At 61.7% G+C, this 54,559-nt stretch carries 57 protein-coding genes, 3 tRNA genes and 2 pseudogenes (2 of these 62 only partly in view); 19 read left to right on the top strand and 43 right to left on the bottom strand.

Translation table 11 applies throughout. From position 1 onward, the window contains the following. A pseudogene (locus AC0L18_RS01705) lies at positions 1–213 on the top strand (antibiotic biosynthesis monooxygenase family protein) (it extends 114 nt beyond the left edge of the window). A gap of 61 nt (positions 214–274) precedes the next feature. Here AC0L18_RS01705 and tig read toward each other — a convergent pair. Further along, the gene (tig, locus tag AC0L18_RS01710; protein ID WP_091597207.1) at positions 275–1,747 is read right to left on the bottom strand and encodes a trigger factor; all 1,473 of its coding nucleotides are present in this window, start codon (positions 1,745–1,747) and stop codon (positions 275–277) included. A 649-nt stretch (positions 1,748–2,396) separates the two neighbouring features. Further along, positions 2,397–2,528: a hypothetical protein gene (locus AC0L18_RS01715; protein ID WP_473490356.1), complete on the bottom strand. Its 132-nt coding sequence runs from the start codon at positions 2,526–2,528 to the stop codon at positions 2,397–2,399. Positions 2,529–2,741: 213 nt separating this feature from the next. Between AC0L18_RS01715 and AC0L18_RS01720 the strand changes: the two are divergent. Together AC0L18_RS01720 and AC0L18_RS01725 are read left to right on the top strand one after the other, a co-directional pair. Next, positions 2,742–3,029 (top strand): annotated as a pseudogene (locus AC0L18_RS01720) (hypothetical protein); the annotation flags it as partial. 119 nt (positions 3,030–3,148) lie between these two features. Then, positions 3,149–3,231 (top strand) — tRNA-Leu (locus tag AC0L18_RS01725). A gap of 89 nt (positions 3,232–3,320) precedes the next feature. Here the strand turns inward: AC0L18_RS01725 and AC0L18_RS01730 are convergent. Both AC0L18_RS01730 and AC0L18_RS01735 read right to left on the bottom strand, forming a co-directional pair. After that, positions 3,321–3,902 (bottom strand): GDYXXLXY domain-containing protein, encoded by a 582-nt coding sequence (locus AC0L18_RS01730; protein WP_473490357.1) that lies wholly within the window; start codon positions 3,900–3,902, stop codon positions 3,321–3,323. Further along, entirely contained in the window at positions 3,899–5,014 is a 1,116-nt protein-coding gene (locus AC0L18_RS01735) for a DUF2157 domain-containing protein (protein WP_473490358.1), read from the bottom strand. The genes AC0L18_RS01730 and AC0L18_RS01735 overlap by 4 nt, the downstream gene beginning before the upstream one ends. A 236-nt stretch (positions 5,015–5,250) precedes the next feature. Here AC0L18_RS01735 and AC0L18_RS01740 point away from each other — a divergent pair, with 236 nt between their 5' ends. Together AC0L18_RS01740 and AC0L18_RS01745 are read left to right on the top strand one after the other, a co-directional pair. Beyond that, positions 5,251–5,391, top strand: a complete 141-nt coding sequence (locus AC0L18_RS01740) for a DUF1127 domain-containing protein (RefSeq protein ID WP_006335194.1) — start codon at positions 5,251–5,253, stop codon at positions 5,389–5,391. Positions 5,392–5,445: 54 nt separating this feature from the next. Continuing rightward, entirely contained in the window at positions 5,446–5,586 is a 141-nt protein-coding gene (locus AC0L18_RS01745) for a DUF1127 domain-containing protein (protein WP_023802557.1), read from the top strand. A 348-nt stretch (positions 5,587–5,934) separates the two neighbouring features. On the opposite strand, the gene AC0L18_RS01750 is transcribed toward AC0L18_RS01745, so the two are convergent. After that, positions 5,935–6,534, bottom strand: coding sequence for a hypothetical protein (locus AC0L18_RS01750; RefSeq protein ID WP_473490359.1), 600 nt, complete (start codon positions 6,532–6,534; stop codon positions 5,935–5,937). Between the two features lie 102 nt (positions 6,535–6,636). Between AC0L18_RS01750 and trmFO the strand changes: the two genes are divergently transcribed. The 4 genes from trmFO to AC0L18_RS01770 all read left to right on the top strand — a co-directional run bounded on the left by trmFO (position 6,637) and on the right by AC0L18_RS01770 (position 8,725). Continuing rightward, positions 6,637–8,046, top strand: coding sequence for a methylenetetrahydrofolate--tRNA-(uracil(54)-C(5))-methyltransferase (FADH(2)-oxidizing) TrmFO (gene trmFO, locus AC0L18_RS01755; RefSeq protein ID WP_473490360.1), 1,410 nt, complete (start codon positions 6,637–6,639; stop codon positions 8,044–8,046). 72 nt (positions 8,047–8,118) lie between these two features. Then, entirely contained in the window at positions 8,119–8,421 is a 303-nt protein-coding gene (locus tag AC0L18_RS01760) for a type II toxin-antitoxin system ParD family antitoxin (RefSeq protein WP_091596942.1), read from the top strand. Then, the gene (locus AC0L18_RS01765; RefSeq protein ID WP_473490361.1) at positions 8,393–8,521 is read left to right on the top strand and encodes a hypothetical protein; all 129 of its coding nucleotides are present in this window, start codon (positions 8,393–8,395) and stop codon (positions 8,519–8,521) included. The genes AC0L18_RS01760 and AC0L18_RS01765 overlap by 29 nt, the downstream gene beginning before the upstream one ends. Positions 8,522–8,593: 72 nt before the next feature. Further along, complete coding sequence (locus AC0L18_RS01770) at positions 8,594–8,725, top strand: hypothetical protein (protein ID WP_473490362.1); 132 nt, start codon at positions 8,594–8,596, stop codon at positions 8,723–8,725. 61 nt (positions 8,726–8,786) lie between these two features. On the opposite strand, the gene AC0L18_RS01775 is transcribed toward AC0L18_RS01770, so the two are convergent. The 4 genes from AC0L18_RS01775 to yajC all read right to left on the bottom strand — a co-directional run bounded on the left by AC0L18_RS01775 (position 8,787) and on the right by yajC (position 13,262). Beyond that, entirely contained in the window at positions 8,787–9,638 is an 852-nt protein-coding gene (locus AC0L18_RS01775; protein ID WP_473490363.1) for a phytoene/squalene synthase family protein, read from the bottom strand. A 1-nt stretch (position 9,639) separates the two neighbouring features. Further along, positions 9,640–10,029, bottom strand: a complete 390-nt coding sequence (locus tag AC0L18_RS01780) for an Mth938-like domain-containing protein (RefSeq protein ID WP_023802563.1) — start codon at positions 10,027–10,029, stop codon at positions 9,640–9,642. Between the two features lie 15 nt (positions 10,030–10,044). Then, positions 10,045–12,597, bottom strand: coding sequence for a protein translocase subunit SecDF (gene secDF, locus AC0L18_RS01785; RefSeq protein WP_473490364.1), 2,553 nt, complete (start codon positions 12,595–12,597; stop codon positions 10,045–10,047). Between the two features lie 326 nt (positions 12,598–12,923). Further along, on the bottom strand, positions 12,924–13,262 hold the full coding sequence (yajC, locus tag AC0L18_RS01790; protein ID WP_023802565.1) for a preprotein translocase subunit YajC: 339 nt from the start codon (positions 13,260–13,262) through the stop codon (positions 12,924–12,926). Positions 13,263–13,539: 277 nt separating this feature from the next. On the opposite strand from yajC, the gene AC0L18_RS01795 reads away from it, so the two are divergent. Next, positions 13,540–14,415, top strand: a complete 876-nt coding sequence (locus AC0L18_RS01795; protein ID WP_287207575.1) for an ATP-binding protein — start codon at positions 13,540–13,542, stop codon at positions 14,413–14,415. A 194-nt stretch (positions 14,416–14,609) separates the two neighbouring features. Here the strand turns inward: AC0L18_RS01795 and AC0L18_RS01800 are convergent, their stop codons facing one another. The 13 genes from AC0L18_RS01800 to AC0L18_RS01860 all read right to left on the bottom strand — a co-directional run bounded on the left by AC0L18_RS01800 (position 14,610) and on the right by AC0L18_RS01860 (position 31,025). After that, entirely contained in the window at positions 14,610–16,115 is a 1,506-nt protein-coding gene (locus tag AC0L18_RS01800) for a peptidoglycan DD-metalloendopeptidase family protein (RefSeq protein WP_473490366.1), read from the bottom strand. 199 nt (positions 16,116–16,314) lie between these two features. Further along, positions 16,315–16,980 carry a protein-L-isoaspartate(D-aspartate) O-methyltransferase gene (locus tag AC0L18_RS01805; protein WP_027156219.1) on the bottom strand — a complete coding sequence of 222 codons (666 nt, stop codon included), beginning with the start codon at positions 16,978–16,980 and terminating at the stop codon, positions 16,315–16,317. Continuing rightward, positions 16,977–17,735, bottom strand: a complete 759-nt coding sequence (gene surE / locus AC0L18_RS01810) for a 5'/3'-nucleotidase SurE (protein WP_027156218.1) — start codon at positions 17,733–17,735, stop codon at positions 16,977–16,979. Before surE ends, AC0L18_RS01805 begins: the two co-directional genes overlap by 4 nt. Further along, on the bottom strand, positions 17,735–19,147 hold the full coding sequence (serS, locus tag AC0L18_RS01815; protein ID WP_473490367.1) for a serine--tRNA ligase: 1,413 nt from the start codon (positions 19,145–19,147) through the stop codon (positions 17,735–17,737). Before serS ends, surE begins: the two co-directional genes overlap by 1 nt. Before the next feature lie 125 nt (positions 19,148–19,272). Beyond that, positions 19,273–20,082, bottom strand: a complete 810-nt coding sequence (gene tatC / locus AC0L18_RS01820) for a twin-arginine translocase subunit TatC (protein WP_051407946.1) — start codon at positions 20,080–20,082, stop codon at positions 19,273–19,275. 44 nt (positions 20,083–20,126) lie between these two features. Continuing rightward, positions 20,127–20,807, bottom strand: a complete 681-nt coding sequence (tatB, locus tag AC0L18_RS01825) for a Sec-independent protein translocase protein TatB (protein ID WP_473490368.1) — start codon at positions 20,805–20,807, stop codon at positions 20,127–20,129. Between the two features lie 29 nt (positions 20,808–20,836). Next, positions 20,837–21,058, bottom strand: coding sequence for a twin-arginine translocase TatA/TatE family subunit (locus tag AC0L18_RS01830; protein WP_023802572.1), 222 nt, complete (start codon positions 21,056–21,058; stop codon positions 20,837–20,839). Between the two features lie 178 nt (positions 21,059–21,236). After that, positions 21,237–22,016 carry an SMC-Scp complex subunit ScpB gene (gene scpB / locus AC0L18_RS01835; RefSeq protein WP_287229315.1) on the bottom strand — a complete coding sequence of 260 codons (780 nt, stop codon included), beginning with the start codon at positions 22,014–22,016 and terminating at the stop codon, positions 21,237–21,239. Beyond that, positions 22,013–22,813, bottom strand: coding sequence for a segregation and condensation protein A (locus tag AC0L18_RS01840; RefSeq protein WP_023802574.1), 801 nt, complete (start codon positions 22,811–22,813; stop codon positions 22,013–22,015). Before AC0L18_RS01840 ends, scpB begins: the two co-directional genes overlap by 4 nt. 126 nt (positions 22,814–22,939) lie before the next feature. Beyond that, positions 22,940–23,959 (bottom strand): beta-N-acetylhexosaminidase, encoded by a 1,020-nt coding sequence (gene nagZ / locus AC0L18_RS01845; protein ID WP_023802575.1) that lies wholly within the window; start codon positions 23,957–23,959, stop codon positions 22,940–22,942. Positions 23,960–24,120: 161 nt separating this feature from the next. Then, positions 24,121–27,882, bottom strand: a complete 3,762-nt coding sequence (locus AC0L18_RS01850; protein WP_473490370.1) for an SPOR domain-containing protein — start codon at positions 27,880–27,882, stop codon at positions 24,121–24,123. 103 nt (positions 27,883–27,985) lie between these two features. Next, complete coding sequence (argS, locus tag AC0L18_RS01855; RefSeq protein WP_473490372.1) at positions 27,986–29,743, bottom strand: arginine--tRNA ligase; 1,758 nt, start codon at positions 29,741–29,743, stop codon at positions 27,986–27,988. A 67-nt stretch (positions 29,744–29,810) separates the two neighbouring features. Then, the gene (locus AC0L18_RS01860) at positions 29,811–31,025 is read right to left on the bottom strand and encodes a deoxyguanosinetriphosphate triphosphohydrolase (RefSeq protein ID WP_473490374.1); all 1,215 of its coding nucleotides are present in this window, start codon (positions 31,023–31,025) and stop codon (positions 29,811–29,813) included. Between the two features lie 120 nt (positions 31,026–31,145). Here AC0L18_RS01860 and erpA point away from each other — a divergent pair, with 120 nt between their 5' ends. The 4 genes from erpA to AC0L18_RS01880 all read left to right on the top strand — a co-directional run bounded on the left by erpA (position 31,146) and on the right by AC0L18_RS01880 (position 33,074). Next, complete coding sequence (erpA, locus tag AC0L18_RS01865) at positions 31,146–31,493, top strand: iron-sulfur cluster insertion protein ErpA (protein ID WP_006335221.1); 348 nt, start codon at positions 31,146–31,148, stop codon at positions 31,491–31,493. Positions 31,494–31,496: 3 nt separating this feature from the next. Continuing rightward, on the top strand, positions 31,497–31,883 hold the full coding sequence (locus tag AC0L18_RS01870) for a VOC family protein (RefSeq protein WP_473490375.1): 387 nt from the start codon (positions 31,497–31,499) through the stop codon (positions 31,881–31,883). A 7-nt stretch (positions 31,884–31,890) separates the two neighbouring features. Next, positions 31,891–32,685 (top strand): exodeoxyribonuclease III, encoded by a 795-nt coding sequence (gene xth / locus AC0L18_RS01875; protein ID WP_473490376.1) that lies wholly within the window; start codon positions 31,891–31,893, stop codon positions 32,683–32,685. Between the two features lie 98 nt (positions 32,686–32,783). Next, positions 32,784–33,074 carry a hypothetical protein gene (locus tag AC0L18_RS01880; protein WP_473490378.1) on the top strand — a complete coding sequence of 97 codons (291 nt, stop codon included), beginning with the start codon at positions 32,784–32,786 and terminating at the stop codon, positions 33,072–33,074. 66 nt (positions 33,075–33,140) lie between these two features. Here the strand turns inward: AC0L18_RS01880 and AC0L18_RS01885 are convergent, their stop codons facing one another. The 9 genes from AC0L18_RS01885 to AC0L18_RS01925 all read right to left on the bottom strand — a co-directional run bounded on the left by AC0L18_RS01885 (position 33,141) and on the right by AC0L18_RS01925 (position 44,980). Continuing rightward, entirely contained in the window at positions 33,141–33,977 is an 837-nt protein-coding gene (locus tag AC0L18_RS01885; RefSeq protein ID WP_473490380.1) for a tetratricopeptide repeat protein, read from the bottom strand. Further along, the gene (ilvD, locus tag AC0L18_RS01890) at positions 33,964–35,688 is read right to left on the bottom strand and encodes a dihydroxy-acid dehydratase (protein WP_473490382.1); all 1,725 of its coding nucleotides are present in this window, start codon (positions 35,686–35,688) and stop codon (positions 33,964–33,966) included. Before ilvD ends, AC0L18_RS01885 begins: the two co-directional genes overlap by 14 nt. A 287-nt stretch (positions 35,689–35,975) precedes the next feature. Next, complete coding sequence (locus tag AC0L18_RS01895) at positions 35,976–37,196, bottom strand: OmpP1/FadL family transporter (protein ID WP_473490384.1); 1,221 nt, start codon at positions 37,194–37,196, stop codon at positions 35,976–35,978. 436 nt (positions 37,197–37,632) lie between these two features. Beyond that, complete coding sequence (locus AC0L18_RS01900) at positions 37,633–40,416, bottom strand: valine--tRNA ligase (protein ID WP_473490386.1); 2,784 nt, start codon at positions 40,414–40,416, stop codon at positions 37,633–37,635. Positions 40,417–40,780: 364 nt separating this feature from the next. Next, positions 40,781–41,710 (bottom strand): PopZ family protein, encoded by a 930-nt coding sequence (locus tag AC0L18_RS01905; RefSeq protein ID WP_473490387.1) that lies wholly within the window; start codon positions 41,708–41,710, stop codon positions 40,781–40,783. A gap of 214 nt (positions 41,711–41,924) precedes the next feature. Beyond that, on the bottom strand, positions 41,925–43,325 hold the full coding sequence (locus tag AC0L18_RS01910; protein WP_473490388.1) for a TolC family outer membrane protein: 1,401 nt from the start codon (positions 43,323–43,325) through the stop codon (positions 41,925–41,927). Positions 43,326–43,511: 186 nt separating this feature from the next. Further along, positions 43,512–44,180, bottom strand: coding sequence for a protein-L-isoaspartate O-methyltransferase family protein (locus AC0L18_RS01915; RefSeq protein ID WP_473490389.1), 669 nt, complete (start codon positions 44,178–44,180; stop codon positions 43,512–43,514). A gap of 132 nt (positions 44,181–44,312) precedes the next feature. Next, positions 44,313–44,386, bottom strand: a tRNA-Cys gene (locus AC0L18_RS01920). Between the two features lie 333 nt (positions 44,387–44,719). Continuing rightward, positions 44,720–44,980 (bottom strand): hypothetical protein, encoded by a 261-nt coding sequence (locus AC0L18_RS01925; RefSeq protein ID WP_023802589.1) that lies wholly within the window; start codon positions 44,978–44,980, stop codon positions 44,720–44,722. A gap of 222 nt (positions 44,981–45,202) precedes the next feature. Between AC0L18_RS01925 and AC0L18_RS01930 the strand changes: the two genes are divergently transcribed. The 4 genes from AC0L18_RS01930 (at position 45,203) to AC0L18_RS01945 (ending at position 46,590) form a co-directional block, all read left to right on the top strand. Then, positions 45,203–45,277: transfer RNA gene (locus tag AC0L18_RS01930), tRNA-Asn, on the top strand. Between the two features lie 150 nt (positions 45,278–45,427). Continuing rightward, on the top strand, positions 45,428–45,808 hold the full coding sequence (locus AC0L18_RS01935) for a hypothetical protein (protein WP_473490390.1): 381 nt from the start codon (positions 45,428–45,430) through the stop codon (positions 45,806–45,808). Between the two features lie 79 nt (positions 45,809–45,887). After that, complete coding sequence (locus tag AC0L18_RS01940; protein WP_473490391.1) at positions 45,888–46,139, top strand: hypothetical protein; 252 nt, start codon at positions 45,888–45,890, stop codon at positions 46,137–46,139. 13 nt (positions 46,140–46,152) lie between these two features. Continuing rightward, complete coding sequence (locus AC0L18_RS01945; RefSeq protein WP_473490392.1) at positions 46,153–46,590, top strand: hypothetical protein; 438 nt, start codon at positions 46,153–46,155, stop codon at positions 46,588–46,590. 71 nt (positions 46,591–46,661) lie between these two features. On the opposite strand, the gene AC0L18_RS01950 is transcribed toward AC0L18_RS01945, so the two are convergent. Genes AC0L18_RS01950 through AC0L18_RS01960 form a run of 3 tightly spaced genes read right to left on the bottom strand, consistent with a single transcriptional unit; the run spans position 46,662 to position 47,662 of the window. Further along, positions 46,662–46,916, bottom strand: a complete 255-nt coding sequence (locus AC0L18_RS01950; RefSeq protein WP_473490393.1) for a hypothetical protein — start codon at positions 46,914–46,916, stop codon at positions 46,662–46,664. Positions 46,917–46,961: 45 nt separating this feature from the next. Further along, positions 46,962–47,252 (bottom strand): hypothetical protein, encoded by a 291-nt coding sequence (locus AC0L18_RS01955; protein WP_473490394.1) that lies wholly within the window; start codon positions 47,250–47,252, stop codon positions 46,962–46,964. Further along, positions 47,249–47,662, bottom strand: a complete 414-nt coding sequence (locus AC0L18_RS01960; RefSeq protein WP_473490395.1) for a hypothetical protein — start codon at positions 47,660–47,662, stop codon at positions 47,249–47,251. The genes AC0L18_RS01955 and AC0L18_RS01960 overlap by 4 nt, the downstream gene beginning before the upstream one ends. A 97-nt stretch (positions 47,663–47,759) precedes the next feature. Here AC0L18_RS01960 and AC0L18_RS01965 point away from each other — a divergent pair, with 97 nt between their 5' ends. Then, on the top strand, positions 47,760–47,996 hold the full coding sequence (locus tag AC0L18_RS01965; protein WP_473490396.1) for a helix-turn-helix domain-containing protein: 237 nt from the start codon (positions 47,760–47,762) through the stop codon (positions 47,994–47,996). Between the two features lie 292 nt (positions 47,997–48,288). On the opposite strand, the gene AC0L18_RS01970 is transcribed toward AC0L18_RS01965, so the two are convergent. The 9 genes from AC0L18_RS01970 to AC0L18_RS02010 all read right to left on the bottom strand — a co-directional run. After that, on the bottom strand, positions 48,289–48,759 hold the full coding sequence (locus AC0L18_RS01970; RefSeq protein WP_473490397.1) for a hypothetical protein: 471 nt from the start codon (positions 48,757–48,759) through the stop codon (positions 48,289–48,291). Next, a complete protein-coding gene (locus tag AC0L18_RS01975) occupies positions 48,756–49,298 on the bottom strand; it encodes a hypothetical protein (RefSeq protein ID WP_473490398.1) in 543 nt (180 codons plus the stop codon). The genes AC0L18_RS01970 and AC0L18_RS01975 overlap by 4 nt, the downstream gene beginning before the upstream one ends. Positions 49,299–49,304: 6 nt before the next feature. Next, entirely contained in the window at positions 49,305–50,096 is a 792-nt protein-coding gene (locus tag AC0L18_RS01980; protein WP_473490399.1) for a TIGR04255 family protein, read from the bottom strand. A 249-nt stretch (positions 50,097–50,345) separates the two neighbouring features. Continuing rightward, positions 50,346–50,720, bottom strand: coding sequence for a hypothetical protein (locus tag AC0L18_RS01985; RefSeq protein ID WP_473490400.1), 375 nt, complete (start codon positions 50,718–50,720; stop codon positions 50,346–50,348). Then, on the bottom strand, positions 50,717–51,859 hold the full coding sequence (locus AC0L18_RS01990; RefSeq protein ID WP_473490401.1) for a hypothetical protein: 1,143 nt from the start codon (positions 51,857–51,859) through the stop codon (positions 50,717–50,719). The genes AC0L18_RS01985 and AC0L18_RS01990 overlap by 4 nt, the downstream gene beginning before the upstream one ends. Positions 51,860–51,871: 12 nt before the next feature. Beyond that, the gene (locus AC0L18_RS01995) at positions 51,872–53,026 is read right to left on the bottom strand and encodes a hypothetical protein (RefSeq protein WP_473490402.1); all 1,155 of its coding nucleotides are present in this window, start codon (positions 53,024–53,026) and stop codon (positions 51,872–51,874) included. Between the two features lie 29 nt (positions 53,027–53,055). Continuing rightward, the gene (locus AC0L18_RS02000; RefSeq protein ID WP_473490403.1) at positions 53,056–53,538 is read right to left on the bottom strand and encodes a hypothetical protein; all 483 of its coding nucleotides are present in this window, start codon (positions 53,536–53,538) and stop codon (positions 53,056–53,058) included. An 11-nt stretch (positions 53,539–53,549) separates the two neighbouring features. Continuing rightward, the gene (locus AC0L18_RS02005) at positions 53,550–54,005 is read right to left on the bottom strand and encodes a hypothetical protein (protein ID WP_473490404.1); all 456 of its coding nucleotides are present in this window, start codon (positions 54,003–54,005) and stop codon (positions 53,550–53,552) included. A 2-nt stretch (positions 54,006–54,007) separates the two neighbouring features. Beyond that, on the bottom strand, positions 54,008–54,559 hold the 3' portion of the coding sequence (locus tag AC0L18_RS02010) for a hypothetical protein (protein ID WP_473490405.1). Its footprint extends 117 nt past the window's final position; only the last 552 of its 669 coding nucleotides appear in the window; the start codon falls outside the window, past its right edge — the gene reads right to left on this strand; its stop codon occupies positions 54,008–54,010.

The raw sequence follows: 54,559 nt of genomic DNA on the forward strand, positions 1-54,559 counted from the left end.
GCACTCGGCGTACAGTTATTTCGCGAAGATCGCGAATAAGAGACGGAGTTCGTGACGATCTCGTACTGGCCTGACGTCGATGCCATGGCGAGCTTCACCGGCGGCGACCCGCACAAGATCCACCACCTGCCGCGTGACGAAGAGTTTCTCGTTGAGCTGCCCAAGCGAGTAACGGTGATGCGTATCCTCGTCAGCCAATTGCCTCACGAGTAATGCGGCGCGGCGAAAAAAAGGCCGCCTCGAGGGCGGCCTTTCACATCCAGCAGATGTTGTGCTATTCGGCGTCCTTGGCAGCTTTCTTCTTCGGCGCGGCCTTCTTCTTGGGCTCTTCCGCATCGTCGGCCTTGTTGGCGTCGGCCTTCTTCGCTGCGGCTTTCTTGGCCGGCTTCGCCTTGGCCGTCTCGCTGTCCTCGTCGTCGGCCATCAGCTCTTCCTTGCTGACCTTGACGTCGGTGACCGAAATCTGGCTGAGCAGATGGTCGACCACCTTCTCCTCGAACAGCGGCGCGCGCAACGTGTTCAGCGCTTCGGGATTGCTGCGGTAGAATTCGAAGGCTTCCTGCTGCTGGTTGGCCGGATAGCGGCGCACCTGCTCGAGCAGGCCGCGCTGCAATTCCTCGTCCGACACGGTGACGCCGGCCTTCTCGCCGATTTCGGCGAGAACCAGGCCGAGACGCACACGGCGCTCGGCAAGCCGCATATATTCGGCGCGCGCCTCTTCTTCCGTCGTCTCCTCGTCAGCGAAGGTGCGGCCGGCGGCTTCCAGATCGCGGTTGACCTGGTTCCAGATGTTGTTGAACTCGGCCTCGACAAGCTTCGACGGCGCCTCGAACGAGTAGGCGGCATCGAGCTGGTCGAGCAGCTGGCGCTTGATCTTCTGGCGCGTCATCGAGCCGAACTGGTTCTCGATCTGGCCGCGCACCACCTCACGCAGGCGCTCCAGCGACTCCAGGCCGAGATTCTTGGCCATTTCGTCGTTGATCTCCAACGCACCGGGCTGGGACACTTCCTTGACGGTGACGTCGAAGGTGGCTTCCTTGCCGGCAAGATGCGCCGCCTGGTAGTTTTCCGGGAATGTGACCGTGACCTGCCTCTCGTCGCCGGCCTTGCTGCCGATGAGTTGATCCTCGAAGCCGGGAATGAATTCCTTGGAGCCGAGCACCAGCGGCTGGTCGGTGCCGGCGCCGCCGCTGAAGGCTTCGCCATCGATCTTGCCGACATAGTCGATCGTCACGCGGTCGCCCTCGGCGGCCTTGCCGGTCTTCGGTTCGTAGGTGCGCGCCGATTCGGCGACACGCTTGACCTGCTCGTCGATTTCCGAATCCGGCACGTCGAACACCTGGCGCGTCACCTTGATGTCGGAGAAATCCTTGATCTCGATCGGCGGAATGATCTCGTAGTTCAGGCGGAACTCGAAGTCGGCGCCGCCGGCCAGGATCTTCTCGGCCTCCTTCTCGTCCTCGGTCATGATCACTTCGGGCTGCATGGCAGCCTTTTCGCCACGGCCGGTAATGATCGAACGGGTCGAATCGTTGAGGATCTCGTTGACCACTTCGGCCATGAACGACTTGCCATAGACCTTGCGCAGGTGCTGCACCGGCACCTTGCCGGGGCGAAAGCCGTTGATGCGGACCTTGCTCCTGGCATCTGAAAGCCGCGCCATCAGCTTGGCTTCCATGTCACCGGCCGGCACGGTGATCTTGATCTCGCGCTTGAGACCGGAGTTGAGCGTTTCGGTGACCTGCATCGTAGAACCTTCGTTTCCGCAGCCAAACGGCTCTTGCCGTTTACAGCCTGCCGGTATGATCTTGCCGGGAATGGCTTTTTGGTGCGGGACTTGGCGATCTGTCCACTCAACGCGGCTCAAAATCGTCCAGAAACACGCTCCAAAATGTGAATAAGTCTTTGTTTTTCCGACTTCTTATCACATTCTGCAGAAGTGGATCGTCGCATCCCGTCACATTCGACACGCCTTTTGTCACAGGCGCGGCCGATTTTCAACCATCTTCGCGACTACAGCGCCGCGCGTCATCTTGGACGCGCACAGGAAGCTGGAGCACCTTGATTTTGGCGCATGATCCCCAAAAATACGATTTTTCGTTTTTCGGGATCATGCGCCGGCGAACGGCCGCTATTTTGACCGCGACATTGACAGAATGATGGCTGCCTGCGGGCAACGCGGATGCGGCGGAATTGCTGGACGCGCTGGATTTTAGGCTCCACTCCGACTTGGCTCCCGCTGGTGTAGCTACCCCGAAGTCGTCAGCCGCTTGGCGCAGCGGTCCTGACGCAGAGAAGCCCGCCACCTTGCGAGTGGCGGGCCGGCCGCGAGGCCAGGAGAGTGTTGTCAAAGCCTGTACGGCCGATGCGACACTCCCGTTTGCGCAACAGTCTTCTCAGCGTCGTGCGATCAGCAAGCAGAGCTCACGCACGTCGCGATCGTATGTCCCGCCGCTCCCGAGCACGTCGACGCAGCGCTTCTTCATCCGTATCAACTGGCTGCTGGACAACTGCGCGACCACGCTCACGCCAGGTGTTCCAGGAGTCCCGGGTGTTCCAGGAGTCCCGGGTGTGCCAGCAAGGGTCCCGCCGCCGACGCCTACACCGACGCCGACCCCGGTCGTCCCACCAACATTGGCACTCACACCCGCTGCAACGAGGCCGGTGCTCTCTGAGTTCGTTATTGCTAAAGTAGCAAATTTGAAACTGCTGCTGTGGGGTAATTACCAAAGGAGAGTGTCATGGCAAACGTCGTTAACAGTTTCGCCGCAGCTTTGGCCTGTGGTGCACTTGTTTTATCTCTTTCTTTTCCCTCCAGCGCAGGCGGCATTAGCGTCGGCGCCGGCGCATCGGTTGGCGGCCGAGGCGGCGTAAACGCCGGTCTCGGCGCATCGGTTGGCGGCCGAGGCGGTGTAAACGCCGGTCTCGGCGCCTCGATCGGCGGCAGTGGCGGCGTCAATGCGGGAGTCGGCGCTTCGATCGGCGGTAGCCGCGGGGTAATTACGGGAGCCGGCGCATCGATAGGCGGCAAGAAAAGTCCGCGCCGTGCCCCCCGGACACCAACGCGAGGCCCAAAAACCTCGAAAATCTAAGTGTTGAACTTGTGACATGGGTTGTGACATAGACAAGTCACGGTGACACGAAGCCAGCGGGTATGGCGGAATTGGTAGACGCACCAGATTTAGGTTCTGGCGTGAGAACGTGGGGGTTCGAGTCCCTCTACCCGCACCACTGCTCCCTCGAGCAGTGGACTAAGGTTCCAGTACCGGAAGGCGTTGGGGGCCGCGGTCGCGCTTTCCCAATTCTAATCCGGGCCAATTCTAATAGAGCGCTTCCTCGAACAGCGTCTTGTCGCCGTCCATCAGCGCCTTGATCTGCGCGGCGCCATCGGTTGCGATTGCGACGCGGACGCCGAACGGCCGCACCCGCATATCGTTCTGGATCGCCATCCCCTCGCCTTCCGGCAGATAGAAGCGCTCGATGCCGTAATTCGGCGCGATCGTCGTGGCTGCGCTGAGATCCCACCCTTCTGACACATGCCCGACGATATCGACTTCATCGGATGCTGCCGGTGCCGGCGCTTGCCCGAACCAGGCCGTGGTCGCGCCCCAATAGCCGTCGGAGCCCCGTCTCAGCCTGACCACGATCGGCGTATCGTCGCTCGTCAGCTTGCCGGTCGGAATGTTGGCGATCAGCTTCACCGGCAGGCGCGAAATATCATAGCTGAGTATAATGTAGTCGCCGCGCAGCAGATCGCGCGGGTCGATCGGTTCGACCCTCAGCAGCACCTGCTTGCCGTCGCGCAGGATCGCCGCCCGGCCGGCGATGATCCAGCTCAGGAAGCCGATCTGGACGAGTGTCAGCACCAGCGCTGAAATGATCAGTTTTTTTCCGGTCATCATGCCGCTGCTCCTTCTACGCTCGGGAGCCTCATGCGCTTCTCCACGCGGAGGATGACAAGGGCAAGCAGGCCAAGAAGCACAGCGGCTGCAAGGAAGAAGCCTGCCGTGTCGAGCATCGACTGCAGCATCACCACATAGATGATGGCGAGTTCGAAGGCGAAGCCGGCATAGGCAACCCAGCGCAAGCCCCTGCTCTCGCGGCCGCCCAGCACGATTGCCGCGACAATGCCGGCAAGCGCAATGGCCGAGGCAATGCCAAAGCCGCTGTTATTGCTTTCACTGGCCAGTTCGAACTGGATCATCGCCAGGCCGGTGAGAAACCCGATCAGCGCGTGCAAGGGCAGACGGCCGCCAAGCTGCAATATCCGGTCGACGGGCTCGGCAGCGAGGATCGCAGCCGCGAAAAGCAGCGCCGACACGACAATGAGCGGGACGGCGACCTGCAGCGTTTCGTATTCCGTAAACAACAGCACGAGATAGAAGATGACCGACAGGACGATCAGATGCCGCGCCGCCTGGCTGCGGGTCCAGAACGAAATGGCGAACAACACGATCGCCATGGCGACGAAGAGGTGCGGAAATTCCGTGCGCCTGAAATAATCGAACCCTCTCAGGAACAGCCACGCGTCGGCAATGCCGACAGAAGCGACGGTCAGCGGGTTCGAGCGCAGCGCAACTGCCGCCAGGGCGGTGCCCGCGCCCCAGGTGATCAAGGCCGACGCTTCGTCGCCTGACAAATGATACATCTGGCCGATCAGCGCGATCGATCCGCCAAATGCCGCCACGGCGACGATCCAGAGTGCCTCGCCGATTGCAGCATGGTCGCGTGTCTTCAGAACGGCGCCGCCGACATAGCCGGCGAAGATGATGGCGAAGAGGGCTGCCACGCGCGCCAGCCGCGGGATGGCTTCCCAGTTGGCGGCGACGAAGATCAGGACGGCCGCACCAAAAAGCAACGCCGCCATCATCGCCAGGATCGAGCCGAAGCTCAGCGATTTGCGCTCATTGGCCTCGACGTCGCGCGTCAGCGCGTAGGCCGTCGAGGCGTCGATCAGGCCAGCCTGCAGCCATCGTGCGATATCGGCCCTGACCCGCGACGAATAGCTCGCCATGCCTTTCTCCTCCAGCTTGGTCGTCTCTTCAACCGACCCGGACAAACCGTTGACGCTACGGCATTTTCCGATTCGGGCCTATCTATATCGAAGACGGGAACTGCCGGCGATTGTGCATTGCACAATTTGCATTGCTGCCATGCACCAATAGCGCTTTTAAATCGATATGACCCGACCTATCTTCAGGGCGTACACAAAGACGGAATGATCCGGAAGAAAGACGAAACGAGAATACCATGAACCTGATCCGCAACTACCGCAACTGGCGCCGCTACCGGGACACCGTTTCCGAGCTGAGCCGCCTGAGCAACCGCGAACTGACCGACCTCGGCATCAGCCGCAGCGACATCCACTACGTCGCCCGCAAGGCGGTCTAATCCTCTTCGGACCGCAAATGGTCCGAACCAGTTTGACTTGAAAAGAGAACGACAATGAACCTGATCCGCAACTATCGTAACTGGCGCGTTTATCGCTCGACCGTTACCGAGCTGGGTCGCCTTTCGAACCGCCAGCTGCATGATCTCGGCATCGTCCGCGAAGAGATCAAGAGCATCGCCCGCAAGGCGATCTAGTCAGAATTTCGCCAGGGTCGACCTCCTCCCCGACCCTGACGGATACGGTCAGCCTTCACCTCCTCCCGAGGGTTGACCACAAAAACGGCGCCCGCCGCACCTCCTCCCGCGGCGGGCGCTGTTTCCCCCAGGGCGAAGCAATTTCGTCCATCAGGCGAAAGGAATTTCGTCAAAGCCGACCTCCTCCCCGGCGATGGCGAATACGGTCGATCTTCACCTCCTCCCGAGGATCGACCAGCAAAACGACACCCGCCGGATCCTCCCCCGGCGGGTGTCGTTGTTTTTCAGGCTCGACGCACACTCTGAGAATCGTTCTGGGAATTCGTTCTGGCGGGGAAGTCCCTGTCGTCAGTCGAGCGCACCGCTTTCCAGCACGCCCCGCTTCTTCCACTGGCTCAGCGGAAAAATGTCCGGTGCGCCGCCCATCGGCGCATACCAGGAATCCACCACCCACTCGGTGCCCCTGCGGTCGCTGATCACCGCCGTCCAATGGGGATAGCGCCCGTCGACAAACAAGCCTCGCGAGGCCTTGTCCTCGACCTTGTGGAACCTGAGCAATTTTCGCTCGGCAAGATAGACCAGCAGCGCATGTGTATTGGTCGATTCGTCGACACAATCCATCTGGCCTCTGATGCGCGATGCGCCGAATTCCGACTGCGGCAGATCGCGAATGCCGGTGGCCCGGAAAATGCGCTGCTCGAAATAGCGAACAGCCTTCGAAATGGCGGCTCGCTCGGCTTGGGGCGAACCGGCGCCGGCACGCAGAATAGAGCGGAGACGCGCGCCGTCACCGGAGCCAAGCGCCAGCATCGTGCGATAGTTGCAACTGTAGCCGTGGCAGATGGGGATCCGCTTGGAAGCCGTCGCAGCCAGTTCGCCGGCGGCCGCTGCTCCGCCCACGCCGATCACGACTGTCAGAAATGTCGCTCTGGCAAAGATCCCAAGCATCCCGTCCATTCTCCGACAGTAGACGATTGCCGCGCTTGGCGGCAACAACGCCGCCGGCTCGCGTAATTGCAATCGCAGCTACAAAGGATTATTTCGGCGCTCATGAACAAGAAACCCATTCACGTCGTCGGCGGTGGCCTGGCCGGTTCTGAAGCCGCTTGGCAGGCGGCCGAAGCCGGCGTTCCCGTCGTGCTGCATGAAATGCGTCCCATCCGCGGCACCGATGCGCACAAGACGGATGGATTGGCCGAACTCGTCTGTTCCAATTCCTTCCGCTCCGACGATGCGCAGACCAACGCCGTCGGCCTGCTGCACGCCGAAATGCGGCTGGCCGGTTCGCTGATCATGAGCGCCGGCGACGCGCACCAGGTGCCGGCCGGCGGTGCGCTGGCTGTCGACCGCGACGGGTTTTCCGGAGCGGTGACAAAAAAGCTCGAAGCGCACCCGCTCATCACCATCCAGCGCGAGGAAGTGCCAGGCCTGCCGCCGGCGGATTGGGACCAGGCGATCATCGCCACCGGCCCGCTGACCGCACCTGGGCTCGCCCAATCGATCGCGGAAGTGACCGGGGCCGATGCGCTCGCCTTCTTCGACGCCATCGCGCCGATCGTCCATTTCGACACGATCGACATGGACATCTGCTGGTTCCAGTCGCGCTACGACAAGGTCGGACCTGGCGGCACCGGCAAGGATTACATCAACTGTCCGATGGACAAGGAGCAATATCTTGCCTTCGTGCAGGCGCTTGTCGACGGCCAAAAGACCGAATTCAAGCAATGGGAAGGCACGCCGTATTTCGACGGCTGCCTGCCGATCGAGATCATGGCCGAGCGCGGCGTCGAGACGCTGCGCCATGGGCCGATGAAGCCGATGGGGCTGACCAATGCGCACAATCCGTCGGTAAAGGCCTATGCCGTCGTGCAGCTTCGCCAGGACAATGCGCTGGGCACGCTCTACAACATGGTCGGTTTCCAGACCAAGCTGAAGCACGCCGAGCAGGTGCGCGTGATCCGCACCATCCCGGGCCTCGAAAACGCCGAGTTTGCCCGCCTCGGCGGCCTGCACCGCAACACCTATATCAATTCGCCGACGTTGCTTGACCAATCGCTGCAGTTGAAATCACGGCCCGGCCTGCGCTTCGCCGGCCAGATCACCGGCTGCGAGGGCTATGTCGAAAGTGCCGCCATCGGCCTGCTTGCCGGGCGCTTTGCCGCCGCCGAGCGGTTGGGCCACGCGCCGGCGCTGCCGCCGATGACCACAGCCTTTGGCGCGCTGCTCAACCATATTACCGGCGGTCACATCGTTTCCGACGACGAGCCGGGAAAGCGCTCATTCCAGCCGATGAACATCAATTTCGGCTTGTTCCCTCCGGTGGAAGCGCCGAAAGCCGAGGGAAAACGCCTGCGCGGCAAGGACAAGACCGTCGCCAGGAGGCGTGCTGTTACATCGCGTGCGTTGGATGATTGCCGGCAATGGCTGGGGCTGCCTTCGCGGGCGGAAGCAGCGGAATAGCCTTTTCCGGTCTTGTCGATCAGTTGATCGGAGAGTAGGATATTATCCTACCTCGCCACAGGGAGCAATTCCATGGAGCCCGCCGAGAAACTGTCCGTCACCGTCACGCCCGCCATGGCGCGCATGATCCGCGAAAAAGTCGAGGATGGTACCTTTGGTTCGGCGAGCGAGGTGATCCGCGCAGCACTTCGTGCCTTCCAGCGCGAGGAGGAAGAGCATGCCGAGCGGATGGCGTCGATCAGGGCGCGCGTGAAGGCATCGATCGAGGATACAAGGCCCGCTGTTTCGCTCGAAGAAGCAATCGACAGGGTAAAGAGCCGGATTTCACAACGCGAGCGAGACAATGATGATACAGCGTCTCGCCGTCGCTCTTAGCGAAGAAGCTATTGCCGATCTCGAAGCGATGGCTGCCTACATCCTTGAGAGCAGCGGCAGCGAAAGCATCGCAAATGGTTTTGTCGATCAAATTAAATAACGCTGCCAGAGCATCGGCAATGCGCCTCGTGGTGGCCGGTCGCGCGATGACATTGCGCCGGGATTGCGGACAGTGCCGTTCGAGCACTCTGCCATCATCGCTTACGTTGTCGATGACGAACTCGTCCGCATCGTCAACATCTTCTATGGCGGTCGCGACTATGAGGCGCTGATGCGCGATGGCGGATCGAGCGACCCATCGTGACAGACGTCTACGGCTGCCGTGTTAGTTCCGGTTTTCCGGATTCCTTCATCCTTGGCAGCCTTCAGGCGTCCGGCCAGCCTCGCGTCGCGCGGCGCAACAACAGAAAATGCCGGCGCCAGGCCGAGAGCCGCGCCACCTCGTTCAGAGGTGACTGACGAGAGCTTTCCATCTTGCCGAGATAGGCGCGCGACAAGGCCAGCGGCAAAAATGCTGGTCTGAGCGAATCCGGCAACGACGATGCACCGCTTTCGAAAGCTGCAAGATGTTCTTGCGCCAGCGCGATCATTGCGGCGACGGCGCGTTGTGCTCCAGGCCCGTCATCGCCTGCAACGAACTCTTCGGACGACGATCCTGCCGCGGCCAGAATGTCGGCCGGGACAAAGCATTGCCCACGCTTGCGATGCAATGGCAACAGCAGCAAAAGGCCGGTCATCGCTTGTGCGCAACCTGCCCTGCCCGCAAGTTCGGCGAAACGCGGCGCTTCGACGGGATCGAGCACCATCGCTGCAAGCTGGATGAGCGCCGCTGCTGTCTCGCCGCAATAGCCTTCCAGATCGGTGCGCGACGGCATGGGGTCGTCATAGAGATCGAAAATACGGGCTTCGAGCATGTTCTCGAAGGCGGGCTTCGGCAGGTGATGGGCGGAAATCGTCGCCTTCAACGCGTCGGCGACGGGATGGCCCGTGCCTACCCCGGCGTCCTCGGCGGCGATCACATCGCTCCACCATTGCAGTCGCACCTCGCCGGGCAGTGCCTCGCGGATACGGTCGCGAATGCCTGATATCTCGGCATTGAAGGCATAGAGCGAAAATAGCGCGTCACGCTTGTCCTCGGGCGCATAGAGCGCGCAAACATAGCGATCATGGTCGGCGGCGCGCACCGTTTCCATGACGATTTTGGCGTTTTCGCTCACGTCACTCGACGGCAATCAGCGCGGCGGCCACCGCACGGTTTTCCGCCAGGAGAACATTGTAGGTCCGCACGGCAGCACCAGTCGACATCGGATCGGCCGCAATGCCCGCCGCCTTCAACACAGCACGCAGCGCTGCCGGCAACGGCCTGAGATCCTTGCCGGCGCCGACCAGCAGGATCTCGACCTGGTCAGCCTCGTTGAGCAGCTTGGCGAAATCCGCCGCCGTCAGTGCCAGGGGATCAGCCGGCTCCCAGCCATAGATGCCCGACGGCAGGCACAGGAGCGAGCCGCGATGCGACATGTCGGCGAAACGAAACCCGCCATTGCCATAGGCCTCGATCGGCGCACGGCCAGGGAAATGCGCCTCACGGATGACAATGCCTTTGGTCATCCCGTTGGCCGCCCGTCAGGTTGCTATGGCTTTGCCGCCGCTCACCGGCCTCTCCACATCGGCCGTCGCGGTTTCCGGCCGCAGCTTGAACAGGATGAGCAATGGCGCAGCGATGAAAATCGACGAATAGGTTCCGAAGACGACGCCGAACAGCATCGCCAGCGTGAACGAGCGGATCACCTCGCCGCCGAACAGCACCAGCGCCAGCAGCGCGAGCATCGTCGTCACCGAGGTCAGCGTCGTTCGCGACAGCGTCTCGTTGATGGCGTTGTTCAACAATTGCGGCAGCGGCATCCTCTTGTATTTTCGCAAGTCTTCGCGAACACGGTCATAGACGACGATCGTGTCATTGAGCGAGTAGCCGATGATGGTGAGTATCGCTGCAAGCGACGATTGGTTGAATTCGAGACCGGTGATGACAAAGAAGCCGATGGTCATGACCACATCGTGGACCGTGGCGATGATGGCGCCGACCGCGAACTGCCATTCGAAGCGGAACCAGACATAGACCAGGATTCCGAGCAGCGCGATCAGCATGGCGATGGTGCCTTGCTTGGCAAGCTCGCCGGAAACCGTCGGTCCCACCACCTCGACGCGGCGGAAATCGTAATGGTCCTGCAACTCGCCACGCACCTTGTCGATGACGGTCTGTTCGGCGTTCTCGCCGCCCTCCTGCGTGCCGACGCGGATCAAGACGTCGTTCGGGTCGCCGAACTGCTGCACCTGCACTTCGCCGATGTTGAGTTCCGAAAGCCTGCCGCGGATGTCGGCAATATCGGCGGTGCCATCCTTGGCCTGGACCTCGATCAGCGACCCCCCCTTGAAGTCGATGCCGTAATTGATGTCGACGGTCATGAACAGCACGACCGCCAGGATCGACAGCACGCTGGACAGCGCGAATGTCCAGCGGCGGATGCCCATGAACGGAATTCGCGTGCCCGGCGGGACGAAGGTCACCGGCGCGCGCGGCAATTCCTTCGGGCGGGCGCGGCGAAGCCAGATCGACACCAGCAGGCGGGTGAAGGTGAAGGCGGTGAAGACGGTGGTCAGAATGCCGATGGCGAAGGTTACGGCAAAGCCCTTCACCGGGCCGGTCCCGAGCCAGAACAGCACCACGGTCGCGATCAGCGAGGTGACGTTCGAATCGACGATGGTCGCCAGCGCTTTGGAAAAACCCGTGTCGATCGCCTGGATTACCGAGCGACCGTTTCGTCGCTCCTCGCGGATGCGCTCGTAGATGAGAACGTTTGAATCGACCGCCATGCCGATGGTCAGCACGATGCCGGCGATGCCGGGCAATGTCAGTGTCGCGCCAAGCAATGACAACAACCCGATGATCATCGCGACATGCACCGCCAGCGCGATGTTGGCAATGAAGCCGAGAAAGCCATAGGCCACGAACATGAACACGACGACGAGGATGGAGCCGATCACGCCGGCAACCTTGCCGGCGTGAATGGAATCTTCGCCGAGCCCAGGGCCTACCGTGCGCTCTTCGATCACCGTCAGCGTCGCCGGCAGCGCGCCGGCACGCAACAGCACGGCGAGATCGTTGGCGCTCTCGGCGGTGAAATTGCCTGAGATCTGGCCGCTGCCGCCAAGGATCGGTTCGCGGATCTGCGGCGCCGAAATCACCTGATTGTCGAGGATGATGGCAAACAGTTTGCCGACATTCTGCGAGGTGGCCTGGCCGAAACGCGCCGCCCCCTTGGAATCGAAGGTGAACGAAACCACCGGCTCATTGGTCTGGGAATTGTACGTCGCCTGCGCATCGACGAGATTTTCGCCAGAAACGATAACGCGGTTCTCGATCAGATAGGGAACCGGCGGATCATCCTGCGAATACAACACCGAGGATCCGGCCGGCGGACGACCGTTGAGCGCGTCCTGCACCGGCATCGACTGGTCGACCATCTGGAAGGTCAGCTTGGCGGTCTGGCCTAGAATGTCCTTCAGCCGTTGCGGATCCTGCAGGCCCGGCACCTGGACCAGAATGCGGTCGTCGCCTTGGCGTTGCACGATCGGCTCGGTGGTGCCGAGTTCGTTGACGCGGCGCTCGACGACTTCGAGCGACTGCGCCAGCGCCGTCGACGTGCGATATTTGATGCCGGCATCGGTGAAGGCGAATTTGAGCAGGCCGGGCTCGGAATCATCCAGCGACATTTCCTGGACGGAGCCGCCGCTGAACAGGCCGGCGGCCACCGGGTCGGTCAATGTCTTCAGCGCCGTCTTGGCGGCTTCGACCTGACCGGGATCTGTGATGCGGACCTGCACGGCCCGGCCTGATCCGGCAAGGCCGGTATAACCGATCTTGGCATCGCGCAGCCGCGTCCTGATTTCGTCGCGCGTCGTCTCCAGCCGATCCTTGATCAGATCGTTCGGATCCATCCTGAGCAGGATATGCGAGCCGCCCTGCAGATCGAGGCCGAGCGTCATCTGGCGCTTCGGAACCCAGTCGGGAAGCTTGGCGAGCGTGCTTGCCGAAAAAAGATTGGGCGCAGCCAGGATCACTGTGGCGGCCACGGCCAGCCAGATCAGGATCATCTTGAAGCGCGAGAAATAGAGCATATGGCGTCGTCCGTCACGGCATTCGGGCGGATCGTTCCGCCTGGAATTGGGTTCTTTCTAGGCGCTCTGGTTCGCCACTGGCTCGCCGTGGTCCGCACAAAGGTTGATGTCGAGCACAAGGCAGTTCACTTTGATGCTGCCATCGGGCTTTCTTCAACTATTGTCAATCTTGCCGTCATGGGACCAGCGCGCAATGGCATCACGAGATCGTTGGCGCCCCGTGATACCGACGGCCAGCCAGATCAGGTTCGTCCTGAAGCGCGACAATACAGCAAATGGCGTTTGTCGGTCTGGGTGTATCCGCAGATCGTTCGCCGACAATCGGTTTATTTCTTGGCGTTCTGGTTCGCCACTGGCTCGCCCTTGACGCGCACATCGGCAATCGTCGAGCGCAGCGCCGTTACCTTGGTGCCACCGCCGAGATCGATCTCGAGCTCGTTGTCATCGATGACCTTGGTCACCTTGCCGACGAAACCGCCGCCAGTGACGACCGTATCGCCGCGGCGCACCGCCGCCAGCATCTCGCCGCGCTTCTTCAACTGCGTGCGCTGCGGCCGGATGATCAGAAAATACATGATCACGAAAATCAGGACAAACGGCAAAATGCTGATGAACATATCCGGGGAGGTGCCGACGCCTTGGGCATATGCCGGTGTCACGAACATCGAAGTACTCCTGAATTTTGAAAAACAGCCGCCAAACGGGTAATTTGGCGGCCCCGCGAAATTTGGCCGGAATATAGTCGGTAAAGTTGCCAATGCAACTGCGGCCGAGCATTTCAGCTGCTTTTCCGGCTGGTTGAGCCGTGTTAGAGCATGGTCCCGAATTATGGAGCGCGGTTCTCGACAAAGATCGTGCCCTAACAAAAGGTTGGAGCCGGTTCCGAAACCGCCGGAATCAATGGGTTCCGTTGCTTCGTGAATGCAAAGACAAAAGACAAGAATGACCGACAGCACCATCGAAGCCCTGAACAGGAAGCTCGACCGCCTGATCGAGGCGGTCGCCCGCCTCGCCCCGCCTCCGGTGCCGGAAACCGATCTCGGCGGGGCCGACTGCTTTGTCTGGCAGGCTGATCCCGGCTATCTGGAGCCGGTGCGCAAGGTCAACCGCGTCGACATCGGTTTGATCCGCGGCGTCGACCGCGTCCGCGACATACTGGTCGACAACACCGAGCGTTTCGCCTCCGGTTACGCAGCCAACAACGTGCTGTTGTGGGGCGCACGCGGCATGGGAAAATCCTCGCTGGTCAAGGCCGTGCATGCGGCGGTCAACGCATCGGCAAAGCTGGACCTGCCACTCAAGCTCATCGAGATCCACCGCGAGGACATCGACACGCTGCCGAAGCTGATGGCGCTGCTGAAGGCAGCGCCTTACCGTTTTATCCTGTTTTGCGACGACCTCTCATTCGACCACGACGACACGTCCTACAAGTCGCTGAAGGCGGCGCTCGAAGGCGGAGTCGAGGGCCGCCCGGCCAATGTGATCTTCTACGCCACGTCGAACCGGCGCCACCTTTTGCCGCGCGACATGATCGACAACGAGCGCTCGACCGCCATCAACCCGTCGGAAGCGGTCGAGGAAAAAGTCTCGCTCTCCGACCGTTTCGGCCTCTGGCTCGGCTTCCACAAATGCTCGCAGGACGAGTATCTCGACATGATCGACGGATATGTCCGCCACCACGGACTCGCCATCGATCCCGAGACGCTGCGCGCCGAGGCGCTGGAATGGGCGACGACGCGCGGCAGCCGTTCGGGCCGTGTCGCCTGGCAGTACACCCAGGATCTGGCAGGCCGGCTCGGCAAGTCGCTCCAGGATTAGACCATGATCCCGCACCGAAGGTCAGCGTAGCAAAAAGTGGAGCCCGGTTTACGGACAAGATCATGGTCCGGAAACGCCCCTGAAAAAGCCCGCCCCTTGCGGAGCGGGCTGAGCCGGCGGGCCGGACTGGAGGTCAGGCGGCCCGCAATCGCTTTTCTTGTTCTATTCAAGATAGGTCGAAGGATCGACTTTCTTTATTCAAGATAGGTCGAAGGGTCGACCGGCGCCGAATTCTTGCGCACTTCGAAATGCAGTTTCGGCGAGTCGGTGGTGCCGCTCATGCCGGACTGCGCGATTTCCTGGCCGCGCTTGACCTTCTGGCCGCGCTGGACCTCTATCGAACGGGCGTGTCCATAGACTGTGACCAAACCGTTCTCGTGGCGCACCAGCACCGTATTGCCGAATTCCTTGAGGCCATCGCCGGCATAGATGACGACGCCGTTCTCGGCCGCCTTGACTGGCGTTCCTTCCGGCACGGCGATGTCGACACCGTCCTTGCCGCCGCCGAAACTGGAGATCACGCGGCCGCGCACCGGCCAGCGCATCTTGCCGATACCGGTGGCGTTCGGCGCGACCGCGTCGTCGTCCTCGGCCTGCTGGATGACCTTTTCCTTCTTCGGCGGCGTGTAGGCGGCGAGCGTTTCCGACGGCGTCGTCTTCGCCGCAGGCGGGGTGGTGGCAGTCGTTACCGGATCGACCTTTGCCGGCTTGGCGTTGGCAACTGTCGCGGTTCCGCCGGCCGGCACCTTCAACGTCTGGCCGATCTTGAGCAGACCGTCCTGCATGCCGTTCGCCTGCTTCAACGCAACCACGCCCACGCCGGTCTTCCTGGCGATGGCCGACAGCGTATCACCCTGCTGCACGGTGTAGGCGCCACCGGCACCAGCCGCCTTGGGTGCGGCGTCCTTCGGCTGGCTTGCTGCGGCCGATGCATCCACCTGCGCGGTGGACTTGCCCTCCTTGAGCTTGGGCTGTTGCGGCAGCACGGCGACCATCTCCGGCGCCTTGGCCGGCACATCGTGTTTGGTGTCGTTCGCAGGCTTGGCGCCGGCAAGCTTAGGCGCCGGTTTTTTGCCCGAATAGGCATAGGCCGGGATGACGATCTTTTGGCCGGTCTTCAGCCCGTTGGTCGCGCTTAGCCCATTGACCTTCATCAGGGCGTCGGCGGGCACGCCGTAGCGCCGCGACAGGCCGGAAATGGTCTCGCCGTCCTTGACGATGATCTCGGCTGCACGCGGTTCCCCGCCCGCCGTCGCCATGCGCGGGGCGTCGGGCCGTGACTCTTTGAACGGCTTTGCCACGGTTCCGGTCGCAGTCCGGTCGACCCGGGGAGCGGCTGGCGCCGAAGCGGTGCGGGCCGGACTGGCGGCGGGCGCCGACGCGGTAGCCGGCTGCGCCTGGTCGACCGGCGGCAATTGCTGCGTCGTGACGGGTTCGAGGCTTGAACGGCTTACCGACTGGGTGTGGCTGCCGTCGAGCGGCGCGGCCGAAACCGCGGCGGCATCGCCGGGATAGGGCTGGGCGGCGTCCTGCTTGTCGATGATGGCGCGCTGGTTGTTTGTCGACGACGTGAAGACATCGTCGACGCTGTTGAACCGCGAGACCTGGGAACTGCATCCCGCCGTAGTGCCCGCAACCATCAGGACGGCGATACCCCGCGCCAGGTTGCGTCCGTTTGCCTTCAAAATACTGAATTGCATCGCATTTACCCGCAGATACCCGGTACAGACTAACCGTGATTAAAGCGCGTTAATGTTACCGGCCGGTTAAACCTCTAGAATCAGACGCAAATTTTCTTAAAATATTTAAAGCTGCATTGGACGGGCGTGATTGAGCTGAGGCAAGCCGGAGACGGACCAGACAGGTGAGTTGCGGGCATCACCTGAATATCGACAGATCCTAGATGACGGCGGCCACGCTGCGCAGGATCGGCTGCAGGCGTACGAGACCGATGTCCTCGCGTTCGAAGCGGCTGCCGACCTTGGTCAGCTTGGCCAGCACCTGCTCGCCCTCCTCGGGTCCGATCGGAGCGATGACGATGCCGCCGCTCGACAATTGATCGAGCAGGAAGCGCGGCAGGCTGTCGAAGGCCGCCCACGCGACGATACGGTCGAACGGCGCTTCATTGGCCAGTCCGTTGGAGCCGTCCGCCTGACGCACGATGACATTGCCGATGCCGAGCGCTTCGAAGCGCTGTTTGGCCTGCTCGACCAGCGTCTTGTAGCGATCGATTGTGACGACGCGCGCGGCGAGCCGCGACATCACCGCCGCCGTGTAGCCCGACCCGGTGCCGATCTCGAGCACCCGGTTGCCCGGCTCGATGGCAAGTGCTGCGATCACCGCAGCCTGCAGGTCGGCGCCCTCGATCGCCTCGCCGCATTCGATCGGCAGCATGCGGTCCGACCAGGCGATCGGATGGAACTGTGCGGAAAGGAAGCCGCGCCGCGGCGTCGCCTCGAAGGCGGCGATCAGCGCCTTCGGCACTACGCCCTTGCCGCGCAGGCGGAGCAGGAAAGCGGCGAAGCCTTCGCGGTCATCGGCCGTCGGACCATGGTTCAGGTTCATGCGAGCGCCTTGGTCAGTTGATCGCGAATTTCATGCGCCGTGAGATCGAGCTGCAGCGGCGTCACCGACACCAGCCGGTTGCGCATGGCATGGAGATCAGTGCCTTGCTTGCCCTCGACCGGCTCGCGGCCGAAGCGCAGCCAATAATAGGGAAGCCCGCGGCCGTCGCGGCGCTCGTCGACCCACAGGCTGTGGACGAGCTTGCCTTGCGAGGTGACCACCGTGCCGGCGATCTCTTCGGGAAGGCAATTCGGAAAATTGACGTTGAGCAGCACGCCATCCGGCAGCGGCATGGCGACCAGTTTTTTGAGCAGCGCCGGCGCCAGCGCCTCGGTGGTCTCGTAAGGGACGAGGCGATCCTCGCCGACATAGGAATAAGCCTGGCTGAGCGCGATCGAGCGCACACCGAGCAGCGCGCCTTCCATGGCGCCGGCAACGGTGCCCGAATAGGTGACGTCGTCGGCGATGTTGGCGCCGGAATTGACCCCGGACAGGATCAGGTCTGGTGCTGCGGGCAGGATTTTTTTTACGCCCATGATGACGCAGTCGGTCGGCGTGCCGCGCACGGCAAAGTGCTTTTCGCCGATCTTTCTCAGGCGCAGCGGCTCCGAGATCGACAGCGAATGCGCATAGCCGGACTGATCCTGCTCCGGAGCCACCACCCAGACATCGTCCGACAGCGTGCGGGCGATGCGTTCGAGCGATGCAAGGCCCTCGGCATGGATGCCGTCATCATTGGTCAGGAGGATGCGCATTATCTCGATTCGATCTTTTCCAGACCGCCCATGTAAGGCCGAAGCGCTTCAGGAATGGTTACGCTGCCATCCTCATTCTGGTAGTTTTCGATGACGGCGATAAGGGCGCGGCCGACGGCGGTGCCGGAACCGTTCAGCGTGTGGACGAAGCGGTTGCCCTTGCCGTCCTTGTCCTTGTCCTTGTAGCGGGCATCCATGCGCCGTGCCTGGAAATCGCCACAGACCGAGCAGGACGAAATCTCGCGATAGGCGTTCTGGCCCGGCAGCCAGACCTCGATGTCATAGGTCTTGCGCGCGCCAAAGCCCATGTCGCCGGTGCACAGCGTCACGGTGCGGAACGGCAGGCCGAGCCGCTTCAGCACTTCCTCAGCGCATTCGGTCATCCGCTCGTGCTCGGCAAGCGAGGCGTCCTGGTCGGTGATCGACACCAGCTCGACCTTGTAGAACTGGTGCTGGCGCAGCATGCCACGCGTGTCACGCCCGGCCGAGCCCGCTTCCGAGCGGAAGCACGAGGTCAGCGCGGTATAGCGCAGCGGCAGGTTTTCATGCGGTGTGATGTCTTCGCGCACGAGATTGGTCAGCGGCACTTCGGCGGTGGGAATGAGGTACAATTCAATTTCGCGGCGTGCCTCTGTAAGCAAAGCCCTATGTTCGTCATTGCTCTTGCCCGACGCACTCTCCAGAAGGTCAAGAGCCTTCTGACCAACGTCCTCTCTTCGGCGAGACTTTTCCGTCTTGAACAAGTCGTTCTCAAATTTTGGCAATTGCCCAGTTCCGAACATAGTTTCGTAACGGACCATCAGCGGCGGCTGGATCTCCTCATAGCCATGCTCGGTCGTATGCAGATCCAGCATGAACTGGCCGAGCGCGCGCTCCATCCGTGCCAATCCGCCCTTGAGCACCGTGAACCGCGAACCGGACAGTTTCGCCGCCCGCTCAAAATCCATCATGCCGAGCGCTTCGCCGATCTCGAAATGCTCCTTCACCCAGTTCGGGCGGGCCGGCACCTTGCCGACGGTGCGCTTGACGACGTTGTCGTGCTCGTCCTTGCCGACCGGCACGTCGTCGAGCGGCACATTGGGCAGCACCGCCAATGCGTCGTTCAGCGCCTTGTCGAGCTCGCGTTCGCGCGCCTCGCCGTTCTGGATGAAAGCCTTGATCTCGCCGACCTCGGCCTTCAGTCTTTCGGCAAGGGCGGCGTCGCCCGAGCGCATGGCGTTGCCGATTTCTCTCGAGGCGGCGTTGCGGCGCTCCTGCCTGGTCTGCAGCTCGGTCAGATGTTCGCGCCGCGCCTCGTCCCTGGCGATCAGATCATCGACCGTGGACTGCGCCTCCGCAACCGGCCACGAGCGCTTCTGGAGCGCCTCGACAAGGGCCTTCGGATTGTCGCGAATCCATTTGATGTCAAGCATGGTCTGTTCGTCCTCAAGTAGGCTAGAGGGGGCGTAAACCGCATCCTTGACCGATGCAAGATGTGAAGATCGAGTTCCCTCGCGCCCCGCGCTGTCCCGCAAACCTGAAGATAACGGCGATGCCGCTAGGTCGATGACGCGTCCGCCGGCTTTTCGGCCGCCGCTTCCGCAGCCTCCCGCTTCTCGCGCGCCAGACGTTCCCGTTCCTTGCTGCGCTCGATCAGCCGGGCCGACCAGATCGAGACCTCGTAGAGAAGGATGGTGGGAACGGCCAGGCCGATCTGGCTTATCGGGTCGGGCGGCGTCAGAATAGCCGCGACGACGAAAGCGATGACGATTGCCCATTTGCGCTTTTCGACCAGCGCCTCGGACGACAGCATGCCCACCCGCGTCATCAGGCTGGTCACCACCGGCAACTGGAACACCAGACCGAAGGAGAAGATCAGCGTCATGATCAGGCTGAGATATTCCGACACTTTCGGCAGCAGCGAAATCTGCACCTGATCGTCGGTGCCGGCCTGCTGCATGGCGAGGAAGAACCACATCACCATCGGCGTGAAGAAGAAATAGACCAGCGACGCGCCCATCAGGAACAGGATCGGCGAAGCGATCAGGAACGGCAGGAAGGCGTTGCGTTCATTCTTGTAGAGGCCGGGCGCGATGAATTTGTAGATCTGGGTGGCGATCAGCGGAAAGGCGATCACCATGCCGCCGAACATCGCCAGCTTGACCTGGGTGAAGAAGAATTCCTGCGGCGCCGTGTAGATCAGCTCGACCTTGTGCGGGTCGAGCCCTGCCCATTGCGTCGCCCATTTGAACGGGATGACCAGCAGGTTGAACAACTGCTTGGCGAAGAAGAAGCAGAACAGGAAGGCGACGAAGAACCCGCCGATCGACCACATCAGCCGCCGGCGCAACTCGATCAGATGCTCCATCAGCGGAGCCGCCGACTTGTCGATCTCGTCCTTTTCCGAAATGCTCACTTGGCGGCTCCCGCCGTCTTTTTGGCGGCTGCGGCCGGCTTCTTCACCGTTGCTGGTGCGGGCTTCGGCTCGGCCTTTTTAGCCGCGGTCTTTGTCACAGCAGGTCTTGCCGCTGGCTTCGCTGCGGCCTTGGAGGCCGGCATCGCTTTCGCTGGCGCGCCCTCCGTCTTCGCCGCCGAGGCCTTTGGCGATGCGGCCGGCGCGGCCGTCGCGACAGGCGGTGTCACCGAACCATCGGTCATCGCCGGAAACGTCGGCGCCGCCGGCGCCGCGTCCGGGGCATCGACGCCCGGCAGCACCGTCGCGCCATTGTTCAGCGCGGTATCCTGCGGCGTCGAAGCAGCCGGCGCGACCGGGTCTGCGGCCGGCTTCGGCTTCATCACCGCGTCGACGCCTGAACGGACGTCGGCCGCCGCCTGCTCGAACGGGTTGAGCTGTTTCCTGATCTCGGCGGCCGGGTTGAGGCTTCTGAGTGAATCGACCGACTTCTTGACGTCGTCAAGCTCGGCCTCCTTCAGCGCATCGTTGAACTGTTTCTGGAAGTCGGCGGCCATGCCGCGCATCTTCGCCGTCGTGCGGCCAAAAGTGCGCAGCATCTTGGGCAAATCCTTGGGCCCGACGACCACGATCATGACGATCGCGATCACCAGCATCTCGGTCCAGCCGATGTCGAACATGGCGATACGTTCCGACTAAAGTTTTGGGCTCAGCTCTTGCTGGCCTTTTCCTTCGCTGCCGAAACGGTTTCGTCGGCACGGTGCTCGACGGTGCGCTTGTCCTCGGCAACCTCGTCGTCGGCGATGCCCTTCTTGAAGCTCTTGATACCCTTGGCCATGTCACCCATGAGCTCGGGAATCTTGCCGCGACCGAACACCAGCAGCACGATCACCAGCACGATCAGCCAATGCCAAATCGAAAATGAACCCATAACAATCTCTCTCGAAAGTTTTCTCTGACGATGATCTATGCGCTTTCGCGCCGGGATTCAAACACAACCGCGACAGAGTTTATAAATGAGTGGCCGAAGTCACGCAGTTTCGGCGCCTCAGCCCGCTACCTATCGGCGCAGCCGCTAAATACCATCGCTTTCGGCACGTCGTTTGCGGTCAATCTTCCTCGACGCGCGGCGTCAACAGGCCGAGTTCCTCAAGGTCGATGTCGGTCAGCGGATCCTCGTCATCGGTCAGCACGTCCGGGTCGGCCGGCGGCATCGGAATGGAAAAATTCGACGGCATGCGGCCCGAAAGCAGCCCGGCACCCTTCAATTCCTCCATGCCTGGGAGATCGCGGATCTCCTCCAACGCGAAATGGTCGAGGAAGATGTCGGTGGTGCCGTAGGTAACGGGACGGCCGGGCGTGCGGCGCCGGCCGCGCATCTTCACCCATTCGGTCTCCATCAGCGTGTCCAGCGTGCCCTTCGAGGTCTCGACGCCTCTGATATCCTCGATCTCGGCGCGCGTCACCGGCTGGTGGTAGGCGATGATCGCCAGCACTTCGAGCGCCGCACGGGACAGCTTCTTCTGCTGCACCGTGTCGCGGCTCATCAGGAAAGCGAGATCGCCGGCGGTGCGGAACGCCCAGGCATCGCCAACGCGCACCAGATTGACGCCGCGCCGCGCATAAATCTGCTGCAGTTCAGCCATCGCCGCGGCAATATTGATGCCGTCGGGCAGGCGCCCGGCAAGCTGCCTTTCGCTGACCGGTTCGGCGCTGGCGAAAACGATCGCCTCGGCCATGCGCACGGCCTCTGCCATATGCAGCCGCTCGCCGGGATTCTGGGACAAGTTCTGGGCCTGACTTTCTGCCGGCACCTCGGCGAGCACGCCGTCTTCGGTCTCGTCGTCGACCTTGAACGGAATGACCGAAGCGTTGGTGCGCTCGCTCATGATGCCACCTCAACTGCCCTGATGCCTTGCGCACGACCGCGCAGATAGAGCGGCGCGAACACGTCGTCCTGCCGCATTTCCATTTTGCCTTCGCGCACCAGTTCCAGCGTCGCCGCAAACGAACTGGCAATCGCGGTACGCCGCTCGTCCGGGTCGGTCAGATATTCGACCAGGAAACGGTCCAGCGCCGTCCAGTCGGCAAGCGTGCCGATCAGCCTGTTCAGGATGTCGCGCGCATCCTTGAGCGACCACACACCGCGCCTGGCGATCGTCACATTGGTGATCGCCTGCTTCTGGCGTTGCGCCGCATAGGCGGTCAGCAGATCGTAGAGCGAGGCCGAATAGGCGTTGCGTTTCTCGACGATGACCATTTCCGGCATGCCGCGGGCGAACACGTCGCGCCCGAGCCGATTGCGATTGACCAGGCGTGCCGCCGCGTCACGCATCGCTTCCAGTCGCTTCAACCGGAATTGCAGCACCGCCGCCAGTTCCTCGCCGCTTTCACCGTCGTCGCCGGGTTGCTTGGGGATCAAAAGCTTCGACTTGAGAAACGCCAGCCACGCCGCCATCACCAGATAGTCGGCGGCAAGCTCCAGCCTGAGCGCCCTCACCTTTTCGACGAAGGCCAGATATTGCTCGGCCAGCGCCAGGATCGAGATGCGCGACAGATCGACCTTCTGGTTGCGGGCAAGATGCAGCAGAAGATCGAGCGGGCCCTCGAAACCGTCGACATCGACGACCAGCGCGGGATCGCCGGTCAGCCGCGAATCGTCGTTCTCGGCCCAAAGACGGTCCATCGGTGCGGCCTTGCCGGCCTTGCTGTCCAACGTTTCCGCCACTTCCTGTCGCGTCCTTTGCTTCTAACTTCGTGTTTGACCGTGATCTGTTCCGAAAAACCGGCTCCCACCGTTCGGGATCATGGTCTAGGCCACCGCATCGAAATAGGTGGCGAATTCGGCGCGTATCTCGGTTTCATCAGCCCGATCGCGGTTCTTGATATAGGTCAGCGCCCGTTGCGCGCGTTGCAGCGACGTGCCTTCAAGCCCCGTTGTGCGCGACGCAATGCCGACCATCTCCTCGAAAACGCCGTTGCAGTGAAGGACCAGATCGCAGCCCGCCGCAAGGATCGCCGCCGCCTTTGTCGGGAAATCCCCAGAAAGTGCCTTCATCGAGGTGTCGTCGCTCATCAGCAGCCCGTCGAAACCGATTTCGCCGCGGATGATCTCGTCGATGACCTTGCCGGAGGTGGTGGCCGGGTTCTTCGGGTCGATCGCGCTGTAGACGACATGCGCCGTCATCGCCATCGGCAAATGATTGAGCTCCCTGAACGGGGCGAAATCATGCCGCTGCAAGTCGCTCATCGAGGCATCGACGGTCGGCAGTTCGAAATGCGTGTCGGCAAAGGCCCGTCCATGCCCGGGAATATGCTTCATCACCGGCAGCACGCCTCCCGACATCAGGCCCTCCGCCGCGGCGCGGCCCAGTTCGATGACGGCACGAGGCTCCTTGCCATAGGCGCGCGCGCCGATGACGTCGCTGGCGCCCTCGATCGGCACGTCGAGCACCGGCAGGCAATCAGCCGTGATGCCGTAGCGCAGCAGGTCGAAAGCATGCAGCCGCGCCATCAGCCATGCTGCGCGGTTGCCGGCATCATGGTCGTTGCGCCACAAGGCGCCGAGCGCGCCACCGGCCGGATAATTCGGTGCCAGCGGCGGCCGCAGGCGCTGCACACGGCCGCCTTCCTGGTCGATGAACACCGGGGCGTCCGGGCGCTCGACACAATCGCGCATCGCGGCGACCAGATCGCGGATCTGCTCGGCCTCGCCGATGTTGCGGGCAAACAGGATGAATCCCCACGGGCATTCGCTGCGATAGAAACTGATTTCATCGCGTGTGAGCGATTTCCCGGCGCAGCCAAGGATCATGGATTTTGATTCGGTCATGGGCGGGAGTTTAGAGCTTCACGCAGATAAAGGGAATCGCATCGAGCCACATCGCTCGAGCCGGAATCCCTTCCACACGAGGAACTCCTTCCACCATAGAAAACGGCGCGGTCTGTGACCGCGCCGGTTCTTTCGGCCCAAGGGCGGGAGGTTCGAAATGGTTAGCGCGACACGAAACAGTTACCGCCGGCAGCCTTGTAGTTGGTGCACAGGCTGATCGCATCGTTGCGCGACTTCGCCGGGACGCGAACGCGATAGAACGTTCCCTTGCCGGCGATCTCGGCCTTGACGATGTTGGCCGTGTGGCCGGAAAGCACGCTGCCATAGCGACGCTGCAGATCCTGATAGGTCGACTGAGCGCTTTCGACGGTCGGCTGTGAGGCGATCTGCATCGACCACGAGCCACCGCCGGTCGAGGCCGCCGCCGGACTGATGGACGCAACCTGGTCGGGCTTGACCTCACCGACGACGTCGACCGGCTGGTCGGACGGACGCTGCGGCGCCACCGGAACCGTGGCCGGCGTGTTGGCAGGCTGGTTGGTTTGAGCTTCAGCCTCAGCCGTGGGCACGGCGGCCAGATTGACTGCTTCCAGCGTGGCGGTTTCGGCTCGGTCGCCGGCCGCTGGGTCGCCCACTGGGTCGCCGCCCAACAGGTCGCCACTTGCCTGGTCGGCAACAGACGCTACGGTACCGGTTTGCGCCGCGTCGCCGGCCTGACCCGCCGGGGCCACAAGCTGCGGCGCCGGATCGACGGGCTCGACGGCAGCCACCTGCGATGCCGCGGGCGCCGGATCCTCGCGCGCAACCAGTGACCCATCTGATTTGACGACCATGGTTCTCACCTTGCGTGGCGCAACGGCGACGACATCCGGCTCGATGCCCTGCTCGGCCTCTTGCAGAACCTGGGCGATACGATCCTCGGACTTGGGTGCCGGCGCGGCGGCGTCGGCATTCCCGGCCGCTTGCGTGCCGCCGGCCGCTTGCGTGCCGCCGGCCGCATCGGCGGCTTCAGCCGTGTCGATGTCATCGGGCGAAAGATCGACCACACGGCTCTGCGGCGGTTCCTTGGCCGCCACGTCCACCGGCTCTTCGGTGTTGGTGACCAGTTTTTCCTGGACCGGTTCGGCAGGCCTCGCGCCCCCCTTGGCCACGGCGTCGTAAACCTTGTTGTCCTGGTTCGGCACGACGGTGCCGCCCGGGTTTTCCGGCCTGACCTTGATCGGTGCGTTGTCCGCCTTGACGATGACCGGCGCATCGGTGCCGCCGTTGCCGCCGAAAGACAGCGCGAAGGCGCCGAGACCGCCGGCGATCGCCACGGCGCCGACGACTGCGGCGACCAGCAGGCCGCGGCTCCGGGGCCTCGCGGCATTCTGCTCGGCCAGGCCTGGAACCGACATGGCCTCATCCAGTTCGGGGTCGTAGTCGAGTTCGTCCAGGGCAAAGTCGTTGGCTTGCGCTTGCGAAACCGGCCGGCCGCTGGGCAAGTCGCCCAGATCGAAGCCGCTGGCAGCATCGGCGTAAGACGCATTGACGGGCGACACTGCGGGTCTCGCCGCATAGGTTCGCGTTTCAACGCGGTCGGACTCATGGCCTGACTGGAACCCTGCCCCCGGCTGGGGTCCGGCCCCCGGCTTGAATCCGGTATTGTAGGATTCGTCGTCATGCGCCGCGCTGCGCGCCGGGCCGGCAGCGACGTCCACGGCATTCATTTCCGAGAGAAGGTTGGCGAACTCGGTATCGAGATCGTCATAGGCAGGCGCCGGCGGTGCGTCTTCATTGACGTCGAGTTCCGGAATATCGAGGTCGTCCGCCAGCGCTACGACGCGCTCGGGCACATCGACTGTCTCGACATCGGGCATCTCGTCATATGCAGAGGCTTGTTCGCTTTGATCGGGCGCAGGTGCCGCATTGGCGGCATCGTCTTCGGCCGGCTCATCCTGATAGGCCGGCTCATCCTGATGGGCCGGCTCATCCTGATAGGAGGGTGCCGCAGCTGTTGGCGGTGTTTCTGTGGTCGCCGAAGCCGTCGGCTGGGCTGCAAAGGCAGGCTGCGGCTGTGCGACCGGCGTTACGCGGCTCCACGAACGGGCCGACGCAGGCGCGGCGGAGGGTGCCGTCATCCAGCTGAGCGAATCATTCGGATCCTGCTGTGGAGCGGTGGCCGCAACGTCATCGCCGTCGCCATGATCCAGACCGATGTCCTTGGCGAAGGCGGCGTGCAGTGCATCGTCGTCGAAATCGATATCAGCCGGTCCGGCAGCTTCTTCAGCGCCGAAATCATGGCCCTCGAGCCCGTCGAGGAGAATGGTGTCGAGATCGGCGTCGGCGGCCTGGACCGCGTCTTCATTCGACTGCTCCGAAAGGTCTTGCTCGTCAAGGCTCCCGGCCAGTTCGTCGGTGGGATCCACTGGTTCGTCGGCGGCTTCTCCAGCCGCGGCTACAGGTTGCTGGACCATGGCGGCCGCGGACGCTGCCACCGGGGCAGCCCGTGCGCTCATGGTGCCCAACAGCGCGTTCAATTCGTCTTCGAGGCTCCGCTCCTCAGCGACGGCGGCTGGCGCCGTCGGTTCGGCTGCAACGCCGGGGGCCTGAGTAGCCGGCTTCTCGGCTTCATCGGCAAGCGTGTCGTCGAAGCTCAATTCAAAATCGTCGTCCAACGCATCTTCCGGGGTCGCGGCGGAAGGCTCGTCGTCGTTGGCGGCGATAGAATCCGGCTCGTCAATTTCTGGCTCGTCGACTTCGACCGGCTCAGCCGTGCGAATGTCGAAATCCATGTCGACGTCATCCATGGCGACGTCGGGCATGGTGTCGTGGTCGGCAAAGTCCTCGTCGGACGCATCCGAAACGGCCCAAACAGCCGCAGCGGGAGCCTCGACAGCGGCCTCGATCGGCTCATGCTCGTCGAGCGTCAGCTCGTCTTCGAGCGAGCTTGCGACGGCGTTGTCGAATTCATCGTCGAACGCGGGTTCGGCGGCCGGCGCGGCGATGTCGGCGGCTTCGGCAGCCTGCTCCACCTGCACGTGCTCGTCGAGCGTCAGCTCGTCTCCGAGTGAGCTTGCGACGGCGTTGTCGAATTCATCGTCGAAGGCGGGGTCAGCGACCGGCGCGGCGGTGTCGGCGGCGGTATTCTGTTCGTCCGTCGCATCGTCGTCCAGCCGGAAATCCTGTTCGAACGACGCAGAGAGTTCGTCGTTTACCGGCAAATCGTCTTCGAACGGCGACACGTCTTCGAGCGAACTGGCGATCGCATGGTCAAAATCGTCGTCGAACACCGCTTCAACAGCCGGCGCGGATACTTCGGCAACACCGGAACCCAGGTCGGCGGCGGCAACGGCATGGGCAGTTTCGTCCGCCGTGTCGTCGTCCAGCCGGAAATCCTGTTCGAGCGACGCGGCAAGCTCGTCGTTCCCAAGCTCGTCGTTCCCAAGCCTGTCGTCCACCGGCAAATCGTCTTCGAATAGCGACACGTCTTCGAGCGAACTGGCGAGCGCTTCGTCGAAATCGTCGTCGAAAGCAGCTTCAGCAGCCGAGGGAGTTCCGGCAACGCCAGAGCGCACATCGTCGGCAGCAATGGCAACGGCGGTTTCGTCTACCGCATCGTCGTCGAGCAGGAGATCCTGTTCGAGCGACGCGACAAGCTCGTCGTCGATTGGGTCAGTAGCAGCCGCGTCAAAAGCCGGCTCGCGAAGCTCGGCTGCGCCGTCATTGGCGTCGCCGCCGAATTCGCCCATCAACTCCTTCTCGAGGTCGATGCCGAAATCGCCGTCGTCCGCTGGCTGACTTGCTGCAGCCGCCGTCGACTGGGCCTGCGGCTTGACCGGCTGGCGCGGGTCGAAGCCCATGATCCTGGTCAGTTCCGCGAACGGATCATCGTTGGCGATATCGTTTTGGGCGGCTGCTTTCAGCTGGGTTCTGTCTGCCATTATTGTTCCCGAACTCGCACTCATTCGGACGCCGTTGACGTCGCGCAGGGTTGGCCCTTACCAGCGCAATGTGGGCAAAAGGTGACAGGTTTTTTAGTCAAACCTAACGCATTTCGGTGGGCGCATCGGCTCCGATCAGCGTCAGGCCGGACGTCAAAACGTCCGAAACAGCCTGCACCAGCCCTAGTCTGGCATGGGTCAATTGTCGGTCGTTAACCTTAACAAAACGTAAGTCGGGATTTTCGGTGCCGCGGTTCCAATGTCCGTGGAAGCTGGAGGCAAGATCGTAGAGGTAGAATGCCAGCCGGTGCGGCTCGAGCGCAAGCGCCGCGGATTCGATCAGCCGCGGATATTCGGCAAGCTTCCTGATCAGGCCGATCTCGCCTTCGTCGGTCAGCGAAGCGGTGGCGGCGGCCAGCCGATTGCGATCGAAATTGGCCTCGCCCAGCTGTTCGCTCGCCTGCCGGAACACCGAATGGCAGCGCGCCGAGGCGTACTGGACGTAGAACACCGGATTGTCCTTCGACTGCTCGGTCACTTTGGCGAAGTCGAAATCGAGCGGCGCATCGTTCTTGCGGTAGAGCATCATGAAGCGGATCGGGTCGCGGCCGACCTCCTCCACCACTTCGCGCAGCGTTACGAAATCGCCCGACCGCTTCGACATGCGCACCGGCTCGCCCTCGCGAAAAAGCTTTACCAACTGGCAAAGCAGCACGGTGAGCTTCACCTCGTCGCCGGAAATCGCCCGGGCGAGCGCTTCCAGGCGCTTCACATAACCGCCATGATCGGCGCCAAGCACATAGATCAGCTCGACGAAACCGCGATCGACCTTGTCCTTCAGATAGGCGACGTCCGCGGCAAAATAGGTGAAAGTGCCGTCCGACTTGACCAGCGCCCGGTCCATGTCGTCGCCGACCGCTGTCGAGCGGAACAGCGTCTGCTCGCGATCCTCCCAGTCGTCCGGCTTCTCGCCCTTGGGCGGCGGCAGCTTGCCCTTGTAGATATGGCCCTTGAGGGTCAGGTCGTTGATCGCCGAGCGGATTTTCCGGGCGTTGTCGGCGTGCAGGGTGCGCTCCGAGAAAAAGACGTCGTGATGCACATTGAGCAGCGCCAGATCCTCACGGATCATTGCCATCATCGCGTCGATCGTCCTGTCCTTGACAATGGCAAGCGCTTCCTCATCCGGCATCTGCAGCAAGGAACGGCCAAATTCGCTTACCAGAGCCTGGCCGACCGGCACGAGATAGTCGCCTGGATAGAGCCCGGCAGGAATCTCGCCGATGTCGTCGCCGAGCGCCTCGCGGTAACGCAGCATGGCGGAGCGGCCGAGCACGTTGATCTGCGAACCAGCGTCGTTGATGACATATTCCTTGATCACGTCATAACCGGCGAAGGCCATCAGATTGGCGAGCGCATCACCCACCACCGCGCCGCGGCAATGGCCGACATGCATCGGTCCGGTCGGGTTGGCCGAGACATATTCGACATTGGCCTTCTTGCCGCCGCCAACGGTCGAGCGGCCGTAATTGCGGCCTTCGCCGAGCAGCGCAGTCAGATGCACCTGCCAGAACGCGTCCTTGAGCCTGAGATTGACGAAGCCCGGACCGGCAACGTCTGCAGCGGCGATGTCCGGGTCGGCGCGCAGCGCTTGCGCCAGCCTTTCAGCCAGTACGCGCGGCGGCTGGCCGGTCGGCTTGGCCAGCACCATTGCCGCATTGGTCGCCAGGTCGCCATGGCTGGCGTCGCGCGGCGGCTCGACGGCGACGCGCGACAAGTCCAGCGAACCGCCGTCTTTGTCTTTCAAATCAAGCGCTTCGACGGCCTTTATAATTCGCGCGTTGAAATCGGCGAAGATGTTCATTGGTGTGGCCCTGGCTCTGGCGGCTTTGCGGGAATCCGGTCTATTGGCCGGCAAAATCGAGCCCCGCCTAGCTTAATTCAGGCGTATGGTCAAACAAACGGCGGTGTTCCTTCAAAGCGTAGGTATCCGTCATGCCCGCCAGGAAATCGGCGACGCTGCGCGCCTTGATGCGATCATCAGCCCGGTCGAGCCCTTCGCGCCAGCCATCGGGCATGGCGCGCGGATCGGCGAAATAGACCTCGAACAGGTCGTTGACGATCTGCTCGGCCTGGTTGCGCACGCGCACGACTTCGCTGTGTCGATAGAGATGCTTGTAGAGAAAGGCTTTCAATTCCCCTTCGAAAGCGGCCATTTCGGCCGAAAAGGTCACCATCGTCTCGCCTGCCGCCCTCACCGCGTCGGCGCTGTCCGGCTTGATGCGGGCCAGATTGGCGGTGGTGGAGACGATGACATCCTCGACCATCATCGTGATCTGCCGGCGCATCAGTTCGTGCCCTGTCCTCACATCGTCCAGCGCCGGATAGCGCTGACGCACGCCGTCGAGGATCGAGCCGGGCAGCGAGACATTTTCCAGCATGTCCAGCTTCAGAAGGCCCGACCTCAGGCCGTCATCGATGTCATGGCTGTTGTAAGCGATGTCGTCGGCGATCGCCGCGCACTGCGCCTCGATGCCGGCGAAGCGGTCGAGCTCGAGGTCGTGCAGCTCCGAATAGTCGCGGATCGCTTGCGGCACCGGCCCCTTCAGCCCGTTTCCGCTGGCGTCGGTCAGCGGTCCGTTGTGCTTGACCAGTCCCTCCAGCGTCTCCCAGGTGAGGTTCAGCCCGTCGAATTCGGCATAGCGGCTCTCCAGCCGCGTCACCACGCGCAGCGACTGTGCATTGTGGTCGAAGCCGCCCCAGGCCGCCATCTTCTGGTTCAGCGCGTCCTCGCCGGTATGGCCGAAGGGCGTGTGGCCGAAATCGTGCACCAGCGCCACCGCCTCTGCCAGGTCCTCGTCGCCGCGCAGCGGCCGCGCCAGGGCGCGCGCGATCTGCGCCACCTCGATCGAATGCGTCAGCCGGGTGCGGTAATGGTCGCCCTCATGCGCGACGAACACCTGCGTCTTGTGCTTCAGCCGGCGGAAGGCCGTCGAATGGATGATGCGGTCGCGGTCGCGCTGGAATGGCGTGCGGGTCGGGCTCTCCACCTCGTCGAACAGCCGCCCGCGCGACTTTGCCGGATCGCAGGCATAGGCGGCGCGCGGCCGATAACCAAATCCGATGTCGCCCAACTCATTTGTCATCGCCCCAACCGATTTCCATAACCCCAACCAATTTCCATAGCCCCGCCAATTTCCATCGCAGTTGACTTGCCCCCTCGCGCTTCATACCTATCATGTGAAACCGAAAGCAAGGTGACGCCCATGGGCGCTGATGCCAAGACCGCCATGAAAGTCGAGATGACCGACGCCGCCGCCAGGCGGATTGCCAAGATTGTGTCTGGCGAAGCCGGCAAGACGGCGCTGCGCGTTTCGGTCGAGGGCGGTGGCTGTTCCGGCTTTTCCTACAAGTTCGACCTGGTCGACACCCGCAACGATGATGACGTCGCCATCGAGAAGGACGGCGCCACCGTGCTGATAGATGACCTCTCGCTGGTCTATATGGGCGGCTCGGTGATCGATTTCGTCGACGATCTGATGGGCCAGTCGTTCCAGATCAGGAACCCGAATGCGGTCGCCTCGTGCGGCTGCGGCACCAGCTTCAGTATCTAGGGAATGCCTACCATTAGCGCGGTCCGTCAGGTCGCGCTTTCAGCCGGGCGCGATCTCGATGCAACGCTGGCGTTCTGGCAGGATGTGCTTGGCATGGCCGTGCGCTTCGATCCGCCTGGCATCGCCTTCATCATGGCCGGCGATGTGCGGCTGCTGTTCACCGATGGCCTGCCGGCCGGCACCGTCTATCTCGACATTTCGGGCCTTGACGATTTCCACGCCTCGGCAAAAGCCGCCGGCGTCCCCTTCACCGCGCCGCCGATGCTCGTCCACCGCGACACCGAGGGCCTGTTCGGGCCGGCGGGGGAAAGCGAATGGATGGCCTTCCTAAAGGATCCGGCAGGCAATACGATCGGCCTCGTCGAACGCCATCCGCCTGAACAGCAATGAGGCCGTCATGAAAATCGTCACCTGGAACATCAATGGCGTTCGGGCCCGTATCGGCAATTTGACCCACTGGCTGACGGAAAGCGCGCCCGATATTGCCTGCCTGCAGGAGATCAAGACGGTCGACGAGCAGTTTCCGCGGGCCGAGATCGAGGCGCTTGGCTACAACGTCGAAATCTATGGCCAAAAGGGATTCAACGGCGTCGCCATCCTGTCGAAGCTGCGCTTCGACGAGGTTATCAGAGGCTTGCCGGGCGACGATGCCGACGATCAGGCGCGTTTCATCGAGGGCGTGTTCTCGACCGACAAGGGCGCGTTGCGCGTTGCCTCGCTGTACTTGCCGAACGGCAATCCGATCGATGACGAGAAGAAGTTCTTCTACAAGCTGTCCTGGATGGCGCGGCTGGAGCGCTGGGCCGAGGAAAGACTCTCGCTCGAAGAGGCGCTGGTGCTGGCCGGCGACTACAATGTCATCCCCGAACCGATCGATGCGAAGTTCCCGGAGAACTGGCTCGGCGATGCGCTGTTCCAGCCGCAGACCAGGCAGGCGTTCCGCCGGCTGAAGAACCTCGGCTTCACCGAAGCCGTGCGCGCGGTCAGCGACTCGCCTGACATTTTTACGTTCTGGGACTATCAGGCCGGCGCCTGGCAGAAGAACAACGGCATCCGCATCGATCACTTGCTGCTCTCGCCCGAGGCCGCCAATCGCTTTTCCTCGGCCTCGATCGAAAAGCACGTGCGCGCCTGGGAAAAACCCTCGGACCACGTGCCGGTGGCCATCGAACTGGGTTTTGCGCCAATCTGATCATTTCGGGGCCCGAACCGCCGGATTCCCGGTGGATGGACCGTCATATCGCCACAATCGGGGTTTCCGCTGGAATCCGGGTTCGGCCGGGGTTCAGGATGACGATCAGGTTTGCGATTTGCCCATGTGCCGCCGCGCTCGCCCTCGCGGCAACGTCGGCGTTTGCCAATCCTGCATGCCTGGCCAACGGAACATCATTCCAGATCGGCCAGGTCGCCTGCCTGACGCTTTCCGGTCGGAGCCATCTCGCCCGCTGCGACATGGTGCTCAACAACACGTCATGGACAAGGATCCGCGACGATTGTCCTAAAACCACGTCGGCGCCGCCGGCCACGCCGATTTCAACGCCGGAGTCCGGTCCCGTTCCGACGCAACCGACCGAGAATTGATCTCGACTTTCTCGAGATCCCCACTCTTTCTATTGACCCAGTCTTTCCCAGCTGTTGGCGTCGCGACTACCGGTCGCCGCCACCCTTGGTGAGGATGTCGTCGGCCAGCGAAATCGCGGTGCGGCGGTCGGCCTCGCCCGCGGCGGCAAACGCCTCTTCCTGCATGCCGCGTATCCATGGCTGGTCGGAAGGCGCGGCCCGTTCAAGCGCCGCGGTCATCATCGCCAGCCCCCGAACGATCTTGCCGCTCTGGAAGAGCAGGTGGCCGAGCGTCGCCTGCGCGCCGGCATGGCCCTTTTCCGCAGCGAGTTGGAACCAGCGTCCGGCCTGCTTGATGCTCGCCTTGACGCCGCCCTTGCCATTCAGGAAGATCTGGCCCATCTCGAACTGGGCATTCGGGTTGCGGTAGTTGGCGGCGGCGCGCATGTAGTACTCTTGGGCCGCCACCTCGTTCTCTTTGATCGGGCTGCCGGGGATGCCCGTCCTCAGATAGTCGCCGAGCGCCACGAGCGCATCCGAAACATAGCTCTCTTCCGGCGAGCCGGGCTCAACGTCCTGATCGACGATCTCGCTGAAGAACTTGAACGCCGCGTAGTCATCGCGCTCGACGCCGTCACCCTCGGCATACATGCGCGCAAGCTTCCAGGTGGCGCCGATCTGGCCGTTTTCGGCCGCGTATTTATAAGCCTCAGCAGCCTGCTCCTTGCGGCCGTTCTTGTAGGCGGAGAAGCCGAACTGGAACACCGCCCACGGGCTCGACTGCGGCTTCACGCCGGTCTTGTCGTCGAACACCTTGTCGTCGAAGGCCATGGCCTGGCCTGCGGCGCCCAAGGTCGCGCCAAAAGTGGCGATCGCGACCAGTGCCGAAAAGACAGACAGCCTCAGCAACTCAGATATCCGCATAACAATGTGTTTCTCTCGCACCACCGGGATGGGTGACCGCCCCGTCGCGGGCAGGCCCTACCGTTTGTGCATATTTCCAGATCGCGCCCGACTGATAGTCGGTCGCGCGCGCCTTCCATGCCTTTGCCCTGGTCGCCAGTTCGGTGTCGGACAGCGCCACCTCGATGGTGCCGTTCACCGCGTCGATCGAAACCAAGTCGCCATCCCTGAGCAGCCCAATCGGACCACCCACGGCGGCTTCCGGCCCGACATGGCCGATGCAGAAGCCGCGTGTCGCGCCCGAAAAACGCCCGTCGGTGATGAGAGCCACCTTGCCGCCCATGCCCTGGCCATAGAGAGCCGCCGTCGTCGACAGCATTTCGCGCATGCCCGGACCGCCGCGCGGTCCCTCGTAGCGGATCACGAGGACCTCGCCTTCGCTGTAGCTGCGATCCGTAACCGCCTGGAAACATTCCTCTTCCGAATCGAAGCAGCGTGCCGGGCCAGAGAATTTAAGCTCCGACATGCCCGCGACCTTCACGATCGCGCCTTCGGGGGCAAGGTTTCCCTTCAAGCCCACGACGCCACCCGTTCGGGTGATTGGTCGGTTGGCGGGACGGACCACATCCTGGCTATCATTCCAGGCAACGTGCTCCATATTTTCGGCTAAAGTGCGGCCGGTCACGGTCAGGCAGTCGCCATGCAGATAGCCGTGGTCGAGCAACGTCTTCATCAAGAGCGGAATGCCGCCGGCCTCGAACATATCCTTGGCGACATATTTGCCGCCCGGCTTCAGGTCGGCGATATAAGGCGTCTTCTCGAAGATCCTGGCGACGTCGAACAGGTCGAACTTTATCCCCGCCTCATGCGCGATCGCCGGCAGATGCAGCGCCGCATTGGTCGAGCCGCCGGTGGCCGAGACCACGGTCGCCGCATTCTCCAGCGCCTCCAGAGTGACGATGTCGCGCGGGCGGATATTTTTTGCGATCAGCTCCATGATCTTTTCGCCGGAGGCGAAATTGAAGCGGTCGCGCATCTCATAGGGCGCCGGCGCCCCGCAGGAATAGGGCAGCGCCAACCCGATGGCCTCGGCGACGGTGGCCATGGTGTTGGCGGTGAACTGGGCGCCGCAGGAGCCGGCCGACGGACAAGCGGCTTGCTCGATTTCGAGGAGTTCGGCGTCGCCGATCGTGCCGACCGAGTGCTGGCCGACGGCCTCGAACACATCCTGCACGGTGATCTGCCGGCCCTTGTAGGAACCGGGCAGGATCGAGCCGCCATAAATGAAGATCGACGGCACGTTGAGCCGCACCATGGCCATCATCATGCCGGGCAGCGACTTGTCGCAACCGGCAAGGCCGACCAGCGCATCGTAGCAATGGCCGCGCATGGTGAGTTCGACCGAATCGGCGATGACCTCGCGCGACACCAGTGAGGATTTCATGCCCTGGTGGCCCATGGCGATGCCGTCCGTGACGGTGATGGTGCAGAATTCGCGCGGCGTGCCGCTAGCCGCGGCAACGCCCTTCTTGACCACCTGCGCCTGGCGCATCAGCGAGATGTTGCAGGGTGCCGCCTCGTTCCAGCAGCTGGCGACGCCGACCAGTGGCTGCGCGATCTCGGCCGCCGACAAGCCCATCGCATAGAGATAGGATCGGTGCGGCGCACGCGCCGGACCGTCGGTCACATAGCGGCTGGGCAGCTTGGCCTTGGAGATGACTCTGGCGTTCATTCTCTTCCCTTGCCCCGGGCGATGCGACCTGCGGTGCGACCTGCCCCAACGCCGAGCCTTTGGCATGCCCTGGGACGCATTCGAGGTGCGCCGGGTTTATGGCGGGAAGTAGGCAATGTCCGCGGGCGCGGTTGTGGCGCGAGGGTTGTTCAGAAACTGTTGCCAAAACATCACGATCGCGTGAGGCAGAGGGAAGCGGCGTCGTTGCAGCGACGCTTTGGTCGCGGGCGACCCCCTCAAGCAAAAAGGCCGGCATCGCCCGGCCTTTTTGCTATTGAAACAGATGTTTAAAACTTAACCTTAACCGAAGCTGAGCCGGCAAGGAGCAGATCGTCGTCATATGTGTAGGTGATGCGATTTGCATTGTCGCCAACACCTGTGAAGGTCGACGACCCGCCGGTCAGGACACCGATCGAGCCACCAAGTCTGACCTCGATCTTGTCGTTCGGCGAATAGGAGATGCCGCTGGCGACGGACCAAGTGTCCGACTGATAGCCGGAGGTCGTCGAGGTTCCACGATCCCAGGTCAGCGAAACCGCGGCCGACAATTGGTCGGTGAACTTGTGAGCTATGCCGCCCGCAACCGTCCAGCCGTCGCGATAAAGCAGGTCGAAGGAAACTGGCGAGGGAGCACCGGTTACAGGGCTGCGAACACCCTGGATCGGAATGATGCCAAGCTTGCTCCATTCCTGCCAGCGGATCGAACCAAACGCCAGCCAGCCGGGCGCTATGCCGCTCTGCAGCTTGAGTTCCACCGCTTGGGGTATTTCGGCCGAGGCGGACACAGGGAACACCCCGGTAGAGCCTGGAACAAGATCCGCCGGAGGGGTGCCCCTGAAACCGGTGGAGTCGACGGTTCCCGACAACTCGTCATATTTGTAGCGCGAAGAGTAGACCAGGCTTGCGCGCAAGGCGATTTCGGGAATTTCATAGGCGGCACCCACGCGCCAAGCCCATGCCTCATCGGAAAGCTGGAATTTGCCAAGGCCGGTATTGCCGAAGGCCAGCAGTGTCTGGCGCGACAGAAATGCATCGACCTCCTGGTAGGAGATCCCGCCAATGAACCGCAGGGCGCCCTTGCCGACATTCACCTTGTAGGAGCAGGTTAGGCCGAAATCATTAGTTTTGACGTAGTATTCGACCGCGGTTGGCGAATAGGCGTTGTTCATTCCGAAGTCTGCTTCCGCGCCATACGGTTCCGTATAGGTCGCAAGGCAATCCACTGGATCAACAATATTGGCCTTTATACCGATGCGCGGCACCGCATAGTCGCCACCAACGTCCACAGACGAAGACGACAGTCCCGAGCCATCCAGGCGCCGCACGTTCTTCAGTGTGCGCTGTGGCGAAACATAGGTGACGCCGGCGTCGAACGAATATGGCGCGGCATCGAACAACTGGTCGATGTTGACACCGCCCCGGTCGAAGCCGCCGGCGTTGCCAACGCCCGACATCAATAGCGAAAAGCACCCCGCCCCCAGCAGCGCTTTCCGACGCAAATTGTTCATGAATGTCCCTCCCCTAGTACGAATGGACTAAGCTAGACCCAATTCGAGTTAACGGCGCAACAACGAATTCTCGATGCGTACATGTACGCCTTCGCCGACCGCATTTCAGACAAAGTGACAGCTCCATTGCAAAGCCGGAAAACGGCTTGTTTGGCTGCAAATCGAGCAAAAACTCGGAAAAACGCACATGGAACGACGCAAAAACCGCCCGTTTTGCGGCAACTGAGCCCATTGTTACATTATGGCAACAATGGGGCTAAAACATTCCGTTTACGTCAAGAATTACGCTGCGGAATGCCTATTTTTCGTGCAGGAAGCCGCCCGAAAAGCGCGTTCGCAGGACTCGCGAATCCTGAGCATCAGGCGCCCAAGAAGCGGAGGCCGGTTTGGCAAATCCGCTCCTCCGCCAATTCGGTTCTCAAATTCCACAGATGGGTCAACCGGCTTCGCGCACGCGTGTCAGCGCCACCGAAAGCTTCTCTTGCGCCTCGCGATACTCGGCGAGTTTTTCGCGCTCGGCTTCGACGACATCTTCCGGCGCGTTGGCGACGAATTTGTCGTTGGACAGCTTCTTGTGCAGGCGGGCAATCTCTTCGGTCACCTTGACCAGTTCCTTCTGCAGCCGCGCCGCCTCGGCGGCAAGGTCGATCAGGCTGCCGAGCGGCAGGCAGATGGTGGCCTCGTTGAGCACGATCTGGGCGGAGCCCTTGGGCGCCGTATCGACAAGCGAGATGTCGCCGACCCGCGCCAGTCGCTTGACGGCCGATGCCTGACGCTCAAGCCTTTCGCGGGTTGCGGTATTGGCGCCGATCACCATCAGCGGCGCGATCGCCGCCGGCGGCACGTTCATTTCCGAACGCACGGAACGGATGCCTGAGACCAGGTCGATCAGCCAGTTGATGTCGGCGGCCGCTGCCTCGTCCTCGAAGTCGGGCGACGGCCACGCGGCATGGCAAAGCAGCGACGGCCGTTCCTTGCCCTCACCCGATGTCTCAGCCCACAGCTCTTCGGTCATGAACGGCATCATCGGATGCAGCAACTTGTAGATCTCGTCGAGCACGAAGGCGACGCAAGCCCGGCTCTCGGCCTTGGCAGCCTCGTCCGCGCCCATGAAGACCGGTTTCAACAGTTCCAGGTACCAGTCGCAGAACAGGTTCCAGACGAAGCGGTAGGCAGCAGTCGCAGCCTCGTTGAACCGGTATGAAGTGATGCCATCGGTGATTTCGCGCGCCGCGCGTGTCAGTTCGGTCAGGATCCAGCGGTTGACCGCCAGCTTGGCGTCGTTCAGCCAGAAATCGTCGTTTCTCGCGACGTCGTTCATCTCGGCAAAACGCGTCGCGTTCCACAGCTTGGTGCCAAAATTGCGGTAGCCGGCGATACGAGCCGGATCGAGCTTCACGTCACGCCCTTGCGCGGCCATCACCGTCAGCGTGAAGCGCAGTGCGTCGGCGCCATATTCGTCGATGAGATCGAGCGGGTCGATGACGTTGCCTTTCGACTTCGACATCTTCTGCCCGTTCTTGTCGCGCACCAGCGCATGGACATAGACGGTGTGGAACGGCTCCTCTCCCATGAAATGCAGGCCCATCATCATCATGCGAGCGACCCAGAAGAAGATGATATCGAAGCCGGTTACCAGCACGTCGGTCTGGTAGTAGGTCTTCAGCTCCGGCGTCGGGTCCGGCCAGCCGAGCGTCGAGAACGGCCACAGCGCCGACGAGAACCATGTGTCGAGCACATCCTCGTCGCGGATCAGGATCTCGCCCGGCTTGAAATTCTCGAGTTTGTCCTCGACCCAGGCCTTCCACGGCCCTTCCAGCGCCAGATAATATTCGATTGCGGCGGCGAGCGCCTCCTCCTCGGTCTTCTCGACGAAGATGCGGCCGTCCGGCCCGTACCAGGCCGGGATCTGGTGTCCCCACCAGAGCTGGCGCGAAATGCACCAGGGCTGGATGTTCTCCATCCAGTCGAAATAAGTCTTCTCCCAGTTTTTCGGCACGAACCTGGTGCGGCCCTCGCGCACCGAGGCGATCGCCGGCTTGGCAAGTTCCGCCGCGTTCGCATACCATTGTTCGGTCAGGAACGGTTCGATCGGCACGCCGCCGCGATCGCCATGCGGCACGGCATGGCGATGCGGCTCGACCTTTTCGAGGAAGCCACCCGCCTCCATCAGTTCGACGATCTTCTTGCGCGCGACGAAACGATCGAGGCCGTTGAGCTCATCCCAAACGGCCTGACGCTCGGGCGTTACCTCCAGCCCGGCGAGAAAGTCGTCATTGTCGGTGAGGGCGACCGCCGCCTCGACGGTGAGGATATTGATGGCCGGCAGCTTGTGGCGCCTGCCGACCTCAAAATCGTTGAAGTCGTGCGCCGGCGTGATCTTGACCGCGCCGCTGCCTTTCTCCGGATCGGAATATTGGTCCGCCACCACCGGGATCTTGCGGCCGACGATCGGCAGGACGAGGTTCCTGCCGAGCAGATGCCGAAAACGCTCGTCGTCGGGATGCACCGCCACCGCCGTATCGCCCAGCATCGTCTCGGGCCGCGTCGTCGCCACGGTGATAAAGGTTTTTGGATTTTCCGGATCGAAAACCTCGCCCTCGACGGGGTAGCGGAAATGCCAGAGATTGCCGTTGACCTCCTGCTGTTCGACCTCGAGGTCGGAAATCGCAGTCAACAGTTTCGGGTCCCAGTTCACAAGGCGCTTGTCCTTGTAGATCAGGCCTTCCTTGTAGAGGGTGACAAACACTTCGAGCACCGCCCTGGACAGACCCTCGTCCATGGTGAAACGCTCTCGGCTCCAGTCGGCCGAGGCCCCCAGCCGCTTCAGCTGGTTGAAGATCGCGCCGCCGGATTCGGCCTTCCACTCCCAGACCTTCTCGATGAACTCATCGCGCGTCAGGTCGCGTCGGTGGATCTGCTTCTCCATAAGCTGGCGCTCGACCACCATCTGGGTGGCGATGCCGGCGTGGTCCATGCCGGGCTGCCACAGCACGTTCTTGCCGCGCATGCGCTCGAAGCGTACCAGAATGTCCTGCAGCGTGTCGTTGAGCGCATGGCCCATATGCAGCGAGCCGGTGACGTTCGGCGGCGGGATGACGATGGTGAAGGCTTCCGCGCCCTCCTCGGCGCCTGCGCCGGCACGAAACGCGTCGGCCTCCTCCCAGACTTTGGCGATCTTCGGCTCGACGATCTTTGCGTCGTAGGTTTTTTCGAGCATGGGAAGGCGTCCGGGCTGTCGGGTTTTTGCTGGTCCGGTGTAAATCGGAAGGTTTTGGCCAAGTCAACCGCAAGCAAGCGGCAGACGGCCATGCCAGCAAATAGCGCCTGGGCAGATCGGGGCAACTTGCAGGAGTGAGCGTCGCAGGGCAATCGCTTAGAGGTTTGCGCTGCCCCTCATTGCCCTGCCAAGCATTTCTCCCCGTATAGTGACGGGGAGAAAGACACATCGCAAAAGATTTCGCCAATTTCCAGCGTTGCAGAAAGTGCGCCAAGGTAGCGGCCAGCCCTTCTTCCCGTCCCTATACGGGGAGAAGATGCCGGCAGGCAGATGAGGGGCGGCGCCGACTTCGGCGATTTGCCGGTTACTGCGCGCCGCGCGCTACGCGTTCGATTTCTTCGCGCACCAGCCGCTCGACCAACGTCGGCAGATTGTTGTCCAGCCAGTCCTGCAGCATGGGCCTCAGCATCTCCTCGGCCATCTCGTCGAAGGTTTTCTTGCTGCGGCTGGCGAACGCATCGGAAAGCTCGCCGAAGGCGGCGGCAACTTGCCGGCCGGTATGTTCGGAAAGGATCGCCGGACGAGCGGACGGTGCCTCGCTCGTCGCCGAGCGCGCCAACCCGCTTCGCGGCGGGACCGGCTCGAAAGCAGGTTCGGCCGCGTCCTCGATAATTTCGGCCTTCGGTTCGGCATCCGGCGTCTGTCTCAGATCAGCCCTGTCTGGGGCCCTGTCCGGCCTGGCCACGGTCTTCGCTTCGCTAATTGCGGCGATATCACGGCGCCACCCGGCAACGATACTGTCGGTCGTCTCCGCAACCCTTGCCGTCGCAGGCGCATCCGGCTCCGGCTTGGCGGCCGGGGCCGCTTCGGCCGCGACCCTGTCACCAGCAAGCGTCACGGGCGATTTGACCGGAGCCGAATCGGAACGCACCGGCGGCCCGACGCGCGCGATGACAGGCTCGACGGCCGACGGTTGCGCCTGCACCTCGGTCAGCGTGGCCGACCTCCTGGCGTCGAATCCCGGACGCAACTCGGCGCGAAACGCGCCTGCCTCCGGCGGAGCCCCGCCTGCGGCCGGTGCCGGCACAGCTGCCGCCGGTGCCGGCACAGCTGCCGCCGGTGCCGGCACGGCTACCGCCGGTGCCGACACGGCTACCGACGTCAGATCCTGCAGCAGGTCGTCCGTATCGTCCGGCTGCTTGCGGCCGGTGTCGTTGTCCTCGATGATCCTCCTGATGGAAGCCAGTATCTCCTCCATGGAAGGTTCGCGCTGTACGCTGCTTGCCGTCGCCATCGTCACATCCGCCGCCCTTGTGACTCGTTGCAGATTTCCTGTCCGGCCCAAGCCGGATTCGAATCATGGCAACAGCGTAACCCACGGATCGCCTTACGAGAATCCCAAATCTGAGGGCATGTTGGATTTCAACAGATTAGAGCCCGCGCGACCTTTTGGACGCGCGGGCTCTAAATAGCTTGAAACTGGACGGAAGTTGAAACTGGTGAAGGGATCAGCGGCCGTCTGGCGTGCGCAGGCCGAACCACTTGTCCTTGACCGCATTGTAATGTTCTTCGGGCTTGTATTTCACTACCCGAAGGGCGAGACGCTCGACCGAAAGATGACCGATAGCCGACAGGATGGCATAGCTCGCCACCACCAAATCGCGTTCGGCGCCGGCCTGGTTGATCTTGGCGGTGATGAGCGTGGCCTGGGCGTTGAGGACGTCGAGCGTGGTGCGCTGGCCGACATTGCGCTCCTCGATGACGCCGCTCAGGGCAAGCTGTGCGGCGGCGATCACCTGCCTGTTGGCCACCACGGTTTGCTGAGCGGCGGTATATTGCGTCCACGCCGAGGTCACGGCCTGCCGCACAGTGTCGCGGCTGACATCGACCTCGATCCGGGCCTGGCTGAGCGATTCCTTGTTCTGACGCACTATCGCCGACGTCCGCCCGCCCGAATAGATCGGTATGGTCAAGGTGGCGCCGATGCTGGCCGAATTGGTTGTGCCGTCCTCCCCCGTACCGGCGGAGCCCGGAGCCGTTCTGCGATAGGCGCTGGAAACGCCGGCGGAAGCCGAAAGCTGCGGCAGCAGCGCGCCTTCGGCCGATTTCACCGAAAACGCGGCCGCGTCGACCAGGTGCTGGGTGGCGAGGATGGCCGGGTGCTCGATGGATGCAATCGCGATAGCCGCATCGAGGTTCGACGGCAACAGCTTCGTCAGCGGCGAAGCGGCCCTGAGCCTGCCTGGCTCGTCGCCGACGATCTGGCGGTAGGTCGCAGCGCTCGCCAGCACCTGCGCGCGGGCGGCCGCCAGTTCCGCCACAGCGGAGGAGCGCTCAGCATCGGCCTGCGCAACGTCGGTGCGCGTGCCTTCGCCGACCTCGAAGCGCGAACGCGCGGCGCGCGCCTGCTCGGTCAGGAACTGCAGGTTTTGCTCCGTCAGCACCGCCACTTGGCGGTCGCGAATCACGTCCATATAGGCGCTTGCCGCATTGAACAGAATATTCTCTTCGGTGTTGCGCAGGCTCTCGAACGAGGCGCGGACCTGCGCTTCGGCGGCGGCGACGTTGTTCCTGGTCTGGAAGCCGTCGAACAGGGTCTGGTCGATCTGGACGCCGAAGTTGCCGGTGGTTAACGAAAGGTCTCGACCCGGCCCGCTACGGGGGTCGAAATGGCTTCTGGAGAAGTCGATGTTCGCGGAACCGGTGATGGTCGGGCGCCAGCCGGACTTGGCGATGGCAACGCCCTCATCGGTGACGCGGACGCCGGCGCGGGCCGAATTGAGCTGGGAATTGTTCTGATAGGCTTTTGAAAGTGCACCGAGAATGGTTTCCGCCGAGGCGCCTAGCGGAGAAAGCGCGGTCGCCGAGAAGAGGACGGCGGCAAAAAGACTCTTTCGTAAAGACGGCACGTTATTCCCTCATTCGTTTTGCATGGGAACCACACCGCGCCGGCTTCTCCCATTCGAGCAGCCGGCGCCGTGTGTTTCAGGTTCCCTGCTGTCTGCCCCCAAAAGAACACCCCGGTTGTGCGGATCAGCAACAATTGTTCAAGCGCAAGCGAACATGACAACGGCTTTGCTGCAAGCCAAAATCACTCAGAACTCGAACGCACGAATACGATCGAATCCCGGTAGTGGCTTAATTGCCGCATTAAAGGCGCCTCTTCCGGTTACGACCCCCCCTGTTTTCAGGAACAATCGGGCCACGCCCGAATTCCCCTGCCCTTCGACGGCGACGAGCCGACCGCCTTCCGCAAGCTGGTCGAGCAGCGGTTCCGGCACTTTCTCGACGCTGCCGCCGATGAAAATGACATCGTAGGGCGCTCCCGCGGTATGGCCTTCCGGCAGCGGTCCCTTGACCACGCTGACATTGTCGCAGCCCAGCGCCGAAAGCGTCGACATCGCGGTCTCGGCCAATGCCGGATCGCTTTCCAGCGCAACGATGGACTTTGCCAGCCGCGACAGGATCGCCGCGGCATAGCCGGTGCCGCAGCCGATATCGAGCGCCGAATCGCCAGGGCCGATCTCGGCCAGTTGCATCAGCTTGGCCAGCGGCGAAGGCTCCATGAGATAGCGCGGGCCGTCCGCGGTATTGGCAATGCGGATGTCCTCGTCGATATAGGCCAGATCGCGCTGATCGGGAGCGACAAAGGCCTCGCGCGGCACGACAAGCATCGCCTCGAGCAGCGGCGCGCTGGTTACGTCGGTGGTGCGGACCTGGCCGTCGACCATCTTTACTCGACGTTCGGCAAAATCAGCGCTCATGTTCCAACCAATCCGCCCAAGACCAACCTGTTCAAGATCAATCCGCCCAAGATCGATCCGCTTTGCCGCGCCAAGACCGCGGCTCATGTCGACTGGAACCCCCTGGCGCTGGTGCGCGGGAGCTTGGGCAACTGGAGGCCTCGCCCGGAATCGAACCGGGGTGCAAGGATTTGCAGTCCTCTGCGTAACCACTCCGCCACGAGGCCTCATTGCTCCCGGCGTTCCACCCGGTTCCAATAGGTTGCGGCGAAAATGCCGTCAAGCGGCCATGGTGCATTCCCGACGGTTTCCCCTCGGCCATGATGCCACGCGTCGAGCCAACGACATGCATGCTCCGAGAACCGGAACGCAACGGAGGTTAGAGCGCTGCGCTTCCAATGGACGCGCGGCGCCGTAGGTAAGCGCAGAACCGCCATCATCTGGCCGTCGGAGCAGAATTTCCAAACAAGGCTCTCAGCCAGTCCGGGCATTTAGCCAGCTGAGTCGAGCCGGAAAGACGCCTTCGCAGGGCTTGCCGGCTTGCGAAGTCGGTACAGCCGTCAGTTCGGCCGCCGCCGCCGTTCCCACCACACGACGAGGCGGCGCCGGTGGCGACGCACCACGGCAAACTCGTAGGAGAGCACCAGCAATCCGATCGGCACCATCCAGAAGCCCAGGATCGGCAGAAAGCCGAGAATGCCGCCGAAGATCAGCACGACACCGATTGCAATCCTGAGGCCGCGCGAGCGCGGCATGGTGAACTCACGGCCGAAGACCGATATTTTCCGCGCCGGTGGGTGGTTGTGGCTTGCTGCGCTCATGTCTGGTCAGTGGTCCGTTCGGGCAAAGTAAAAAGCATCAGCTGACGAAAGCCGCAACCGCCTTTTCGGTTCCGCGCACCCCGCCAGACGGCTCATATGAGGACGCGCGCACATGATTGCCAGAAATCGTGGCGCGAAAAAGCGCCGAAAAATACGAAATGCTTCTTTGCAAAGCCGAAACGGGTTTGCTATAGGCTGCGCCACTCACATGAGAGCCTCTGTTCCCCGGTAGCTCAGTGGTAGAGCAACCGGCTGTTAACCGGTTGGTCGCTGGTTCGAATCCGGCCCGGGGAGCCAACAATTTCAAAGACTTAGCTGCCAATCGCAAACTTCGCTGAAAAGGCGAATCGTCACCAGGGCAACATCTGGGGCAACATCTGCACGAATCATGGCTGGCGACACATGAGCTCTCTTCCACCAGCAAACCCGTCCGCGCTCGGACTTCATATGACGTCCAAACAGTTGGCCGGCCTGCTGGTGTGGCTCGATGAACAGCGGGAAATTGTTGAGAGGGCGTGGATATTCGGGTCGCGGTTCTCAGGGCAGCGGCGTGAAAAGGATACGTCCAATGGGCCGGACATTGACCTTGCAGTCGAACTGCGGATCTTCCCAGACGGCAAACCCGACCTTTGGTTGCACGAATTGCGTCACCGCTTGCGCGAGTTCCTCGACAAGAACGGTGCCGCCCTAGATCTCAGTTCAAAGGAAGGGGACGCCAACTTTGTCCATCTAGAGTTCTGCATTGAGGGGTGGAAGGTCACTGACTATGTGGCCGAGGGCGCGACCCTGATTTACCCCTCGATGGAATGGAAAAAACTGCCACCGTGACACTCCAGGACGGTCTTCTTGCATTTCCGCGCCGTCCTGCGACTATCTGCACGTCTACGCGACGAGGGGGGATAGCAGAATGGCAGAACTTGCCGCATTGGTGTTGGTGATTGCGATCGTCTGGACCGGGTTTTCCGGATTGAGTTGGTACGCGGTCCTTGGCTTGGCCGTCCTCGGAACACTGGTTTATTTCTGGATGCGATCGACTACGACCATCGGGATGTTCCAGCGCGTCGGGGTCGTCCAGTACACCGCTGTGACCTATGCGACGCAGGTTCTTACGTCCGCGATCCTGTTTGCGATCGGCCGCGGCCTCGGGTCTATTTTTTAGGCGGGAGACCGAGATGAGCCGATTTGTCAGCGTCGCATGTGCGCTCTTTGCGGCGTCGTTCCTTTGGGCGGTGCCGACCGTGGCCGGCCAATCATTCTCGTGCTCCTTTGGCAGTGAGCCGGCGTGCCTGGATTACGGCGCCGTCGTCTGCAGGAGCAGTGCGACATGCGTTTCCAAGGATGCCGTCTGCTTCGATTCCTATACCTGCGACTACAAAGGCTTTGTCTGCAAATCGAAGTTCGATATCGCGGTCGACGCCTACGACACGCAACTCAGGAAATACAATCAGCTTGTCGACAAGTTCAATGTGCTGAACTCGGCTTACGAAGAGGTTCAAGCCGAAAAAGCCGCAGCCGTTTCAGAGTTGGAGGCCGCCCAAGCAAAGGCGCGGCGAATGTCGGATTGCATTGAACGGGTCGACACCGTCGAGGGTGCAAAGGCCTGCTACTGATTTGTCATTGCCATTCTGTCCTAGAAAGCCCGCCACCGTGAGGCAGCGGGCTCATTTGGTTTGGTAAACGGTCAGACTTTTCGAAGATGCGGCGCCGGGTCGCCCTCCTGAACCTTCTGCTCGATATTTTTGATCTTTTCGATGAGAGTGCCCACTTCGTCAGTCAAATCCGCCAACTCGGAAATCTGAGCCGTGGTCACGCTTCCTGCGTCCATCGCGGTCTTTATTTCGGCAATGCGCTGACTTATCGCTTGAGAGCGCTCGTAAAGAGCGTCGGCGGCAAACTGCGCGCGGTTGAGTTGCGGATCATCCATTTTTTTTGTCATGCGATTGGTCACCTTTCTTTTAGAGTAGAGTGCAGTACCGCCGGATCAGTGCCGCCCCGCAGGCCCTTCGAGAAATTCGACGAAGGCTTCCTTGATTTTGTCTTTCGGCGCGTGAGCGTAGCACCCCTTCAAAATGTCGGCGGCAATCTTGAGCATATCGGATCGACTTCCGACCAGCTTGGAGACAACGGCGTTTTCGGTGCCGCCGTCATAAGTCGAGCGCTGCAAGACATACAAAGTCAGCCTGAGATTATCCCCCATGAACTGGAGCGTGCCGGCGCCGGTGACGAACGTGTCAGAAACACCGAAGGGTTCAACAGTAGGCACGTTGCTCATAGCCCGTGCTCCCGCTCCAAGAACGTCAGTGCGGACAGCAGAACAGACTCCGCCGAGCGATCAATGAACGCGTCCTCCTCGAAGGCATAGCGGATTGCCTCAGCTACACCGCGAAGCGTCGTTGCTGCCGGTGTGGCCTTCCACAGCCTGTGAGCCGCAGGACCATAGGTCTCTGCAACGAGATCGTCCTCGTTTGCCTGAGTTATGTCGTCAGTTGGGATCGCTCTGAATACCGCTACCTTCGTGCGGTACTCAGCGATCGCGTCGGCGAGTGGGTCAACTCGCTCTATTTCCGTTGAAGCGGCTGACGTGGCGGCCAGGGCGAGCCCCGCCCCTGTCAGGCTAAGCAGGCGGCGTCGGTTGATTGCGGGCATACCTTTGGCGGCAGCCCGAACATGGTTGTTCGGCATTTGCTTTACTCCCTGAAATCGTTAATGCTAAGTACACACATTTCATGCAAGTTTGCGCGAATGTAGTCAACACAAAAAGTGCAACATGGGAACGAGAATGTTAACTTCCGCGCAATGCCGGGCCGCGCGCGCTCTAATCGAATGGTCTCGCGACCAGCTCGCCGCCGCATCCAAGGTCGCTGTGAGGACGATCGTCGATTTCGAGCGCAATGCCCGCGAACCTCGTGAGGTCACTAAGGACGCCCTGTGCCGCGCCCTCGATGCGGCCGGCGTCGAGTTCATCCCCGAGAATGGCGGCGGCGCTGGCGTGAGGCTCAAAAAAGTGATCGACTAAAGGGGGGAATGGACCTTGAAAAAAGTTGGCAAGTTCTTCGTTGCTGCCGGGGGGTTCTTTGGAGCGATATTTGTGCTGCTTTGGTTGACGGGAGGGCCAAGGCATCATCGCCCAATAACAGGGGCCACGTGTGTCGAAGTGATCGACCGCATTTGGGCAAAGGGACTTTCATACCGTCCCACGCCGGCTGAACAATTGGATCTAGATATGTGCGGTAATCCTTAAACTGCCGCGATTGTCGAAATTCAAGCGCGCCTTGCGGGGCCCTGGCATAGCCCTGCTCCAAAGGCGGCTATTTGATAACGGCCGGAAACAGTGGCAGGAGCACGCAGTCCGCCAATAGATCTTTGATTAGTGCCGCCTCGGGTGAATCCGCTGTCGGCACCCCATTGATCAACGCGTGACTTGGATCTGCTTGGAAAGCCCCCTCCGGTTCAAGCGGGTCATGTACAATTGTTAACCCAATGTTTTCTGGGGAGTTTTCTGCGACGTATTCGATAGTGCTGCCAACCTGCAAGCTAGCGAGCTGACCGGTCTTCGCGTAAGTCAGCCTTGCCAAGCACCTAACGCCTTCCACTTGATTTTCGACTGGCTCATCAAAAAATTCGAGCCAGTTGACCGATGGAGCGTCTTTTTCCTGCGGTTTCCTCAGGAAGGCTTCGCCATTCACAACGCCGGCCTCAATATGCCTCGGCGGGATATACCGAAGAATGTGGTGGTCACCGGGTATGGACTTGCCGCTTTCTGGGCTTGCGTCCGTCATGCAGCAATAAGATCGAGCGCTCCGCTCGCTTTGATCTGATCCAGAATATTCGCCTTGGTATCCACGCCTGCAACTCGAGTCACCGAGTCAGCACCGAGACGCTGCTTGAAAATGACAAATTGTATGCTCCCGCCGCCAAGGAACTGAAGGCCGACCTGCTCTCGGAACTTGTTCTTCCAAAGCGCTCGCAAATTGCCGTTATCGTTCAAGAAAAGCGCTGGTCGTTCTGGCTGCGTGTCTCGCACGAAGCTAAGGAAGTCGGCGCACGATGCCACAGAAAAGGGAACCTTATCTAGTTCGGCCTCGACCCTCAGTTGCTGAATTCGCTTCGAAAGATCAACGACCATGCGAACGAACTGGGATTTTGCGACCAACCGATAAGTTTGGCTGTCATCGGTCGTTGCTGAACTCGTGTTCGATTGCTGCGGTGGGCGAGATCGTGCAGGGGCAAGCCCGGAGCCTCGGCTATCGGCCGGCTCATAAAGCGCAGGGGGAGGAGGCGGAGCAAAAGCAGCTGTCGAGCAGATTTCAAACAACATGCAGAATCAATCCTCCTGCCAATAGCTTTGCTGAATATCGTGGTTCGTCATCGTCGTAAAGCAATGGCCAATAGTTTCATGGGCTCGGTCATACCATCGGTCGGCGTCAGACTTGTTCGCCGTGCCCAATGCCCCTATCGCTCGCAGCTCATACACCAAGACGGCCTTGCTCGCGTCCATAGACTTCCGACCGGTCCTCACTACGACGTTCAATGTCAGGTCTGGAGCAAATTTGAAGGCTGTTACGTAGTTAAAATCGGGCGGTTCTTCAACCGTGATTCCCGGCTCTATAAGCGAGAACGATGGAAGAACCCGAGACGTATCCAGCGGATTAGTCCAATAGCTGCTTGGCTCAATTAGATTACTATACGTGAGCTCCGTGACCTGAATATTAACGTTTTCCACCTTGAGCTCAGATCGAATGAACGACACGAAAAGATCAAAATACTGATCGAACAAGCCTTTCACGTTGTCGAAATGGGGATAGGCACCTGCGCGCTTGCGCCAATTGAGAATGAAGGCATTCTTTTGAATCTGGATCAGCAGGGTGCCATCGGCCGATGACAGCCAAAAGCGCGGCATCGGATAGGGCTCGTCAGTTAGACCGAACTGTATCGTCAGGTTTGGGCCAACCAGGGGGAGCGTCAATTCCGGTTGCTGTTGGATGCCGGGAAACTCGCTGCGGACCTGAGACCAGAAAAGCCCGATGTGTTCCGACCGTAGAGGCAGAATGGGCTGGTCAAAATAGGCGCCGATGATCAGCTCATTGATTGGCGGTTTCTTATATTTGGTACGCATCGTGCCCCTTCTGCCGTGCTCCGTCCCACAGCGCGCTTGGTATTGTCGCTGGGGTGACTCCTCTTAAACGAATGGCGTCCTGTCCGCCATACGCTAGCGGATTAGATCGGCGGCATAGACAAACAAACAGCAGAGCCTCACCAGCGCGCGTTTGGGTTGATCGCTGTCCTGCAGCGGGGAAGCGTCCCGCGCGTCCTGGCGGCCGCTTGTGCCGGCGCCGGCACTCAGGCGTTTGCGCACGGTATTGGTTCACGGCGCGAGAATCGCGTCAGGGTCGAGGCCAAGGGCCGTGACTAGCAGGATGGCGTCCGGGTCGTCGCAGTAGACCGCGGGTCGATCAGGAGCAAACCAGCGGGCGAAATAGACCGGGTTTTGCGTCAAGGCGGCGTAGGCCTCGGGCATCTTGCCAGCGTCGATTATCCTCGCCTGCACGACCGATTTCAGAACTGTCTGACGACGTGGCGGCGTTGGCTCTGGGCCGGTGAACTTCTCACCATCGAATGAAAAGCCGGCGAAAACATCGTCGGGAACCTCTGTCCATCCCGGCTCTGGGCCACCTTCGAAATAGGGCAGATCGTACGCGATCGAATCCACCACGCCATCAATGATGCGGGCGTATTTCATGTCGTCCTCCAGAAATTGACGCGGGTGTAGACCTCAGTCCCATAGCTGCCAGCCAATCCGAACCCGGCGGCTTGGGTGGTCACGCATTGGTGTTCGACGCGGTAGGCTTTCCCGGCAACAACAGCGGCCCCGCCAAACGATCGGGTCGACGTGTCACCGGCGCCGGAGCAACGTTCAACCGTCCCGGTCCCAGCCACCGTGCTGTCAGTGACGTTGTAGAAGCGTGTTTGGTGAATGCCCACGTTGCTTGCTGGGGCTGACCACTCGACCCAGCCGGCCACAGTCGGCGTGAACTGGTTTGCCGCAATGGAGACAATCGCGGACGCGTCGCGCACCTCAGTATTCAGGTCGCGCGCGCGCCAAGCACCGGAAGTGAAAGCCCCCCCATCCGTCCCGGAGGATTTCTGATCTTCCATCACCGCATCGGGAGCGCCGCCGACACGAGTCGAGCCGACATAAAAGCCGCCTGAAGCGGTTACCTTGTCGCTGTCATCGATCGTGACGCCCGACGTCTGGGTTGCGCCCTTTGTGCTGTCAAAGCGCGGGACAGTATTGTCAACGGTCGTCGGCGGCCCCTTGGCAAAAACAGCTTGGGCTGCACCATTGCCAACCACTATTCGATCATCGTCAGTATCCCACTGGATATCGCCTTCGGCAGTCGGGGTAGGAGCTGTGCCCTGCTTCAAGGTCATCGTGGCGGATGTGATCGTCGGGCTGGTCAGCGTCTTGTTGATGAGCGTCTGCGGGTCGGTCAGCGTGACGAAGCTGGAATGATCCGTCGCATCAAAGGTAACGGAAATGTCGTCAGTGCCAATCACCGGCTCATCGGTCGTAAATATAAACATCCGGCTGGCATTGACCGTCCCGAGCTGGGTGCGAACCGTCGTGCCCTTCTGCAGGGTGCGGGCGGTGCGGGCATCGGCGGCGCGGAACCATTCGCCTTCGCTTACGGTATAGATGCCGTTCTGCGTGCCGTCGTCCTGGTCCTTGACCAAGATGCGGTCGCCAACCTCAGTCACGATGCCATCGATCGTCAGCAAGCCGCCGGCTTCGACCCCGATCGGGTCGGTCGTGGCAAGGCGGACAGGCTCACGCTCACCCGTCAGGAGTCGAACGGCAGCGGTTGCGGGTCGGGCCATGAAAATGGGTTCCTATCTGGATCTGGCTTGTGCATCGTCCGGCAGGCCCAAGGCGTCGCCGGTGGCGGCCTCGACTCTGTCGAACAGCGTGCGTAGCCAGAAAAGGTTTTGCATCGGGATCAACTGGCGGACGGTGTGCAGATCACTCTGTTTGAAGTCGCCCGCGGCAATCGCGCCCGTTGCCTGGAAGATGTCGGACGCCGCGTCGAGTGTCGGGCCCAGCAGCGCGCCAGGAGCGTTCCGGGTCGCATATCTGGAAATCGGCTTGCCGGTGATCATCGACAGGCCCAGGGTGCCCCGCGTGGCCTTCTCAATGCCTCCATTGGCATCCATCAGCCAGCCGGTGAGGCCTGACCAGTCCAGCGCCTCGACAGCCCAAACCTTTGGATCTTCGGAAGTCTCGCGACCGGCGATCGTTTCCTTCGCCCAGTAGGTCACGGCCCCCAAGCCGAGCGAGAGCAGTACGCCGTTGAGAGTTGCTGCATCCCGCTGCTGGAAACCGGCGAGCATCGTTTTCTGCATGCTGGAGATCGAAAATGACTTGAACTGGCCAACGGTCTTTCCAAGTTCGGTGCTCATCCAGAGCGGTCGATCTTGCCCCGGAGTGACGATCGTGCGGTCAACTTCGCGGACGACAGCGACGCGGAAGGCTTCGCGCGCACCGGCATCGTCCCAGTCACCCGCCTTTGCCAAGAGGATGCCGTTCTGCTCGTCACCGTGCTCGGCGTACTGCTTGACGATGCGTCCGGCGAGATCGGCATCAATGCCCGACGAGGCGAGGTTTCGAATATCCCTCGCTGTTCCCTTGCCTTCGGCGACGCGTTGAGACGCGCGCATGATGTTGGTCATGGTGATCAGGCCGGAAAACTGCTTCAGAGCCGCATTCCACGGCGCCATGAGCGAGACGATGCCGAACCGGGTTGAGAGCGAGGACAGCCCGCGCTCAAACGCGGTGTGGCGCCCGAAATCGTCCGTTATGTCGTAGATGGCCATCGCCCGGCTATCGAGCACCATATCAAGCGCCGTGCCGGCGTCCTTCACTTCCTGAGCGGCAAGCTTGAACGTGCGAAAATTCCGCACCATTGGGATGAAACCATCCCTGAAAGTGCTGGTGAGACCATGGCTGAAGACAACTTTGGCCATGTCCGGGATGGCCGAGATGGTCATGCCGCCAAGAAAGCTGTGTTGGTGGATAGTCATGCGGCTGCCTCCGAGGGGTTCCAGGCGGGGTTTACCGGCTCCTGAAGGCATTCGACCGCGAACGGGAGCAATAGCTCCAAGGCTCCCCGGGTATCCTCGTCCAAGTCTGTATCGGCGGCCTCCTCGACGGGTGCCATCACCTTGTGCAAAGCCTCAATTGCGCTCTCCGGGATGGGAGAAATCGCAGGCGGATTCAACTGGGCGACCAGGTACAGCTTTTCGCCGGTTGTGGACGTGCGCGTTCCAAGAAATATCTTGCAGATGCCCATGAAGCCATCATCGCCCATCGAATTGATGAAGCCGGCATAGGGTCCAATTTCCAGCGGCCTGAGAACAACCGCGATGAGGTCGAATGGCTTGATCTCGCCGGCCGGGTCGACCCACACCCTCGTGTCGTTTGCCATCAATGATCCGAGGCACGCGCCACAGAAATGCAGCTGATACCGCTGGTCAATTCGAAACTGCGGACGATCGTTCATCAGTAAAGTCCTCACGAGAAAATCGAGTTGCCGAATTTTATCGATTTCATGCCCGACGCTAACGTCGAAGCACCCGCAATGAAGCCAGCCGTCTTGGCCTGCTTGCCGCTGAACCGCGAAATGTCCGCCTGCGTCTGGAGGCTGTTCTGGCGAAGCTGCGAGCCGTACTGAATGGCTTTGAGGTCAAGCTGGTTCTGCGCTGCGTTCGCTGCCAGAACCTCCGTTGGCGAGCCTGTCACGGCCACGCCTGATGCGCCGACCTGGGCGCGGGCTTGGGCCTGTAGCAAATCCTGCTTCTTGCGCTCTTGTGCCTGTTCGAACGCGGATGCCTGTTGATCGGCCTGCGCCTGCTGTTCGTAGGCTTTGGCCTGCATATTGGCCATTTGCTGCTGTTGCTGGCCCTGCATGAGGGCGCCGCCGGCAGAAACGACAGTGCCAAGTAAGCCAAGAGCGGCGAAAGTGCACATGATCAGTCCCTCGCCTCTGTCTGATGCCGGAAATCGGCGTTGGACGTGACACCATTGGTTTGCGCCCGAATGCCGGCTCGGTTGTCGAGTGGCCCGCCAAGGCTCAGAAACGACAGCAGCAGCGTGTCCGCCTGCACCGCCGGGCGGCTCAATCGTGCCGGGATAGACGCTCGCGGGCCGGCCATTGCCTCACGGCGAAGGGTTGTCAGGTTGATGCGCAGATCAGGGCGTCGGGCCTTCTCAAACTCGCCATCGGTGCCGATCAGGGATCGCCTGAGAGCATCGCATTCGAACAGTTCGGCGCGCGCCTGCTCAATGAGGCCATAGACCTTTTTCCAGCGCTTCGAGAGTTCGGCCGCTTTCGCCTTGGCATCCTTGCCAAGCGCCTCGATATCAACGGCAGCCTCGTTCCTGGCCGCCTCGATGCGCCTGAGATCGGCGCCCTCGATGGCTTTTTCGTAAAGCGCGATCTCGGAGTTGAGGTCAGCGAGCGCGGCGCGGACTTCAGCCAGATCGCCATCGCCGAAGATGGCCTTGTCCTCGGCCTTCTCCAG

The sequence above is a fragment of the Mesorhizobium sp. WSM4819 genome, assembly GCF_055811215.1.

Coding starts and splice junctions, on each gene's coding strand:
- AC0L18_RS01965 (WP_473490396.1), top strand. CDS start 47,760: ATGTTAACTTCCGCGCAATGCCGGGCCGCGCGCGCTCTAATCGAATGG.
- AC0L18_RS01750 (WP_473490359.1), bottom strand. CDS start 6,534: ATGCTTGGGATCTTTGCCAGAGCGACATTTCTGACAGTCGTGATCGGC.
- trmFO (WP_473490360.1), top strand. CDS start 6,637: ATGAACAAGAAACCCATTCACGTCGTCGGCGGTGGCCTGGCCGGTTCT.
- AC0L18_RS01970 (WP_473490397.1), bottom strand. CDS start 48,759: ATGACGGACGCAAGCCCAGAAAGCGGCAAGTCCATACCCGGTGACCAC.
- AC0L18_RS01895 (WP_473490384.1), bottom strand. CDS start 37,196: ATGAACAATTTGCGTCGGAAAGCGCTGCTGGGGGCGGGGTGCTTTTCG.
- AC0L18_RS01975 (WP_473490398.1), bottom strand. CDS start 49,298: ATGTTGTTTGAAATCTGCTCGACAGCTGCTTTTGCTCCGCCTCCTCCC.
- AC0L18_RS01830 (WP_023802572.1), bottom strand. CDS start 21,058: ATGGGTTCATTTTCGATTTGGCATTGGCTGATCGTGCTGGTGATCGTG.
- AC0L18_RS01985 (WP_473490400.1), bottom strand. CDS start 50,720: ATGAAATACGCCCGCATCATTGATGGCGTGGTGGATTCGATCGCGTAC.
- AC0L18_RS01885 (WP_473490380.1), bottom strand. CDS start 33,977: ATGCGGATATCTGAGTTGCTGAGGCTGTCTGTCTTTTCGGCACTGGTC.
- yajC (WP_023802565.1), bottom strand. CDS start 13,262: ATGTTCGTGACACCGGCATATGCCCAAGGCGTCGGCACCTCCCCGGAT.
- AC0L18_RS01995 (WP_473490402.1), bottom strand. CDS start 53,026: ATGACCATCTCGGCCATCCCGGACATGGCCAAAGTTGTCTTCAGCCAT.
- AC0L18_RS01960 (WP_473490395.1), bottom strand. CDS start 47,662: ATGCCGAACAACCATGTTCGGGCTGCCGCCAAAGGTATGCCCGCAATC.
- nagZ (WP_023802575.1), bottom strand. CDS start 23,959: ATGACCGAATCAAAATCCATGATCCTTGGCTGCGCCGGGAAATCGCTC.
- AC0L18_RS01900 (WP_473490386.1), bottom strand. CDS start 40,416: ATGCTCGAAAAAACCTACGACGCAAAGATCGTCGAGCCGAAGATCGCC.
- AC0L18_RS01840 (WP_023802574.1), bottom strand. CDS start 22,813: ATGGACCGTCTTTGGGCCGAGAACGACGATTCGCGGCTGACCGGCGAT.
- AC0L18_RS01980 (WP_473490399.1), bottom strand. CDS start 50,096: ATGCGTACCAAATATAAGAAACCGCCAATCAATGAGCTGATCATCGGC.
- AC0L18_RS01795 (WP_287207575.1), top strand. CDS start 13,540: ATGACCGACAGCACCATCGAAGCCCTGAACAGGAAGCTCGACCGCCTG.
- secDF (WP_473490364.1), bottom strand. CDS start 12,597: ATGCTCTATTTCTCGCGCTTCAAGATGATCCTGATCTGGCTGGCCGTG.
- AC0L18_RS01800 (WP_473490366.1), bottom strand. CDS start 16,115: ATGCAATTCAGTATTTTGAAGGCAAACGGACGCAACCTGGCGCGGGGT.
- AC0L18_RS01940 (WP_473490391.1), top strand. CDS start 45,888: ATGGCAGAACTTGCCGCATTGGTGTTGGTGATTGCGATCGTCTGGACC.
- AC0L18_RS01870 (WP_473490375.1), top strand. CDS start 31,497: ATGCCTACCATTAGCGCGGTCCGTCAGGTCGCGCTTTCAGCCGGGCGC.
- AC0L18_RS01735 (WP_473490358.1), bottom strand. CDS start 5,014: ATGGCGAGCTATTCGTCGCGGGTCAGGGCCGATATCGCACGATGGCTG.
- AC0L18_RS01945 (WP_473490392.1), top strand. CDS start 46,153: ATGAGCCGATTTGTCAGCGTCGCATGTGCGCTCTTTGCGGCGTCGTTC.
- AC0L18_RS01850 (WP_473490370.1), bottom strand. CDS start 27,882: ATGGCAGACAGAACCCAGCTGAAAGCAGCCGCCCAAAACGATATCGCC.
- tatC (WP_051407946.1), bottom strand. CDS start 20,082: ATGGAGCATCTGATCGAGTTGCGCCGGCGGCTGATGTGGTCGATCGGC.
- AC0L18_RS02000 (WP_473490403.1), bottom strand. CDS start 53,538: ATGAACGATCGTCCGCAGTTTCGAATTGACCAGCGGTATCAGCTGCAT.
- scpB (WP_287229315.1), bottom strand. CDS start 22,016: ATGAGCGAGCGCACCAACGCTTCGGTCATTCCGTTCAAGGTCGACGAC.
- tatB (WP_473490368.1), bottom strand. CDS start 20,807: ATGTTCGACATCGGCTGGACCGAGATGCTGGTGATCGCGATCGTCATG.
- AC0L18_RS01805 (WP_027156219.1), bottom strand. CDS start 16,980: ATGAACCTGAACCATGGTCCGACGGCCGATGACCGCGAAGGCTTCGCC.
- AC0L18_RS01765 (WP_473490361.1), top strand. CDS start 8,393: ATGATACAGCGTCTCGCCGTCGCTCTTAGCGAAGAAGCTATTGCCGAT.
- AC0L18_RS02005 (WP_473490404.1), bottom strand. CDS start 54,005: ATGTGCACTTTCGCCGCTCTTGGCTTACTTGGCACTGTCGTTTCTGCC.
- AC0L18_RS01905 (WP_473490387.1), bottom strand. CDS start 41,710: ATGGCGACGGCAAGCAGCGTACAGCGCGAACCTTCCATGGAGGAGATA.
- AC0L18_RS01950 (WP_473490393.1), bottom strand. CDS start 46,916: ATGACAAAAAAAATGGATGATCCGCAACTCAACCGCGCGCAGTTTGCC.
- AC0L18_RS01860 (WP_473490374.1), bottom strand. CDS start 31,025: ATGACAAATGAGTTGGGCGACATCGGATTTGGTTATCGGCCGCGCGCC.
- AC0L18_RS01740 (WP_006335194.1), top strand. CDS start 5,251: ATGAACCTGATCCGCAACTACCGCAACTGGCGCCGCTACCGGGACACC.
- AC0L18_RS01760 (WP_091596942.1), top strand. CDS start 8,119: ATGGAGCCCGCCGAGAAACTGTCCGTCACCGTCACGCCCGCCATGGCG.
- serS (WP_473490367.1), bottom strand. CDS start 19,147: ATGCTTGACATCAAATGGATTCGCGACAATCCGAAGGCCCTTGTCGAG.
- AC0L18_RS01730 (WP_473490357.1), bottom strand. CDS start 3,902: ATGATGACCGGAAAAAAACTGATCATTTCAGCGCTGGTGCTGACACTC.
- xth (WP_473490376.1), top strand. CDS start 31,891: ATGAAAATCGTCACCTGGAACATCAATGGCGTTCGGGCCCGTATCGGC.
- AC0L18_RS01915 (WP_473490389.1), bottom strand. CDS start 44,180: ATGAGCGCTGATTTTGCCGAACGTCGAGTAAAGATGGTCGACGGCCAG.
- ilvD (WP_473490382.1), bottom strand. CDS start 35,688: ATGAACGCCAGAGTCATCTCCAAGGCCAAGCTGCCCAGCCGCTATGTG.
- AC0L18_RS01880 (WP_473490378.1), top strand. CDS start 32,784: ATGACGATCAGGTTTGCGATTTGCCCATGTGCCGCCGCGCTCGCCCTC.
- AC0L18_RS01745 (WP_023802557.1), top strand. CDS start 5,446: ATGAACCTGATCCGCAACTATCGTAACTGGCGCGTTTATCGCTCGACC.
- surE (WP_027156218.1), bottom strand. CDS start 17,735: ATGCGCATCCTCCTGACCAATGATGACGGCATCCATGCCGAGGGCCTT.
- AC0L18_RS01955 (WP_473490394.1), bottom strand. CDS start 47,252: ATGAGCAACGTGCCTACTGTTGAACCCTTCGGTGTTTCTGACACGTTC.
- AC0L18_RS01935 (WP_473490390.1), top strand. CDS start 45,428: ATGACGTCCAAACAGTTGGCCGGCCTGCTGGTGTGGCTCGATGAACAG.
- erpA (WP_006335221.1), top strand. CDS start 31,146: ATGGGCGCTGATGCCAAGACCGCCATGAAAGTCGAGATGACCGACGCC.
- AC0L18_RS01780 (WP_023802563.1), bottom strand. CDS start 10,029: ATGACCAAAGGCATTGTCATCCGTGAGGCGCATTTCCCTGGCCGTGCG.
- AC0L18_RS01925 (WP_023802589.1), bottom strand. CDS start 44,980: ATGAGCGCAGCAAGCCACAACCACCCACCGGCGCGGAAAATATCGGTC.
- tig (WP_091597207.1), bottom strand. CDS start 1,747: ATGCAGGTCACCGAAACGCTCAACTCCGGTCTCAAGCGCGAGATCAAG.
- argS (WP_473490372.1), bottom strand. CDS start 29,743: ATGAACATCTTCGCCGATTTCAACGCGCGAATTATAAAGGCCGTCGAA.
- AC0L18_RS01990 (WP_473490401.1), bottom strand. CDS start 51,859: ATGGCCCGACCCGCAACCGCTGCCGTTCGACTCCTGACGGGTGAGCGT.